A 57,671-nucleotide genomic window follows, 5' to 3' on the forward strand; every position below is an offset into this window, starting at 1 on the left:
CAAGGCGCTGTCGGGCGCCTTCCCGCGCATCGGGGACCCGGCCTCCCGGTTCGCGCCGCGGGGGCTGCCGGGCGATCCGCCCGATCCGTCGGCGCTGCCGGCGGGCTGCACGTTCCACCCGCGCTGCCCGGTGGCCCTGGACTCCTGCGCCACGCAGGACCAGGAGCTGCGGGACGCCGGGCCGGGACGGCGGGCCGCCTGTGTGCTGGTGGGTCCGCGGGGGGCCGCCGCGCCGGTCCTGCCGGGCGCAGAGGAAGTAAGGAGCACCACATGACCACCACCACGGACCTGCTCAGCGCCCAGTCGCTGCACATCGCCTTCCCCGGCCGGCACGGCGCGGAGCCGGCGCGGGCCGTCGACGGCGTCGACCTGGACATCAGGCCGGGCGAGATCGTCGCCCTGGTCGGGGAGTCCGGGTGCGGCAAGACGACACTGGCCCGTTCGCTGCTGGGCCTGGTCCCGCCGGTCTCCGGGCAGATCACCTTCGGAGGCAAGCCGCTCGGCTACGGGAGCCGGGCCCTCAAGGCGTACCGCAAGCGCGTCCAGCTGGTGCTCCAGGACCCGAGCGGTTCGCTGAACCCCCGGCACACGGTGTACGACGCGGTGGCCGAGGGTCTGCGGATCCACCGGTACGGCGGTGACGAGCGGGAGGCGGTCACCAACGCCCTCTCCCGGGCGGGGCTGCGGCCTCCGGAGCGGTTCTTCCTGCGCTACCCGCACGAGCTGTCGGGCGGTCAGCGCCAGCGCGTCGTGATCGCGGGCGCGCTGGTCCTGGAGCCGGAACTCATCGTGGCCGACGAGCCGGTGGCCTCGCTGGACGCCTCGGTGCGCGGCGAGATCCTGGCGCTGCTGCTGCGGCTGCGGGACGAGCTGGGCCTGTCCGCGCTGGTGGTCACGCACGATCTCGGGCTGGCGTGGAACATCGCGGACCGGGTGGCGGTGATGTACCTCGGCCGGATCGTGGAGACCGGCGACGTCGAGCAGATCCTGACGGCGCCCCGGCATCCGTACACCCAGGCGCTGCTGTCGGTGCTGCCGGAGGCGCCGGGCGAGCCGGCGGTGCTGACGGGTGAGCCGCCGGACCCGTCGAAGATCCCGTCCGGCTGCCGCTTCCACGCACGCTGCCAGGTGCTGGCCTCGGGCGAGGCGGAGCGGGCGGGGGTCGCGGACGCGTGCCGTACGAAGGAGCTCCCGGTACTGGCGGGGGGCGGCGAGACGCAGGTGGCGTGCCACTGGGCGAACGCGGCGGCGAAGGCCCCGGCCTAGCTTGTTCTTTATCTAACGGCCTCGAACGGCGTCTCGAACTGAGTCGCTCACCTGGGGATTCGCCGGACGTAGGGGCGGCCTTCGTCTGATCATGTGCTCCGACCAAGGTGCACTGACCAAGACGAAGGCCGTGAGGGTGAGTCTGCTGCCTGATGCTGTGCGGAGGGAAGCGTTTGCGGAGGCGTCACGCTTCCGGGGTGAGTTCTACGAGTGTCTGACCGCTCGGCGCGATGAACTGTTCGAGCTGTCGGACGCGGTGCTGTGTGCGGACGGTGCGGTGAAGTCCCCGGTCGGCCTGACGTTGTTGCCCGAGCATCGTCGTGGACACGGAGCGATGTACGGCGGCCTGAACCACGGCCGGATCGACGTCGATCGGCTGCGGACAGTGCCGGCGGGGCTGCCACTGCCTCGATTCGATGGCGGGCGCTTGGTGCTGGCGGTCGACGTGTCGCCCTGGCTTCGGTCGGACGCGCCGTGCTCGGCCGATCGGCTGTTCTGCCACGTCTACGGCCGTACGAAAACCGCGTCGCAGTTCATTCCGGGCTGGCCCTACTCCTTCGTCGCCGTGCTGGAGCCGGGCGCCACGTCCTGGACTGCGATCCTGGACGCGGTCCGACTCGGACCGGTCGACGACGCGACTGCGGTCACCGCCGCCCAACCGCGAGGAGTCGTTGAAAAGCTCGTCACCACGGAGCAGTGGCAGGCAGGCGACCCGGACATCGTGATCGTCAGTGATGCCGGCTACGACGTCACCCGCCTGGCCTGGGTTCTGCGGGACCTGCCCGTCGAGCTGGTCGGCCGCGTCCGCTCCGACCGGGTCATGCGGCTACCGAAACCACCCAGGCTGCGCGGCGTCAACGGCCGGCCGCCCAAGCACGGCCCGGAATTCCGCCTCACCAAGCCGGAGACCTGGCCGGAGCCCGCGATCACCACCGCCACCGCCACCACGAACTACGGGAAAGCCGAGACCCAGGCATGGGACCGGGTCCACCCCCGGCTCACCCACCGCGCGGCCTGGCTCGACCACGAAGGCGAACTCCCCCTGATCGAAGGCACGTTGGTCCGGCTGAAGGTCGAGCACTTATCAAAGGGCCGGGACGCGCCACCGGTGTGGTTGTGGTCCTCGAAGACCGGCGCCGCCCCGGACGACGTCGACCGTTTCTGGCAGGCCTACCTGCGCAGATTCGACCTTGAGCACACGTTCAGGTTCGCGAAGCAGACCCTTGGCTGGACGACCCCGAAATTCCGCACTCCCGAGGCCGCGGACCGCTGGACCTGGATCCTGATCGTCGCCCACACCCAGCTCCGGCTCGCCCGCCCTCTCGCCGAGGATCTCCGCCGGCCGTGGGAGAAACCCGCCACCCCCGGCCGGCTCACCCCGGCCCGGGTCCGCCGGGGGTTCAGGAACATCCGCGCTCACCTCGCCTGCCCGGCCCGTGTTCCCAAACCCCGCGGCGTCGGCCCCGGACGGCCACCCGGCGCCAAGAACAGACACCGGGCACCCCGCTACGACGTCGGCAAGACCGTCAAACGCCCCGAAACCCTCAAAGCCATCGGCAGACCTGACAGGTCCTGGTAGATAAAGAACAAGCTAGGGCCTTGCGGTGGTGGGCCGGTCCGGGGTTCCGGAACGGCCCATCACCGCTACTCCGGCCGCTCGTGGTGGATGGTGCCCGTCAGTTCGCCGAGTGGCCGCCCCGTGCCGCCCCAGCGGTGCTGGATGATCTCCGCGGCGATCGAGACCGCCGTCTCCTCCGGCGTACGGGCGCCGAGGTCCAGGCCCACGGGTGAGGCGAGCCGGGCCAGGTCCGGTTCGGCCACCTCCTCCTCGCGCAGCCGGGCGATCCGGTCCAGATGGGTGCGCCGGCTCCCCATCACGCCGATGTAGGCGGCGGGCGTCCGCAACGCCGCGACCAGCAGCGGGACATCGAACTTCGGATCGTGCGTCAGGACGCAGACGACCGTGCGCCCGTCGATCTCGGTGTCCGAGAGGTAGGTGTGCGGCCAGGCGCAGACGACCTCGTCGGCGGTGGGAAACCGCTCACGGGTCGCGAACGCCGGACGGGCGTCGCACACGGTGACCCGGTACCCCAGGAACGAGCCGATGCGCGCGGTCGCGGCCGCGTGGTCGATGGCCCCGAAGACGAGCATCCGGGGCGGCGGCGCGTACGTCTGGACGAAGACGGAGACGTCCTGCATCCGGCGCTCCCCGCGTTCCCCGTACCGCTGGAGGCCGGTGGCCCCCTGAGCGAGCAGGCCCCTGGCGTCGTCGGTGACGGCCGCGTCGAGCCCCTCCTCGCCGAGCGATCCCTGTGCGCCGCCGGTCCGGACCACCAGCCGGGCCCCGGCCGCGGCGGAGCCGGGCAGGACGGTGGCCACGGCGACGGGTTCACCGGCCGCGATCGAGTCCGTGACTCCCCGCAGCCATGCGCGGTCGGCCGCGGAGGCGAACGCCGCGACCAGGATGTCGATCGTGCCGCCGCAGGTCAGCCCGACGCCGAAAGCCTCGTCGTCGCTGATTCCGTACGACTGGAGCTGCGGGATGCCGGAGCCGAGCACCTCGCCGGCCAGCTCGTACACCGCACCCTCGACACAGCCGCCGGAGACGCTTCCCGCCACCGCTCCGTCGGCGGTCACGGCCATCACGGCGCCCGGCGACCTCGGGGCGCTGCCCCGGACGGAGACGACCGTGGCCAGGGCGAACGGCGTGCCGGCCTCGTGCCAGGCACGCAGCTCGGGAAGCAGTTCACGCACGGCACCCACCTCCTTCGGCCCGGTCCACCCTAAGCCCGAGCGCGGTAAGCCGGGCGCGGCGACCGCGCCGGATTCAGCCCCGGTCGTACGCGGAGATCAGCTCGGTGCACCGCTTCACATCGGCGGCCATCGCCACGAGCAGCTCGTCGACCGACTCGAACTTCAGCATCCCCCGCACGTAGGCGAGGAAGTCCACGGCGACGTGCAGCCCGTACAGATCGAGGCCGACGCGGTCGATCGCGTACGCCTCCACGGTCCGCTCCGTGGCGTCGAACTGCGGGTTCGTGCCGACGGAGATCGCGGCGGGCATCGCCTCGCCGTTCACGTTCAGCCAGCCCGCGTACACCCCGTCGGCGGGGATCGCGGTGTGCGGGAGGGTCTCCACGTTCGCGGTGGGAAAGCCGAGCTCGCGGCCGCGCTGCGCACCTCGGACGACGATGCCCTCGACGCGGTGCGGGCGGCCCAGGATCTCGCGGGCGCCGGCCATGTCCCCCTCGGCGACCAGTCGGCGGGTGAGGGTGGACGAGAACGGTTCGCCGCCGCCCGCCTCGCCGCGCACCCGCAGGTCGATGACCTCGACCCGGTAGTCGTACGTACCGCCGAACTCGGTGAGCAGCTGCACGTTCCCCGCGGCCCGGTGGCCGAAGCGGAAGTTGGGGCCCTCGATGACCAGCCGCGCGTGGAGCTTGTCGACGAGCACCTTCACGATGAAGTCGGCCGGGGCGAGCTTCGAGAACTCGGTGGTGAACGGCAGGATCAGCAGCGCGTCCACGCCGAGCTCCGCCATCAGTTCGGCGCGCCGGTGGTGCGGGGCGAGCAGCGGCGGGTGGCTGCCGGGCCGGACGACCTCGCTTGGGTGCGGGTCGAACGTCACGACGACCGACGGAACGCCCAGCTCGCGGGCCCGCTCGACGGCACGGCCGATGATGAGCTGGTGTCCGCGGTGCACCCCGTCGTAGGAGCCGATGGTGACGACGCTGCGTCCCCAGTCCTGGGGGATGTCCTCCAAGCCACGCCAGCGCTGCACTCTGACCGCTCCTCGCCCGAACCTGTGTACGTGGGTTTGTCTCTTACGCAGGTCTAAGACTGCCATGCTCACGCTCTGCGGCCTGCATCGGCATGGGCATCGGGGTCCCGAGGGACTCCACGGTCCGCCGTGCGCCGGGACCGATGACCGCCGCCCACTCCTGCGGGGCGTCCGCCAGCCACCCGATGACCAGGCCGGCGAATCCGGGCACGTCACGGACCAGTTCGACCAGCCGCCGGTCGAACCGCGCGGCGCCCTCCGGGGTCCGCACGAGCAGCATCCCGGTGCGGTGGACCAGGGCTCTGGTGCGGGCCCGGCCGCGCCCGGCACTGCCCGCCGCGGCGGCCCGCAGCAGCGCGTCGAGCACGACCGGGTCCCGGCGCGCACCGCCCTGCTCGAACTCCAGCAGCACTTCCAGCAGCTCGTCCCGCAGCGGCTGCGAGGCCGGGCTGCCGGGCGTGGCCAGCACGACGGCGAGCGATCCGCGCACCGGCGCGGCCGCCGGCCGGTCCCGGAGCAGCCCGGTCAGCAGGGGAAGCAGCAGGGCGCGGGCCGCGGGCCCGTGCTCCAGCCTGCGGTCGAGGTACGCGGCGGTGTGCACCGTGTCCTCGGGGTGGCTGTCGACGTACGCCCGGACGAGCCCGGCGGCGTGCAGGGCGAGCGCGGGGGCGTCGATCCCGGCGAGGGCGCGGAGCACCTCGCCCGCGCCGTCCCCGGACCGCAGGAGGCGCTCGCGGTACGCGGCCAGCACCTGCTCGGGGTGGGTGGGCAGGGCGACGGCGAGCGCGGCCGGGGAGAGCCGGGGCCCGCCGGCGACGAAGGTCCGGAGCGCCTGCGGCAGATAGCGGTCCCTGGTCTGCGGATCGGCCACCAGCCGGGTCAGCGCCGGCCCGTGCAGATCGGTGTCACCGGGGCGGGCCAGCAGGGCGAGGGCGGAGCGGCGCAGCAGGTCCCGGTCGGCCTCGCGGGTGAGGTTCGGTGCGAGGACCGCTCCGTAGCAGGCGGCCGCGATCCGCCGGGTGCGGCGGTCGTCGTCGCGGGACCAGCGCTCGACGGCCCGGCACAGCGCGGAGGGTTCGTCCTCGGCCAGCGCCGCGAGCAGTTCGTCGGCGCGGGGGTGATCGGTCGAGACGAGCGCGTCGGCCAGGTCGTCCACGGCGAGGTCGCGGCGGGCGTGGAGGAGGGCCTGGGCGGCCGCCGCGACGGTGGGGCGCACCGCCTGCGCTTCCCGGCCGGCCGCGAGGCCGTGTCCCGCGCGGACGTGGCCCAGGGGCTGTTCGTCCGTGAACCAGGCGCACAGGAGCGGCTGGATCGTACGCGGATGGGCGGCGAGCCGCCGTGCCACCGCGTCCAGGAAGCGCTCGCCGCCGGTTTCGCCCTCGCCGCGCGGCGGCCCGTCGGCGGGGACGAGCCGTCGGAACAGGTCCATCCGGTCCGCCTCGGGCAGTCGCAGCCGCCGCCAGAACCATGGCCCGAACTCCGCGTACACCCCCTGCGCACCGGCCCCGTCCGCCTCGGCCGAGCTGCGGACGACGCGCCCGGTGAGCAGCCGGAGCACCCCGAGGTGCGGCCGGGCGTCGGGCACCCGCAGCAGCGTCTCCGCGAGCAGGTGCGCGGCCCACCAGCGGGCGTCGGGAGGCGGGCAGCCTCCGGCGGCGGGCGGTTCTGCGGGATCGTCGCTCCCGGGTGCGGTCCGGTCCTCCCGCACTTCGGCGGCGGCCGTGGCGTTCCGTGAGGGGCCCGGTGCGCCGGTCCTCGCCGCTGCCCCGTCCCGTCCGGTCGGCAGCCGGTCCAGCGCCTCGATCAGGTCGGCCAGCCGGTGGGCCAGCGCGGCGGGGCCCTGGCGGCGGCCGAGCAGCAGCAGCGCCTGGATCACCGGGCCGATCCGGTGGCGCGGTACCGGGAGGGTGCGCGGCTCGGCCGCCTCGGCTCCCCCGGCGGCAGCGCCGGTGGCCGCGGGGGCGGTGCCGGGGCTGTCGGCCGCGTCCGGGCGGCGGGGGCGCGGGACCCGTCCGGCGGCCTCGGGGCGCGGAACCCGTCCGGCGCTCTCCCCCGCCGCGCCCGTCGCAACGCCGGGAGCGTGCCAGCGGTGCACCAGTGACCGCAGCGCCGCGTCCAGGTCCAGGTGCGCGCCCTGGACCCAGTCACCCAGCTCCTCGTGCGCGAAGCGGTAGCCCGCTCCCGCCGGGACCAGCAGTCCCTCGGTGAGCACGGCGGAGGCCCAGCCCGTGCGCCACGGGAAGACGTGCTCGAACGCGGCCCGGTCCAGCTCCCCCTGCCCAGGCCCGAGGCAGCGCCGGGCCGCCTCGTGGACCTGCCCCGCCACGTGGGCCGCCAGCCGCCGTACCGCGGTGCCGCTCGGGGCCGGCCGCCACTGGGCGGCGATCCGGACCGCGATGCGCAGGCACATCAGGTCCAGGTGGGCGCCGAAGACCTCCTCCGTGCCGGGCCGACCGGGGGTGTCCGGCGGCAGTGCCTCGCGTACCTCCGCGAGCAGCCGCAGGGTGAGCGGGTGCCGGTCGTGGCCTGCGGCGAGCGCGTCGGTCGGGAGCCCGTACCGCTGTCGGGCCAGCTCGGCCTGGCCCACGGTGAGGTCGTCGATGCGCAGGGCGGACGGCAGCCGCCAGGCGGGCCTGGCGGGGCGGTGCAGCGCGTCCGGCGGGCAGAGCGCGCCGGCGGTCTCCCAGTGCTCGGGGCGGCAGGCGACGACGAGCCGTGCCCCGTTCTCCCGCAGCCAGTCGACCGTGCCCGTGGTCCACCGGGCCAGCCGGTGTGCCAGGACGGGCGGCATCTCCTCGGGGCCGTCCAGCAGGACGAGCAGCGGGCTGCCCGCGTCCGCCGCCAGCCGGGCCACCCGCTCCGGGGTGGCGGCCGCCATGTCACCGGGGGCTCCGGCGGCGGTGACGATGCGTCCGGCCCGCCCGAGCGTGCGGACGATCGCGTCGGCCACGGAGGTGTCGTCGGCCAGCAGATCCGCCCCGCGCAGCCACAGGGTGAGGGCCGGCACCCGGCCGCGAGCCCGCCGGGCGGCGAGCGCGGCCAGTTCGGTGGTGCGGCCGGTGCCCGGCTCCCCGACGAGGCCGAGGACGACCGCGCCCCGCTCGCCGGGCTTCACCGGTCCCGCGGCGGCGAACGCGCTGAACTCCGCGGTGGCCTCGGGGCGTTCCACCGGATCGGGCCGGTCGCCCGGCGCGTCCGCGGAGCCGACGGACATGGCGGTCAGCTGGAGCGCTCCGGCCAGATTCAGATCGCGGCCGTAGCCGGGGACGCTCATCGCGTTGCGCCGCAGCAGCTCGCCCAGCAGCCCGCCTTCGCCCGCCCCGGCCAGGGGCACCGCACATCCGGCGGCCGCGTGTCCGGCTCGCAGCGCGGTGCCGAGCACCGCGATGACCGCGCCGGTCTCCGGGTCCAGGACCGGACCGCCCACGGCGGCGCCGCCGAGCCGGAGCGCGTCGCTGCCGTCCGTGCCGAGGGCCAGTTCGATGGCCCGGCCGATCCGGTGGGCGGGCCCGCCCGCCGTGTACGTCACGGGGACCGGTCCCAGGACGCGGGCCTCGCGCCAGCCGTGCGCCGCGATCGTCACATAGCTGCCGGCCTCGATCCGCTCCCGCTCCACGATCGGCAGCGGCCGCGCGCCCAGCGCCTCCGGTCCGGCGGTGGGCAGGAGCGCGAGATCCAGCTCGGGCAGCGCGGTGATGTCCTCCGCCTCGACGCGGCAGCTGCGTCCGTCCGCGCCGTGCAGGACGAGGTAGCCGACCCCGTCGACCGCCTCGTGGCTGGTCACGACCGTCCCCCGGTCGTCCGCGACGAAACCGGTCCCCCTCGTCCTGCCGGCCGGATCGCACAGTCGTACCAGCGTCGCCCGGTCCCCGCATCCCATGATCCGACGGTAGGTCCGCCGTGATCGACAAGAGGCCATCAGAGTAAAAGCGCCCCCGTTCGCACCCCTGATTCACTCCGAGCGCCTGCCCATTGGGGTGAATCACGGGCGTTCGGAAGACAGGAGGCGGCGGGGGCCTGGAACAGCAGTTGAGGCCTGGCGCGGGTGGACCGGTCAGTTCATCAGCTGAAGACGGCGAGGCTCTTGGCCTTGCCCTTCTGCTCCTCGACGAGGACCAGGAACCGCCCGTCGGGCCCGAAGACCGCGACCGGCCCCGGCGGACAGGCGGGCATGTCCAGCCGCGCCCCGTTGCGCAGCAGCTTGGCCCGCTTCTCGTCGACGTCCCAGCGCGGGAACGCGGAGGCGGCGGCCTCGGCCACCGGCATCACGACCAGCTCCTCCTGGTGCTGGTCCAGCGTCCTGGCCGCGTCGAGACCGTACGGCCCGACGCGGGTACGCCGCAGCGCGGTGAGATGACCGCCCACGCCGAGTCCGGCGCCGAGGTCACGGGCGATGGCGCGGATGTACGTACCGGAGGAGCAGACCACGGAGACGACCAGGTCGACCACGGGCGTGCCGTCCTCGGCGACGGCCTCGCGGACGTCGTAGACGTTGAACGACGAGATGGTCACCGGCCGGGCCGGGATCTCGAACTCCTCGCCGCCGCGCACCCGGGCGTAGGACCGCTTGCCGTCGATCTTGATGGCGCTGACCTTGGACGGCACCTGCATGATCGCGCCGGTCAGTGCGGCGACCCCGGCGTCGATGCCCTCGCGGGTCACTCCGGAGGCGTCGGTGGACGAGGTGATCTCGCCCTCCGCGTCGTCCGTGACGGTGTCCTGGCCGAGCCGGATCGTACCGAGGTACTCCTTCTCGGTCAGCGCGAGATGGCCGAGCAGCTTGGTCGCCCTCTCGACGCCGAGCACGAGCACACCGGTCGCCATCGGGTCCAGCGTGCCGGCGTGGCCGACGCGGCGGGTCCTGGCGATGCCGCGCATCTTGGCCACGACGTCATGCGAAGTGAAGCCGGACGGCTTGTCGACAATGACAAGGCCGTCCGGCGTCTTGTTCTGCGCTGTCATTCGGAGGCGGTGTCCTCGTCGGTGTCGTCCTCCGGCTTGCGGTACGGGTCCGCGTCGCCGGCGTACGTGGCACCCGAGGACGCCTCGCGCACCTTGGCGTCCGAGGCCCGGGCCCGGTCGAGGAGGTCCTCGATCGCCTTGGCGTTCTCGGGGAGCGCGTCCGCCATGAAGGCGAGCGTGGGGGTGAACTTCGTCCCCGCCGCCGCACCGACCGCCGAACGCAGGATGCCCTTGGCGCTCTCCAGGCCGGCCGCCGCGCTCGCCCGGTCCTCGTCGTCGCCGTAGACCGTGTAGAAGACCGTGGCCTCCCGCAGGTCGCCGGTGACGCGGGTGTCCGTGATGGTCACGTGCGTACCCAGGCGCGGGTCCTTGATTCCGCGCTGCAGTTTCTCGGCGACCACCTCCTGGATGAGGTCCGCCAGCTTCTTAGCCCGCGCGTTGTCGGCCACTGGTCCGTCTCCTTCGCCTTGCTCAATCGTCTTCGTCGCTGTGCAGCCGCCGCCGTACGGACAGCAGCTCCACTTCCGGCCGGCCGGCGATCAGCCGCTCGCACCGGTCCAGCACGTCCGTGAGGTGTCCGGTGTCCCCGGAGACCACGGCGAGGCCGATCTCGGCCCTGCGATGGAGGTCCTGGCCGCCCGTCTCCGCCACGCTCACCGCGTACTTGCGCTGGAGCTCGGCAACGATCGGACGGACCACGGAGCGCTTCTCCTTCAGCGACCGTACGTCGCCGAGAAGCAGATCGAAGGACAGTGTCCCCACATACATGTATGTCCGGATGTCCCGCCGGTTCGGGTTCGCGCCCCGCCGGTGTTTGGCAGGGACACAAGAACCGTACACGGAACGGCCGGGGCCGATCGACGGAAATACGACCCGTCGACCGGCCCCGACTGTTGAGGTACGGGTCAGCCTCGCGGCTTCTCGCGCATCTCGTACGTCGCGATGACGTCGTCGATCTTGATGTCGTTGAAGTTTCCGAGGTTGATACCGCCCTCGAAGCCTTCGCGGATCTCGGTGACGTCGTCCTTGAAGCGGCGCAGCCCGGAGATGTTGAGGCTCTCCGCGATGACCTTGCCGTCGCGGAGCAGTCGTGCCTTGGTGTTGCGCTTGACCTCGCCGGACCGGACCAGCACACCGGCGATGTTGCCCAGCTTGGACGAGCGGAAGATCTCGCGGATCTCCGCCGTACCGAGCTCGACCTCTTCGTACTCCGGCTTGAGCATGCCCTTGAGGGCCGCTTCGATCTCTTCGATCGCCTGGTAGATGACCGAGTAGTAACGGACGTCCACACCCTCGCGGTCGGCCATCTGCTCGGCACGCCCTGCGGCGCGCACGTTGAAGCCGATCACGATGGCGTCGGAGCCGGTCGCCAGGTTGATGTCCGACTCGGTGACCGCACCCACACCGCGGTGCAGGATCCGGATGTCGACCTCTTCACCGACGTCGAGCTGGAGCAGCGAGGACTCAAGAGCCTCCACCGAACCGGACGCGTCGCCCTTGATGATGAGGTTGAGCTCCTGGACCAGACCGGCCTTGAGCGCCTCGTCCAGGTTCTCCAGGGAGAACCGGACACCCTTGCGGGCGAAGTTGGCGTTGCGCTCACGAGCGGCACGCTTCTCGGCGATCTGACGGGCCGTACGGTCCTCGTCGACCACCAGGAGGTTGTCGCCGGCACCCGGGACGTTGGTGAGACCCAGGACCAGGACGGGGGTCGAGGGACCCGCTTCCTGGACGTTCTGACCATTGTCGTCGAGCATCGCCCGGACACGGCCGTACGCGTCGCCGACCACCACGGTGTCGCCGATGCGCAACGTTCCGCGCTGGACCAGGACGGTCGACACGGCACCTCGGCCTCGGTCGAGATGGGACTCGATCGCAATACCCTGCGCGTCCTGCTCCGGGTTGGCCCGCAGGTCGAGCGAGGCGTCGGCGGTGAGGACGACGGCTTCCAGGAGAGCCTCGATGTTGAGGCCCTGCTTGGCGGAGATGTCGACGAACATCGTGTCGCCGCCGTACTCCTCTGCCACCAGACCGAACTCGGTGAGCTGACCGCGCACCTTGACCGGGTCGGCGCCCTCGACGTCGATCTTGTTGACCGCGACCACGATCGGCACGTCGGCCGCCTTGGCGTGGTTCAGCGCCTCGATCGTCTGGGGCATCACACCGTCGTTCGCCGCCACCACGAGGATCGCGATGTCGGTGGACTTCGCACCACGAGCACGCATGGCGGTGAACGCCTCGTGACCCGGGGTGTCGATGAAGGTGATCCTGCGGTCCTCGCCATTGACCTCGGCGCCGACCTGGTAGGCACCGATGTGCTGCGTGATACCGCCGGCCTCGCCCGCGACGACGTTCGTCTTGCGGATCGCGTCCAGCAGTCGGGTCTTACCGTGGTCGACGTGACCCATGACGGTCACGACCGGCGGACGGGAGACCAGGGCCTCTTCGCCGCCCTCGTCCTCGCCGAACTCGATGTCGAAGGACTCGAGCAGCTCGCGGTCCTCCTCCTCGGGGCTGACGATCTCCAGGACGAAGTTCATCTCGTCCGCGAGGAGCTTCAGCGTCTCGTCCGGGACGGACTGCGTGGCAGTGACCATCTCGCCGAGGTTCATCATCACGCCGACGAGCGACGCCGGGTTCGCGTTGATCTTCTCCGCGAAGTCCGTGAGCGAGGCACCGCGAGACAGCCGGACAGCCTGCCCGTTGCCGCGGGGCAGCATGACGCCGCCCACCGACGGGGCCTGCATCGACTCGTACTCCTGGCGCCTCTGCCGCTTCGACTTGCGGCCACGACGCGCGGGACCGCCGGGGCGGCCGAAGGCACCCTGTGTGCCACCACGGGCACCGGGGCCACCGGGACGGCCACCGAAGCCGGGACGACCGCCGAAGCCGCCGCCACCACCGGGACGGCCCGCGCCGCCACCGCCACCGGGACGACCGGCGAAACCGCCGCCACCGCCACCGGGACCGGCCGGACGGCCTGCGAAGCCGCCGCCACCGGGACGGCCCGCGCCGCCACCGCCGCCGGGACGGCCGCCGCCGCCACCGGGACCACGGCCACCGCCGGGGCCACCACCGGGACGCGGACCCGCAGCGGGACGCTGCGGCATCATGCCCGGGTTGGGACGGTTACCGCCTGCGCCGGGGGCGCCGCCGGGACGAGGAGCCTGCGGGCGCGGCATGCCGCCCGGAGACGGACGTGCGCCGCCCTGACCCTGGGGACGCGGGGCGCCGGGGCGCTCCGAGCCGCCACCGGGACGCGGGGCGCCGCCGGGACGGGGCGACTGCGGACGGGCCATGCCCGTCGAGCCACCGGAGGTGAACGGGTTGTTGCCCGGACGGGGACCCGCCGGACGTGCGCCGGGACGCGGGGCGCCCTGGCCTGCGGGACGCGCCGGACGGTCGCCACCACGGCCACCGTCACGCTGACCACCCTCGCGGCCACCGTCACGCTGACCAGCGGCCGGAGCCGGACGGGCAGGGCGGGGACCCGGGGTGGCACCCGCGGGGCGCGGGGCCTGCTGCTGCGGTGCGGCCGGCTGCGCCGGGGCCGGGGCCGAGAACTCGGCCGCGGGCACCGGGGTGACCGGGGCGGGCTTCGCGGGCGCCGGCTTGGGGCCCGGACGCGGGCCGGCCGACGGCGCGGGGGCCGCGGCGGGGGTGCTGCTCGGGGCCTCGGCGGCGGCCGGCTTGGCAGCCGGTACGCCGGGCTTCGGGGCAGCGGGACGTGCCGCAGCGGCCGGGGAGGGCGCTGCGGGCTTCGAGGGGGCGGCCTTGCGGGGCGCGCCAGGCTTTGCAGCGGACTTGCCGGCGTTGCCACCGGGACCCTGCAGTGCGTCAGTCAACTTGCGTACAACCGGCGCCTCGATCGTCGAGGACGCCGAACGTACGAATTCACCGAGTTCCTGGAGCTTGGCCATGACGACCTTGCTCTCAACTCCGAACTCCTTGGCGAGTTCGTATACCCGGACCTTAGCCACTTCGCTCCTTTTAGGTCCGGGTTACCGCCGGACCGTCGCTACTTCATGGGCGTACTCATCGCGTACTCATCGAGTGCTCATCGCAATCTCGACCTACTTCCAACTCGCGAGGTACCTGACCGCACGGGGACCCGTGCCGTTCAATTTCCTGTTCCTACGGTGTCGCCCGTTCGACGAACCGCTGTACCGCTGCGGGGTCGAACGGCCCCTTGGCCTTGAAGGCCCGGGGGAATGCCCGGCGGCGGACCGCCAGGTCCAGACAGACAGATGCGGGGTGTACATATGCACCCCGGCCGGGCAGCGTACCGCGAGGGTCGGGGACGCAGGCGCCTCCGTCCGCCACGATGCGCAGCAGCTCGCTCTTGGCCGCTCGCTCGCGGCAACCCACACAGGTTCGCTCAGGGCAAGCGCGGGCGTGCGTCCGGCCAGACACGTTGAAGTCTACCTCCCCGTACCGACCTCACCTGTTTGGGGCAACGATCGAACGGATGTTGTCGTGATCTCAGCGGGATGTCGACGAGATCTATTCCTTGGCGGCCTGCTCCGGGCGGGCCTCGGCGCACTCCGAACCGCGCCCCGGCCCGTCGCCGGATCAGTTGCGCTCGGCGCGCTCCCTGGCCCGCTCGGCCCGCTCCCGGTCGGCCACATCGCGCTCGGCGTCGGTCTCGGTGTCCGGGCGGATGTCGATGCGCCAGCCGGTGAGGCGGGCGGCGAGACGGGCGTTCTGGCCCTCCTTGCCGATCGCCAGCGACAGCTGGTAGTCGGGCACCGTGACCCGGGCGGAGCGCGCGCCGAGGTCCACGACCTCGACCTCGCTGACCCGGGCGGGCGACAGCGCGTTGGCGACCATCTCGGCCGGGTCGTCCGACCAGTCCACGATGTCGATCTTCTCGCCGAGCAGCTCGGCCATGACATTGCGCACACGGCCGCCCATCGGGCCGATGCAGGCGCCCTTGGCGTTGAGGCCGGAGCGGGTGGAGCGGACCGCGATCTTGGTGCGATGGCCGGCCTCGCGGGCGATCGCGCAGATCTCGACGGAACCGTCCGCGATCTCCGGGACCTCCAGCGCGAAGAGCTTCTTCACCAGGTTGGGGTGGGTCCGTGACAGCGTCACCGACGGACCGCGCACGCCCTTGGCCACCCGTACGACGTAGGTGCGCAGCCGCAGTCCGTGGGTGTACTCCTCGCCGGGCACCTGCTCCTGCACCGGCAGGATGGCCTCCAGCTTGCCGATGTCGACCAGGACGTTCTTCGGGTCCTTGCCCTGCTGGACGACGCCGGTGACGACATCGCCCTCGTGGCCCGCGTACTCACCGAACGTGCGGTCGTCCTCGGCGTCGCGCAGCCGCTGCAGGATGACCTGCTTGGCGGTGGTCGCGGCGATCCGGCCGAAGCCCGACGGGGTGTCGTCGAACTCCTTGGGCTCCTGGCCCTCCTCCAGATCGGCCGGGTCCTCCTTGGCCCACACCGTCACATGGCCGCGCTCGTCCAGCTCCACGCGCGCCCTGCGGTGGCTGCCGTCCGTGCGGTGGTACGCGATGAGGAGGGCCGACTCGATCGCCTCGACGAGCACGTCGAACGGGATCTCCTTGTCCTGCGCCAAGCCCTTCAGAAGCTTCACATCGATGTCCACGGCTACGCCTCCTCTTCCTTCTTGTCCTTGCGGTTGAATTCCAGCTCCACACGCGCCTTGGCGATCTCGTCGAACGAGATCCGGCGGGACGTGGACTTGCGGCCCTTGACGCCCGGCACCTCAAGATCGAGGCCCTCTTCGTCGACCGCGACAACGCGGGCCACCAGCTCGCCGCCCTCGTTCAGGGTCAGCCTGGCCAGGCGGCCGGTGTTGCGTACGTAGTGGCGGTACTCCGTCAGCGGGCGGTCGGCACCGGGAGAGCTGACCTCCAGGACGTACTCTCCCTCGCCCATCGCGTCGGTCTCGTCGAGCTTCTCGGAGATCGCGCGGCTCAGATCCGCGCAGGTGTCGAGCTCCACGCCCTCTTCGGAGTCCACGATGATCCGCAGCACCCGGCGGCGGCCGGCCCGGGACACTTCGATCTCTTCCAGATCCAGCTGCTCGGCGCTGACGAGCGGTTCTACCAGCCCGCGCAGCCTCTCGCTCTGGGTGGTGCTCATCCGGGTGACTCCTCGGCCGCGTGTGCTGTTGTGGGGATCGTCGTGTGTCTGGTCAAAGGGTATCCGGTCCCGGGGGGTGTTGCCGTCCGTCGGCCCCCCGAGCGCGGGTACGCTCGCCTGCGGTGATCACTTCCGGACACATCCGGTCAAGACAGGTCCAGCCCGAAGGAGAACACGTGCGGCGCACGGGGACGACGCGCAGGGGCGCGCTCACCGCGACGGGAGCGATCGCCATGGGGGCGGTGCTGGCCGCCTGCGGAGACGGTGCGGAGGACGGGGGCGGCGGCCGGAAGGGTTCCGCGCACGCCGACGCCCGGACCGCCTCCGCCACCGCGGTGAAGGCGGAGACGTCGCTGCGGAAGAAGGCCGCCGGCGTATCCACCTCCTTGCTGGGGCAGTACGAGAACGTGCTCGCCGCCCATCCGGCGACCTCGGCCGGGCTCACCCCGCTGCGCGACGCCGTACGTGCCCACGTCACGGCCCTCGCGCCGGGCGGCAAGGCCTCGCTCGAATTCGTCCGGACCCGGCCCGCCGACAGCCCCCCGGAGGCCGTCAAGGCACTGGCGGCCGCCGAGCGCCGGGCCGCGGCCTCGTACACGGAGGCCCTCATGGAGGCGCCCCCCGAGCTGGCCCGGCTGCTCGCCTCCCTCGCGGCGGCCGCCTCCGCGCACTCCTACCTGCTGACCGGACTGGCCAAGGAGAAGGCGTGAGCGACAAGGACGAGCGCGAGGCGGCCCTCAAGGCCGCACAGGCGGCGCTGGCCGCGGAACACGCCGCGGTGTACGGCTACGGGGTGGCGGGCGGCCGGGTCACCGCGGGCCGCCGCGCCGAGGCCACCGCTGCGCACCACGCCCACCGGGCCCGCCGCGACGCGCTGGTGCGCACGGTGCGGGGCCTGGGCGGTGAACCGGTGGCGGCGGACCCCGCGTACGCTCTGCCGTTCGCGGTGCCGGGCCCCGCGGAGGCGGTGCGGCTCGCCGCCGTGCTGGAGGACCGGGTGGCGGACGTCTACTCCGACCTCGTACGGGCCGCCGAGGGGCCGCTGCGGCGGGATGCCGCGGACGCGTTGCGGGAGGCCGCGGTGCGCGCGGTGCGCTGGCGGGGCAGCGGCATACCCTTTCCCGGGCTCGTCGAGCGGGCCGCCGACGGTTCCCGCAAGGACGGTGCCGGTGAGAAGGACGCGGCGACGGGTGCCGACGCGAAGACCGGGTCGGACGCGAAGGGCCGGACCGGCACGACGCGCTGAAGCAGGCTCTGAAAGGGAACACAGCACGTATGGGTTTTGAACCGCCGCAGCGTCTGGTGCGAGCGCTCGGCGAGTCGTACGGGGATACGGCCGCCGGGGAATGGCTCGCGGAGCTTCCCGCACTGACCGGCCGGGCGCTGGACCAGGCAGGCCGGGAGCTGTCCGTGGACCGGGTCACCGCCCCGGGCGGGCGCAGCAGCCTGGTCCTGCTGGTGCGGGGTGCCGACGGCGCCCCGGCGGCGCTGAAGATCTCTCCGTCGGGGGCCGCGCCCGAGCTCGAAAGGGCGGCGCTGGCGCACTGGAACGGCTGGGGCGCGGTCCAGCTGATCGCACCGGGTGAGGAGCTGCTCCCCAGGGACCCGGGCGCGGGCGCCCTGCTGCTGGAGCGGCTGCACCCCGAGGTGTCGCTGCGTTCGCTGCCGGAGGCGAAGGCCCTGCTGGAGGCGGCGGGCACGGTACGGCGGCTGTGGGTCGAGCCGCCCGCCGGCCACGCCTTCGAGACGGTCGCGGAGCGGACCGCGCGGCGGACCGCTCCGATGCTGGCGGCCGCGGAGGCGGAGCCGGACCTTGAGCCGCTGGTCTCCGCCGCCCTGGCGGCACGCCAGGAACTGGTCGCCGACTCCCCCGAAACCCTGCTGCTCCACGGCAACTTCCGGCAGAGCAAGGTGCTCTCGGGCGAGCGCGCGCCCTGGCTGACGGTCGGCCCGGAGCCGCTGGTCGGTGAGCGGGCCTACGATCTGGCGCGGCTGGTGCGAGACCGGGTGGAGGATCTGATCGCCTCGCCGGGTGGCCCGATGACGGCCCGGCGCAGGATCAAGCGGCTCGCGGAGTCCCTGGACGTGGACCGCGAGCGGCTGCACGGCTGGACGCTGTTCCGCGCGGTGGAGTCCGGCACCCGGGCGCTGACCGCCGGCCGCCGCCAGGAGGGCGAAGTGACAATGGAGTTCGCGGGCTGGCTGTAGGGCATGTCGCCGGGACACCTGTTGACCTGAAGCGGGATCGAAGTCCTAGCGTGCCGTCAGGTTCATCATCTGACGACGGGAAACACGCTCATGATCCTCGTGACCTGAGCCACCGGAAACATCGGCAGCGCCCTGCTCAGGGAACTCCACGCGCACGGTGCCGGGCCCCTGCGGGGACTCACCCGCGATGCCGCGCGGGCCGTCTTCCCCGAAGGCGTCGAGGCCGCGGAGGGCGACTTCGCGGACGCCGCGTCGTTGAAGCCCGCGCTGGACGGGGTGCGCTCGATGTTCCTGGTGTCGCGTCTGGGCCCGGACGCCGACATCCTCGACGCGGCCCGGCAGGCGGGTGTGCGGCACGTCGTGCTGGTGTCTTCCATTACCGCTCGGGCCCACCCCCGGCTCGGCCCGGCCGGTGAGAACCTCGCGGTGGAGCGGCTGCTCAGGGCGAGCGGCATGGACTGGACGATCCTGCGGCCGACGCAGTTCGCCTCGAACGCGCTGATGTGGGCGTCCTCCGTCCGGGGCCGGGAGACCGTTCGCGCGCCGTACGCGGACACCGCGCTGCCGACCATCCATCCCGCGGACATCGCGTCGGTGGCACGGGTGGCGCTGACCGAGTCCGGCCACCGGGGGGCCACGTATGCCCTGACCGGTCCGGAGCCGGTGAGCGCCCGGCAGCAGGCCGAGGCCATCGGGGCAGCGCTGGGCCGGGAGGTTCCCTTCGCCGCCATCAGCCGCCAGGAGGCCCACGCGCGGATGGCCGCGGTCTTCGGGGCCGAGGCAGCGGACGCGGTGCTGGACGTGACCGGCGGCGATGTGAACGACGAGCTGCTGAGGGTGCGCGACACGGTCGCGCGGGTCACCGGGGTGCCGGCCCGCCCGTTCCGGCAGTGGGCCGCGGAGAACGCCGCCGCCTTCCGCTGATCCGCCCCGGTCCCGGCCCGGCAGCACTTCGTCCCGCCGGACGGACCGACGGGACGAAGTGGTGTGCGTCTACGGAACGCGGGGCGGTCAGCCCTGCTCGGTGAGGCGGGCGATCGCCTCGTCCACGGTCAGCTCCTCGCGCTCGCCGGTGCGGCGGTCCTTGAGCTCCAGGACGCCTTCGGCCGAGCGGCGGCCGGCGACCAGGATCTTCGGTACGCCGATCAGTTCGGAGTCGGTGAACTTGACGCCGGGCGAGACGCCCGCGCGGTCGTCGACCAGGACGCGCAGACCGGCCGCGTTCAGCTTCTCGGAGACGTCGAGGGCCAGCTCGGTCTGGAGCGCCTTGCCCGCGGCGACCACGTGCACATCGGCCGGGGCGATCTCGCGGGGCCAGCACAGGCCCTTGTCGTCGGCGGTCTGCTCGGCGAGGGCGGCCACCGCACGGGAGACGCCGATGCCGTACGAGCCCATCGTGACGCGGACGGGCTTGCCCTGCTGGCCGAGGACGTCGAGGGAGAAGATGTCGGCGTACTTGCGGCCGAGCTGGAAGATGTGGCCGATCTCGATGGCGCGGTCCACCTGGAGGCCGGTGCCGCACTTGGGGCAGGGGTCGCCCGCCTCGACGACGACGACGTCGAGGTAGTCGTCGACCTCGAAGTCGCGGCCCGCGACGACGTTCTTCGCGTGCTTGCCCTCCTTGTTGGCACCCGTGATCCAGGCGGTGCCGGCGGCGACGCGGGGGTCCGCGATGTAGCGGACCTTCTCCAGTCCCTGCGGTCCGACGTAGCCGCGGACCAGGTCGGGGCGGCCGACGAAGTCCTCCGCGGTGACCAGCTCGACGACGGCGGGGGCCAGGTGTTCACCGAGCTTGCCGAGGTCGACCTCGCGGTCACCCGGCACGCCCACGGCCACGATCTCGCCGTCCACCTTCACCAGAAGGTTCTTGAGGGTGGCGGAGGCCGGGACGCCGAGGTGGGCGGCGAGGGTCTCGATGGTCGGGGTGTCGGGGGTGTCCAGCTCCTCGACGGGGCCGGACGCCGAGCCGTCGACCGGGGTTGCGTTGAACGTCACGGCCTCGGTGTTGGCGGCGTAGTCGCAGTTCGGACAGTCGACGAAGGTGTCCTCACCGGCGGGCGCGGGCGCGAGGAACTCCTCGGACGCCGAGCCGCCCATGGCGCCGGAGACGGCGGAGACGATGCGGTGGTCGAGGCCGAGCCGCTCGAAGATCCGGATGTAGGCGCCGCGGTGCAGCTGGTACGCCTCGGCCAGACCCTCGTCGGTGGTGTCGAAGGAGTACGAGTCCTTCATCTGGAACTCGCGGCCGCGCAGCACTCCGGCGCGGGGGCGGGCCTCGTCGCGGTACTTGGTCTGGATCTGGTAGAGGATCACCGGCAGGTCCTTGTAGGACGAGCACATGTCCTTGACGACCTGGGTGAAGATCTCCTCGTGGGTGGGGCCGAGGAGGTAGTCGGCGCCCTTGCGGTCCTGGAGGCGGAAGAGCAGGTCGCCGTACTCGTCGTAGCGGCCGCTCGCCTCGTACGCCTCCTTGGGGAGCAGTGCGGGGAGCAGCACTTCCTGGCCGCCGATGGCGTCCATCTCCTCGCGGACGACGCGGCTGACGTTTTCGAGGACCTTCTTGCCGAGCGGCAGCCAGGACCAGATGCCGGCGGCGGTGCGACGTACGTAGCCGGCCCGGACGAGCAGCTTGTGGTTGAGCGTCTCGGCGTCCGCCGGGTCGTCGCGCAGTGTCTTGATCATCAATCGGGACATGCGCTGGACCTGGGCCATGATGAACTCCTGCTCGGAAGGGTGATGGCCCCGAGGTTAGCCGGGTGGCCCGCGCGGGCGGAAATCGATTCCTCAGCGGCGGCGCAGTGGAAGCGGTGCTCCCATGACCGCGTACGGCTTGGGAGCGCTGGGGAAGAGCACCTGCCGGGCCAGGTCCTGGTAGCCGAGCGAGCGGTACAGACCGCGGGCCGGGCTCTCCGTGTCGATCGCGGAGAGGATGGAGCGGGGCTGGTCCACGGCGTCGGTGACGGTGGTGATCAGGGCGCGGCCGATCCCCCGGTTCTGGAACTCCGGGTGGACGTGGAGCTCGGTGATCACGAAGGAGTCGTCGAGCCAGTGTGCGGAGCCGGTGGCGCGCAGATAGGGCTCGACGACGGTGGACCACCAGTGGCCGCGTTCGTTCGGCATTCCGTAGACGAAGCCGGCGAGCCGGTCGTCCGGGGTCAGGGCGCCCAGCGCGCGGGCGTGCGGATGGTCGAGGTGTCTGAGGACGATGTGGCGGCGTACCTCGATCTCGTCGGGGCCGAGGCCGAAGGCGACGGCCTGGACGGCGAGCGCCTCGTCCACGCGTGCGGCGAGATCGATCGGTGCGATCCGGACGCTGGGTGTGTGGGGGCCGCCCCCGGAAGCTGCTGCCATGGACAGACCTTACTGTCCGTCGCGGCGGGCGGGATACGGGCCGGGGAGGGACGGTGGCTGTCCCGGCCGCCGGGTCAGAACAGGACGCTCATGAACGCGCCGACCTCGCGGAAGCCGATCCGGCTGTAGGACTTGCGCGCGGGGGTGTTGTAGTCGTTGACGTACAGGCTGACGATGGGCGCGACCTCGGTCAGGGCGTGGCGCAGGACGGCGGCCATACCGGTCTCCGAGTAGCCGCGGCCGCGGAATTCGGGGGCGACCCAGACCCCCTGGATCTGGCAGGCCTGGGGGGTGGTGGCACCGATCTCGGCCTTGAAGACGACTTTTCCGTCCTCGATCCGGGCGAAGGAGCGGCCGGCGGCGATGAGCTCCGCGACGCGGGCCTGGTAGAGGAGTCCGCCGTCGCCGGCGAGCGGGGAGATGCCGACCTCCTCGGTGAACATGGCGACGCAGGCGGGCATCAGGATGTCCATCTCGTCCTTGCGGACGCGGCGGACCAGCCGGTCGGGGGTCACCTCGGCGGAGGGGCTGTCCGCGACCATGAGCGGCTGGTTGGCCCGGACCTCGCGGGCGGGGCCCCAGCCCGGTTCGAGCAGCCGCCACAGCTGTGCGGTGGGCTCGGCGGGGCCGACGATCGAGGAGCAGCGGCGCCCCGCCCTGCGGGCCCGGTCCGCGAAGGCCCTGACGGCTTCGGGTCCGGCGCAGATGGGGACGAGGTTGGCCCCGGAGTAGCAGAGGGAGCGCAGCCGCCCGTTGGCGTACCAGCCCCACATCTCGCCGCCGAGGCGCCATGGGTCGAGGCCCGCGATCTGGACCCGGGAGGTCACGAAGGCGTTGGCTACGGGTTCGCTCTCCAGCACCGCGAGGGCGGCGCCGAGGTCGCTGGGTTCGAGGACCCGAGTGGTGGTCTGCGTCAACACGAGGGGGCCTCACCATGCGGTCTGCTGATTTCCGCACTGTACCGAAAGAGCCCGTAGGGCGCCGCTCGTGGCCCTGAACGGCTTCTGCGGAAGGCGGTGAGCCTGCTCACGGGCAACGCCCCGCGGACGTTCTCCGGCGGGGCGCTGCCACGGGTTTCATGAGGTCGGCGGGGCTCAGCTGATGGAGACCTGGGGCTCGCCGGAGGCGATGCCGTCCTTCTCCATCTGTTCGGCGATCTTGAGGGCTTCCTCGATGAGGGTCTCGACGATCTTCGACTCGGGCACCGTCTTGATGATCTCGCCCTTGACGAAGATCTGGCCCTTGCCGTTGCCCGAGGCGACGCCGAGGTCGGCCTCGCGGGCCTCACCGGGGCCGTTGACGACGCAGCCCATCACGGCGACCCGCAGCGGCACCTCCATGCCCTCCAGACCGGCGGTGACCTGGTCCGCGAGCTTGTACACGTCGACCTGGGCGCGGCCGCAGGACGGGCAGGACACGATCTCCAGCCGGCGCTGCTTGAGGTTCAGCGACTCCAGGATCTGGAGCCCGACCTTGACCTCCTCCGCGGGCGGCGCGGACAGCGAGACGCGGATCGTGTCACCGATGCCCTCGCTCAGCAGCGCGCCGAAGGCCACGGCGGACTTGATGGTGCCCTGGAACGCCGGTCCGGCCTCCGTGACGCCGAGGTGGAGCGGGTAGTCGCTCTGCGCGGCGAGCTGGCGGTAGGCGTTGACCATCACGACCGGGTCGTTGTGCTTGACCGAGATCTTGATGTCGCGGAAGCCGTGCTCCTCGAAGAGGGACGCCTCCCACAGGGCCGACTCGACCAGTGCCTCGGGGGTCGCCTTGCCGTACTTCTTCAGCAGCCGCGCGTCCAGCGAACCGGCGTTCACGCCGATCCGGATCGGGGTCCCGGCGTCCTTGGCGGCCCGCGCGATCTCCTTCACCTTGTCGTCGAACTGCTTGATGTTGCCGGGGTTCACCCGCACCGCCGCGCAGCCCGCGTCGATCGCCGCGAACACGTACTTCGGCTGGAAGTGGATGTCCGCGATCACCGGGATCTGCGACTTCGAGGCGATCGTCTTGAGCGCGTCCGCGTCGTCCTGGGTCGGGCACGCCACCCGCACGATCTGACAGCCGGAGGCCGTCAGCTCCGCGATCTGCTGCAGCGTCGCGCCGATGTCGGACGTGCGTGTCGTCGTCATCGACTGCACCGAAACCGGCGCGTCCCCGCCGACCGCCACCGACCCGACCTGGATCTTGCGGCTGACCCGCCGTACGGCGAGCTGGGTCGGAACGGTAGGCATTCCGAGAGAAATCGCAGTCATGCGCTGAGCATCCCCAAGGTTTGGATCAACGTCCCGAGATCGGCGGGCTCCGACCTTCGAGGTTACGGCACCGAGGACAACATGAGGCACACGGCGTCCGGCGTCCGCACGAAATGTGGGCCACCGGACGCATCACGCGCCTCCGCCGTCACTCGGGATACATCGGTGTGTCCGTCGCGCCGGGTCAGGTGATCTTGACCGGATTGACGACGTCGGCCACCAGCACGAGGAGCGTGAAGCAGATGAACACCCCGGCGACCACATAGGCGACGGGCATCAGCTTGGCGACGTCGAAGGGGCCCGGGTCGGGCCGCTTGAAGACGCGCGCCGAGTTCCGGCGGAGGGCCTCCCACAGGGCTCCCGCGATGTGACCGCCGTCCAGCGGCAGCAACGGCAGCATGTTGAAGAGGAAGAGCGAGAGGTTGAAGCCGGCCAGCAGGAACAGCATCATCGCGATCTGGTTCTGCGCGGGCACGTCCAGCGTCATCACCTCGCCGCCGATCCTGGCCGCGCCGACGACGCCCACCGGGGAGTCGTCCGCGCGCTCGCCGCCGTCGAAGGCCGCGTTCCAGAGGGCGGGGATCTTGGACGGCAGGGCGACGATCGAGTCGACGCCGTTCTCGAACATGTCGCCCATGCGGACGACCGAGTCACCGAAAGAGAGCGGGATGATCTCCGTCTGCGCGGCGAATCCGAGGTAGCCGGCGGAGACGAACTTGCCGGGGATCACCTCGCCGTCGGAGTCCTTCTTCGCCACCGCGTTCTTCTTGAGCACGGCGTGCAGGGTCTGCTCCCGGCCGTCCCGCTGGACCGTGATGGTGGCGGGGCCGATCGTGTCGCGGATCTTGTCGGAGAGCACGGACCACTCGTCGACCGGCTGGCCGTTGAACGCGACGATCTTGTCGCCCTCCCGGAGCCCGGCCGCCTGGGCGGGCGAGACCGGGTCGGACGACTTGCAGGTCTCGCGCTTCTCGCTCTGCGAGATCACGCACTTCTGGACGCCGGCGACCTCGGTCGTCTGGGTCTGGAAACCGAAGGTCATGGCCACGCCGAGGAAGATCGCGACGGCCAGGACCAGGTTCATGAACGGTCCGGCGAACATGACGATGACGCGCTTCCACGGCTTGCGCGTGTAGAAGAGGCGCTTCTCGTCGCCCGGCTCCAGCTCCTCGAAGGCGGCCGATCTGGCGTCCTCGATCATGCCGCGCCACGGTGACGTGGAGCGCGCCTCGATCCGGCCGTCGGGTCCCGGCGGGAACATCCCGATCATGCGGATGTAGCCGCCGGCCGGGATGGCCTTGAACCCGTACTCGGTGTCGCCCTTCTTGCGCGACCAGATCGTCGGGCCGAAGCCGACCATGTACTGGGGTACCCGGATGCCGAAGAGCTTGGCGGTCGAGAGGTGTCCCAGCTCGTGCCAGGCGATGGAGAAGAGCAGTCCGACGACGAAGACGGCGATACCCAGAACGGTCAACAGGACCGACGTCATACTCATGCGCGCGCCTCCGCTGCGGCCTCGGCCGAGAGTTCCCTGGCCCGGGTCCGCGCCCAGGCCTCCGCTTCAAGGACGTCCGCGACGGTCAGTGAAGTTCCCGTCGGGGGTGTTCCGTGTTCGGCCACCACCGCGGTGACGGTGTCCATGATGCCGTTGAACGCGAGGCGCCCGGACAGGAACGCGTCCACGCACTCCTCGTTGGCCGCGTTGAACACCGCCGGGGCGGTGCCGCCCAGGGTGCCCACGTGCCGGGCGAGGCCGACGGACGGGAACGCCTCGGTGTCCAGCGGGAAGAACTCCCAGGACGAGGCCTTCGTCCAGTCGAAGGCGGGGGCGGCGTCGGGGACGCGCTGCGGCCAGCCGAGGCCGATGGCGATCGGTCCGCTCATGTCGGGCGGGGTGGCCTGGGCGAGGGTCGAGCCGTCGGTGAACTCGACCATGGAGTGGACATAGGACTGGGGGTGGACCACGACCTCGATCCGGTCGAAGGGGATGTCGTAGAGGAGGTGCGCCTCGATGACCTCAAGACCCTTGTTGACCAGGGTCGCGGAGTTGACCGTGATGACCGGGCCCATCGCCCAGGTGGGGTGCGCGAGCGCCTGCTCCCTGGTGACGTCCGCCAGCTCGCTCCTGGTGCGGCCTCGGAACGGGCCGCCGGACGCGGTGACCACGAGCTTGCGCACATCGCTGCGCTTGCCGGCCGCCAGCGCCTGGAAGAGGGCGGCGTGCTCGGAGTCGACCGGGATGATCTGGCCCGGCGCGGCCAGCTCCTTGACCAGCGGGCCGCCGACGATCAGCGACTCCTTGTTGGCGAGGGCCAGGGTGCGGCCCGCCCTGAGCGCGGCCAGCGTGGGCGCCAGGCCGATCGAGCCGGTGATCCCGTTGAGCACGGTGTGGCAGTCACTGGCGGCGAGCTCGGTGGCCGCGTCCGGACCGGCGAGGATCTCCGGGAGCCGCTCCTCGGTTCCGTACTCCTGCCGCAGCGCCTCGCGCAGGGCGGGGACGGCTTCGGGGGCGGCGACCGCGACCGTGCGCACCCGCAGGCGGCGGGCCTGTGCGGCGAGGAGGGCGACCCGGCCGCCCGCCGCCGATAGCGCGGTGACCCGGAAACGGTCGGGATTGCGCAGCACCAAATCGATGGCCTGGGTGCCGATGGACCCGGTGGAGCCGAGGATGACGAGATCCCGGCGGCCTTCCACGGCGTCGAAGACGAGGTGCGGGTCTGCGAGGGGGGCAGGGCTGTCGCTCATGCCCCCCATTGTTGCCGCATCCACCGGGTGCGTGGACACAGCTTCCGTCATACCGTGGCCGCCCGCGCCCATTCGCCGGCTCCCGTCGTCCGTCGCGCTCCGGTCGTGCCGGGTGCCGGCGGCTCTCAGAAATGCGTGGTCACGCCGAACTCCGCGCGAAGCCGGGCCATGTCGTGGAGGTCGGCCGGGCCGGGTTCGTACCCCTGGTGGAACTCGATCTGCTGCCGCACCGAGATGCAGCGCACCCGCGTCCCGCCGATGGTGCCGGTGACGAAGCACTCCGCCGGGTAGCGGAAGGGCTCCTGCGGGTCGAGCGAGGACTGGAGCGCCGAGCCGTCGGGGGCGAACCGCAGGGGGTGCAGGTCGATTTCGGGCCCGGAGGGGTGGCTGAGGACGAACCGGGCGGGGCGCCAGTCGAGCGTCTCCGCGTAGCCGACGGCCGTCAGGGCGGCGATCAGGGCGGGTTCCTGTTCCTCGCGGTGCAGCAGGTCGAGGTCCCGGTGGCCGCGGGTCTCGGCGCCGTACAGGGCGTCGATCCCCCAGCCGCCGGCGATCACCACATCCGTACCGGCCTCACGCAGCACGGACAGGACGGACAGCACGTCGGCGGCGGACATCATGGCCGGGACCCTATCCACGTCCGCCCGTCGGTTCATCCCCTTTTCCGAGGTCCTTCGCGAACGCGGCGAACTCCTCGTGGAAGCGGGGGTACGTCTTGCGTACGCAGCCGGGGTCGTCGTAGGTGAGGCCCGGCGTGCGCAGTCCCGCGACGGCGAAGGACATGACGATGCGGTGATCGCCGTGGGTGGTGATCTCGGCGGCGCGCGGGGTGCCGGGCCGGATCTCGATCCAGTCGGGGCCGGTCGCGACGGTGATGCCCATCCGCCGCAGGTTCTCCGCGCACGCCTCCAGCCGGTCGCACTCCTTGACCCGGGTGTTGCCGACGTCCTCGATGCGTACCGGACCCGAGGCGTGCGGAGCGATCGCCGCCAGTGTCGGCATGGTGTCGGAGATGTCGCGCATGTTGACGGTGAGGCCGTGGAGCGTGCCGGTGGAGCGGACCGTGGTGGATTCGGCGGTGGTGCGCACCTCCGCGCCCATCCTCCGCAGTACGCCGGTGAAGGCCAGATCGCCCTGGAGGGCGTCCGTGCCGAGGCCGGGGACGGTGACCTCGGCGCCCGTGAGGGCCGCGGCGGCGAAGAAGTAGCTCGCGGTGGAGGCGTCCGGCTCGACCGCGTAGCGGGTGGCCCGGTAGCCGCCGGGCGGCACGGTGAAGACGTTTCCGTCGGGGCCGCTCCGGGTGACCTCGACGCCGAAGCCGCGCATCATCGCGAGGGTGATCTCGATGTAGGGCGCGGAGACCAGTTCCGTGACGGTGATCCGCAGTCCGGTCTCCGTCAGCGGTCCGAGCATCAGGAGCGCGGTGAGGTACTGGCTGGACTGCCCGGCGTCCAGGGTCAGTTCGCCGCCCTTGATGCCCGCGGCCCTGATCCGCAGCGGGTGGTGGCCCTCGGCCGCCTCGTGGTGGAGGTCGACGCCGAGGAAGCGCAGCGCCTCGGTGAGCGGGGCGAGGGGGCGGCGGCGCATCTGGGCGGAGGCGTCGAAGCGGTAGCTGCCGCTTGCGCCGGCCGCGGCGAGGGTGGGCAGGAAGCGGGCCGTCGTCGCTCCGTCGCGGCAGTAGATGTCGGCCTCCGCGGCGGCGGGTCCGCTGGGGCGGCCCTCGATCCGCCACCGGTCCGCTTCCTGGACCACCCGGTAGCCGAGGCCGGTGAGCCCCTGCGCGAAGCCTTCGGTGTCGTCCGAGCTCAGCGGACGTACGAGGGTGCTGGTGCCGTTCGCCGCGGCGGCCAGGAAGAGGGCGCGCGGTGACGGACTTGGAACCGGGGACGTGGATGACGGTCACGGGACCCCATCCTGCCCCGCCGCGCGTGGTGGCGGCCGGGCGCGTCCAGCGGGTGGACGCGCCCGGCCGCCCCGGGTGTCAGCGGCTCAGCGGATGGGCCGGTGCACGTTGTCGCGGGTGGAGGGGCCGGGGGTGGCGTCCGCGATCCAGGGGCCTTCGCCGCTCGGGTCGATGATGCCCTCCTCCAGCCAGGTGTACGTGCCCGACAGGACGCCCTCGACGACGCGCCGGTCCAGCTCGTCGGTGTTGGACCAGAGCCGGGTGAAGAGTTCCTCGACCCGGACGCGGGACTGGTGGCAGAAGGCGTCCGCGAGCTGGTAGGCCTCGCGGCCGTGGTCGTCGCCGGTGCGCAGGAGTTCGGCCCGGACGCAGGCGGCGCTCATCGCGAAGAGCTCCGCGCCGATGTCGACGATCCGGCCGAGGAAGCCCTGTTTGGTCTCCATCCGGCCCTGCCAGCGGGACATGGCGTAGAAGGTGGAGCGGGCCAGCTTGCGGGAGGAGCGTTCGACGTAGCGCAGGTGGCCGGAGAGGTCGGCGTGGCCGGGCGGGTTGAACTCCGGGTAGGTGCCGGGGAGCTGTCCGGGTCCGGCGACGAGCTTGGGCAGCCAGCGGGCGTAGAAGCCGGCGGCGTTGGCGCCCGCCTTCGCCTTGGCGGAGAGCGGCTTGTCGGGGTCGATGATGTCCCCGGCGACCTTCAGGTGGGCGTCGACCGCCTCGCGGGCGATCAGCAGGTGCATGATCTCCGTCGAGCCCTCGAAGATCCGGTTGATGCGCATGTCCCGGAGCATCTGCTCGGCGGGGACGGCCCGTTCGCCTCTGGCGGCGAGGGACTCCGCCGTCTCGAAGCCCCGGCCGCCGCGGATCTGGACGAGCTCGTCGGCCATCAGGCAGCCCATCTCGGAGCCCAGCAGCTTGGCGAGCGCGGCTTCGATCCGGATGTCGTTGCGGTCCTCGTCGGCCATCTGGGAGGCGAGGTCGACGACCGCTTCCAGGGCGAAGGTGGTCGCGGCGATGAAGGAGATCTTCGAGCCGACCGCCTCGTGCCGGGCGACCGGCCTGCCCCACTGCTCGCGGACCGCCGACCACTCGCGGGCGATCTTCAGGCACCACTTTCCGGAGCCGACGCACATCGCGGGCAGCGAGAGCCGTCCGGTGTTGAGGGTGGTGAGCGCGATCTTGAGCCCGGCGCCCTCCGGTCCGATGCGGTTCGCGGCGGGGACGCGCACCTGGTGGAAGCGGGTGACGCCGTTCTCCAGACCGCGCAGGCCCATGAAGGCGTTGCGGTTCTCCACGGTGATGCCCGGGGAGTCCGCCTCGACCACGAAGGCGGTGATGCCGCCCTTGTGGCCCTCGGACTTCGGCACCCGGGCCATGACGACGAGGAGGTCCGCGACGACCCCGTTGGTCGTCCACAGCTTGACCCCGTCGAGCACGTAGTCGGAGCCGTCCGGTACGGCGGAGGTGGCGAGGCGGGCCGGGTCGGAGCCGACGTCCGGTTCGGTCAGCAGGAACGCCGAGATGTCGGTACGGGCCAGCCGGGGCAGGAAGGTGTCCTTCTGCTCCTGGCTGCCGAAGGTCTTCAACGGCTGGGGCACGCCGATGGACTGGTGGGCGGAGAGCAGGGCGCCGATCGCCGGGCTGGCGGAGCCGGCCAGGGCGAGGGCCTTGTTGTAGTACACCTGGGTCAGGCCCAGACCGCCGTACTTCACGTCGATCTTCATGCCCAGCGCGCCGAGTTCCTTGAGGCCGTTGACCACCTCGTCGGGGATCCTGGCCTCGCGTTCGATCAGGGCGCCGTCGACCCTGCTGTCGCAGAACTCGCGCAGCCGGGAGAGGAATTCCTCGCCGCGCCGGACGTCCTCGCCGGCCGGCAGCGGATGCGGATGGATCAGGTCCAGGCGGAAGCGGCCCAGGAAGAGTTCCTTGGCGAAACCGGGTTTGTGCCAGTCCCGTTCACGCGCGTCCTCGGCCACCTGGCGCGCCTCGCGCTCCGAGACCTTGGGGGTGTGCTGTCGCGCGGAGGGCCTCTGTGCGGATGGTGCGGACATGAGGAGCTCACCTCGCCGCTTCGTCTTCGTCGGGGGTCTACTGCTCGCGTGTTGGCCTACTTGTCCGTATGTACCCGATTCCGGCCGGTGCCACCATTGTCGGGACGCCGATCGGGTCGCCCGCCACTCAAGTGTCCCGGCCCGCTGGCGGAAGACCGGAACGGCCGGAGCCCCCGCACAGTGGGCTCCGGCCGTTCGGTCGCGGCCTCCGCGGGCCGCGCGGTTACAGGGCGAGGCCGGTGAGGACCAGGACCCGCTCGTAGGTGTAGTCGTCCATGGCGTACCGGACACCCTCGCGGCCGGTGCCGGACTGCTTGGTGCCGCCGTACGGCATCTGGTCCGCGCGGTACGAGGGGACGTCACCGATGATCACGCCGCCGACCTCCAGCGCACGGTGGGCGCGGAAGGCGGTCTGCAGGTCGTGGGTGAAGACGCCTGCCTGGAGGCCGTACTTGGAGGAGTTGACGGAGGCGAACGCCTCGGCCTCGCCGTCCACCTTCTGTACCGAGAGCACCGGTCCGAAGACCTCCTCGCAGGAGAGGCTGACGCCGTCGGGGAGGTCGGTGAGGACGGTCGGCGCGTAGGTCGCCCCGTCGCGCTCGCCGCCCGTGAGCAGCTGGCCGCCGGCCTGTACCGCCTCGTCGACCCAGGACTCGACGCGCTTGGCCGCGTCCTCGTTGACCAGCGGGCCGACGTCGGTGGCGGCGTCGGACGGGTCGCCGGTGACCTGGGCCTCCACGGCCGCGACGATCTTCGGGAGCAGCCGGTCGTAGACGGCGGCGTCCGCGATGACGCGCTGTACGGAGATGCAGGACTGGCCGCCCTGGTAGTTGGAGAAGGTCGCGATGCGGGTCGCGGCCCAGTCCAGGTCCGTCTCCGAGGCGTAGTCGGCGAGGACGACCGCCGCGCCGTTGCCGCCGAGCTCCAGGGTGCAGTGCTTGCGCGGTACCGAGTCCATGATCGAGTAGCCGACCTGGGCGGAGCCGGTGAACGAGATCACGGGCAGTCGCTCGTCCTGGACGAGGGCGGGCATCCGGTCGTTGGGGACCGTCAGCACGGACCAGGAACCGGCCGGCAGACCGGTCTCGGCCAGCAGTTCGCCCAGGATCAGCGACGAGACCGGGGTGGCCGGGGCGGGCTTCAGGATGATCGGGGCGCCGACGGCGATGGCCGGGGCGACCTTGTGGGCGCTGAGGTTCAGCGGGAAGTTGAACGGCGCGATGCCCAGGACCGTGCCGCGCGGGAAGCGGCGGGTGAGTGCGAGCCGGCCGGTGCCGCCGGCGTCGGTGTCCAGGCGCTGGGCCTCGCCGCCGTTGAAGCGGCGGGCCTCCTCCGAGGCGAACCGGAACACCGAGACGGCTCGGCCGACCTCGCCGCGCGCCCACTTGACGGGCTTGCCGTTCTCGGCGGAGATCAGCTGGGCGATCTCCGCCGTGCGCTCGGTGAGGCGGCGGGCGACGTGGTCGAGTGCGGCGGCGCGGACATGGGCCGGGGTGGCGGCGAACTCGTCGCGCACGGCGTGGGCGGCGGCCACCGCCTCCTCGACCTGGGCCTCGGTGGGCACGGCGACGGTGCCGACGAGGCGGCCGTCCCAGGGGCTGGTGACGTCGAAGGTCTCTTCGCCGGTGGCCTCGCGGCCGGCCAGCCAGAAGGCGTGGGTGGAGGTCATGGAGGTTCCGGCCCTTCGATGTCGTGGGGTGTGCCGTCCCCCACCGTAGGGGCGTGCCGTCCGCCTGGCGTTTGTCCGGCGTGGAGCAGAGGCGCCCCGGGGTGCGCCGGTTTGTCGCAAGTGGACCGGTGTTTCCACGACAGGTCCTACGGCGTCGGCGGGCTGGTGACCTTGAGGGCCAGCCAGAGTTCCATCCGGCTGTCCGGATCGTCCAGCGAGCGGCCGAGGATCTCCTCCACCCGCCGCATCCGGTAGCGCAGGGTGTGCCGGTGCACCCCCAGGTCCGCCGCGGCGGCGTCCCACTGGCCGTGGTGGGAGAGCCAGGCCCGCAGCGAGGCGACCAGATCACCGCGGCCCTTGGTGTCGTGTTCGTACAGGGCGCGGAGCATGGCGTCCGCGAAGGCGCGCACCGCGTCGTCGGCGAGCAGCGGGAGCACGGAGCCGGTCGCCAGCTCCTCGTGCTCGACCAGCGCCCTGCCCCGCCGGCGGGCCACGGAGAGGGCCTGCTCCGCCTGCTTGTACGCGGCCGAGACGGCGATCGGGCCCGCGGGGGCGGAGAGGCCGACGACGACGTGGCTGTCGTCCGCCGGTTCGTGCGCCGGGCGTTCCTCCTGGGTCTCGGCGTAGGCGGTGCAGGCGGCGACCGCGGCGCCGCCGTCGGCGGCCAGGACGACGAGGCGTTCGCCCTCGGGCACCATCAGGACGGTCTCACCCGACCGGGAGGCCGCGGTCTCCATCGCCTCGGCCAGCTGCGCCGTGGTCGAGGATTCGGGCGCCTCCGCGATGAGCAGCCGGAACGGCGCGTCGAGCAGCCCGCCGTAGAGGTCTCCGGCGACGGCGCGCGCGTGGTCGGGCTGGCCGGCGAGGAGCATGCGCAGCACCGCGGCGCCGAGTCGCTGTTCGGCGCCCTGGAGCGAGCGGGAGCGGGCGGTGATGAGGGTGAGCAGGGCAACCGCCGAGTGCACGGCGTACCGTTCCGCGGTGCCGAGGGCGGCCCCGGTGCCGACGGCGAGCGCGCCCCGGGCCCGGCGTCCGGTGCCCAGGGACTGGACCTCGACCCGGTCGTCGCTGCCGCCGACGACCACGCTGGCGGGGGCCGGGCGGTCCCGCAGGCGTTCCACGTCGGGGGTGAGGCGGGCGGCGCGGCGGGCGGCCCAGTCGGGGGCGGCCGCCACGACGGCCCCGGAGGCGTCGTACAGCGCGGCCCAGCCGTCGACGTGGGCGGCGAGCCTGGTGAGGAGTTCGCCGGGGCCGTCCCCGGCGAGCGCCGCCCTGGTGAGTTCGCGCTGCGCGTCGAAGCCGGCGGTGACGGCCCGGTACTGGTCGGCGGCGATCTCGGAGGAGACGGCCTTGGCGATGGCGATGAACGGGGTGCGGCGGGGCACTTCGAGAAGCGGCAGCCCCGCTTCCTCCGCGGCCTCGATCAGCGCCCCCGGCACCTCGTCGTAGTTGACGCCGACGGCGAAGCCCACGCCGACGACCCCGGATCCGGCCAGCCGTCGCACGTAGCGCCGCATGCCCTCCGGGCTCTCGGCGTCGAGGTTGGTCGCGGTGACGAGCAGCAGCTCGCCGCCCTCCATGTAGCGGACGGGGTCGGCCAGCTCACTGGCGTGCGCCCAGCGCACGGGCGTGTCGAGCCGGTCCGCCCCCGCACGGACCGTGAGTTTGAGCGCCGAGTGCTGGACGAGCGAGGCGAGCGTGGGCGGCATGGGACGGGCGACCTTTGGGAGGGGGCGTCGATTGCGCCGTCGCGTATGAACGGCTCCCGTCGATTCTGCCAGGGCGGCAGGGTTCCCGTAACCGCTCCCGCCTCTCCCGTACCGCCGGTCTCAGGCGCCCAGTTTCATCAGGAGCGGGGGCGCGTGCCGGCCGTCGACCGTGGTGAGGGAGATCACCGCGTGGCCGGCCGCGACTTCGTAGGCGAGCCCAGAGGCGGACCAGCGTTCCCGTTCCACCTGGCGGACGGTCACGGCGTCGGTGGTCACGGCCTTGCCGGTGGCCAGCTTCCGCAGGGCGTGCAGGGCGCGGGTGAGCGGCTGGTCGGCGAAGACGCCGTGCTGGGCGACCTCCCGGACCTCCACCCACTCCTTGCCCCATGCCTCGGCGAAGCGTTTGCCGTCCCAGGTGGAGACGCCCGCGAAGGCCATGTTGCAGCCGACGGACCCGAGCAGGGCGGTGTGCAGCTCCTCCGGCACGTCGTCCAGGGTCCGCAGCGCGAGGACCGCCCCCGCGTTGACGGACCGCAGCCGCCGGATGCCCCGGACGGTCTCGGCGGTGACGGTGTGGGTGGCGTCGTCCATGACCAGACAGACGAACAGGGAGCGGTCGGAGCGGGCCGCGGTGATCGCGTTGAACTGGGCGAGGATGAGGCGGGCCAGTACGTGGGACGCCTCGGCGTGGGCGCGTTCCGGGAGATCGACGCGGACCCGCAGCGGGTGCTGTTCCAGGGAGCGCAGCGAGAACGGCCGAGCGTCCCGACCGGTGGAGAAGAAGGCCGCGAAGGCCGGCCGGTCGAGCACGGCGATCCGGTCGGCGAGGACCGCGGCCGGGTCCCCCGCGCCGCCCGCCTGCCGGGCGCGGGCGTCCAGCTCACGCAGCATCGTGTGCTCGCCGCCCGCCTCCAGGGCCTGGCGCAGGGCGGTCAGGGCGGTGACGGAACCCTCAAGGAGCTCGCGGAGTTCGGGGACGCCGGGGAACCGGCCGTGGGCGGTGCGGTAGGGGCCGAGGAGCTGGCCGAGAACGGTGCCCGCGCGCCTGCTGTCCAGGCCCGGGAGGTCACCGGCCAGCCCTTCCGCGAGGGTGGCCGCGGCCTCGTCGGGGTCGGTGGTGCCGCCGTACAGGTCGAAGTCGTGCATGGACGCGGGGTCACCGATCCGGACGACGACGTCGTAGGCGTCGTCCGGTCCCAGCTGTGCGCCCGCCCCGCCGACGGCGAGCACCGCGGCCTGGCCGGTGAGCGCCCTGATGGCGAGGGATTCGATGACCGGCCGGACCACTTTGGCGGTCTTGCCGGAGCCGGGTGGGCCCACGGCCAGCAGCGAGGTGCCCAGCGAGGCGGGCTCCAGGGCCAGGCCGGAGCCCCGGCGCGGATAGGGGTTGCGCGGGTCGTCCGCGCAGTCCCCGATCCGGACCTGGCCGGTGAGCGGGTCGTGCGGAGCGGTGCGCAGCGGCAGATCGCGGTCGCCCGAGGGGTGCAGGTAGGCGGCCGGGCCCTTGCGCAGCACGGTCTCCGTGAAGGCTTCGAGGCGGTCCGCACGGGTCCGGGCGACGGCCCAGGCGTGCCGCAGCCGCACGCAGTCCACATCGTTCATCCGGCCGGTGCGCACGGCGGCCGTCAGCGCCTCCGCGGCCTCCGTCCGGCCCGCGGCCCGCAGCTCGGGCCACTCCACCGGAGCGGGCCCGGTCCGCTCGGGGGCCGTCCGGGGGCGGTCGGGCGCGGGGTCGCCGGTCCTCAGGAGGGGGCGCAGCCTCTTCGGCAGGAGGGGGCCCAGTTCCTTCGGCCACGCGCCGATCCGGGCGAAGGGCCAGATGATCAGGGCGGCCGCCGCGGCGTAGAGGATCCAGGAGATCAGCACGGCCAGGTATTTGTTGCCGCCGCCCTGCTGGACGCCCTGGGGAATGATGGAGTACAGCAGGCCCACCAGGGGCACGCGCTGGCTGAAGTAGAGCCAGAGGGCCAGCGCCGCCGCCATCACCGTGGCCACCGCTCTGGCCCGGCCCAGCCGTTCTCCCGCGTAGTAGTGGAAGAGCCCCGCCCAGTTGCCGATCCGGGCGGCCCAGAAGCCCAGGAGAACGACCAGGGCCTGGTAGTAGAGCGTCGTGGAGATTTCGACGAGGGGGGGCGCGCCGTCCCTGAGGGTGCCGAACGTCCACCACTCGGGTCCGGTGATGATCTCTATCGGCTTGAACACATAGGGGACGTTTCGCTGATCGAGCAGCAGCCACAGCAGCAGCCACAGCACCAGAGTGGCCGCCGGCCCCACCAGGGAGGGCCGGGACAGCCGCTCGGCGGGCCGGGGCACATAGGCGTAGCGCCACACGCCGGGATCGCTTTCGGGGCGCGGCGCGTTCAGCCAGTCCGCGGTGGGCGCCCCCGTTCCGGCGGGGCGGTGGTGGCCGGGCGGCATCGCGGCGGACGGCTCCGCCGAGGGTGGCGGCACCGTGGGGGGAAACGCCGGCGGGGCCGTCGGCGGTGGGCCGGGCGGCCGGGCGGGAGGCGGTCCCGCCGGGTGCGGCACGGAGCCTCCGGGGTGGCCGGCGCGGCCGTCGGGCGGCTGCGCACCCCACGTGCCCCGGGTGCCGTGCGTGCCTTCGTTGTCCATGAACCGTTGCCCCCTGACCAGCCAGGTCCGACCCCTGCACGGTCAATCTAGTGCGCGGACACGGGGAGTTCAGCAACGCGCCCGGATAGTGACGGGGCGGGGGCCGCCGCGCGCCCCGTACCGCCTTCTGTCCTTCGCGGACAAGGACACGCCCGCCACCACTCCCGATCGGAGCATGCCCGCGCCCCGTCCCCGCACCTAGCCTGCAGAAACAGAAGCGTCCTACACACAACGCCCGAAGCACCCCAGGAGCCCCGCATGACCGCAATTCCGCAGGAGCGCCGCGTCGTCACCGCCATTCCCGGCCCGAAGTCGGTGGAGCTGCAGGCCCGCCGGCTCGCGTCGGTCGCCGCGGGGGTGGGCTCCACCCTGCCGGTGTTCACCGCCCGTGCCGGTGGCGGGATCATCGAGGACGTGGACGGCAACCGGCTGATCGACTTCGGCTCCGGTATCGCCGTGACGTCGGTCGGCGCCTCGGCGGAGGCCGTGGTGCGGCGGGCGTCCGCGCAGCTCGCGGACTTCACCCACACCTGTTTCATGGTCACCCCGTACGAGGGGTACGTGCAGGTCTGCGAGCGGCTCGCCGAGCTGACGCCGGGCGACCACGCGAAGAAGTCGGCACTGTTCAACTCGGGCGCGGAGGCCGTCGAGAACGCGGTGAAGATCGCCCGCGCCTACACCAGGCGCACCGCCGTCGTCGTCTTCGACCACGGCTACCACGGCCGGACCAACCTCACCATGGGCATGACGGCGAAGAACATGCCTTACAAGCAGGGCTTCGGCCCGTTCGCGCCCGAGGTCTACCGCGTCCCGGTGGCGTACGGCTACCGCTGGCCGACCGGTGCCGAGAACGCCGGCGCAGAGGCGTCCGCGCAGGCCATCGACGAGATCACCAAGCAGATCGGCGCGGACAACGTCGCCGCGATCGTCATCGAGCCGGTGCTCGGCGAGGGCGGCTTCATCGAGCCGGCCAAGGGCTTCCTCCCGGCGATCGCCCAGTTCGCCAAGGACAACGGCATCGTGTTCGTCGCCGACGAGATCCAGTCCGGCTTCTGCCGCACCGGCCAGTGGTTCGCCTGCGAGGACGAGGGCATCGTCCCCGACCTGATCACCACCGCCAAGGGCATCGCGGGCGGCCTGCCGCTCTCCGCCGTGACCGGCCGCGCCGAGATCATGGACGCGGCGCACGCGGGCGGCCTCGGCGGCACGTACGGCGGGAACCCGGTCGCCTGCGCCGGTGCGCTCGGCGCGATCGAGACGATGCGCGAGCTGGATCTGAACGGGAAGGCCAAGCGCATCGAGGAGGTCATGAAGGGCCGGCTCGCCGAGATGCGGGCGAAGCTGCCCAACGGAGACCTCATCGGTGACATCCGCGGCCGCGGCGCGATGATCGCGATCGAGCTGGTGAGGTCCGGCACGAAGGACCCGAACCCTGAGGCGGCCGGCGCGCTCGCCAAGGCCTGCCACGCCGAGGGCGTGCTGGTGCTCACCTGTGGCACGTACGGCAACGTCCTGCGCTTCCTGCCGCCGCTGGTGATCGGTGAGGACCTGCTGGCCGAGGGCCTCGACGTCATCGAGCGGGCGTTCGCCGGGGTCTGAGCCGTGCGGGCCCCCGGAGCGGCGCGGTGTTTCCTCCGGGGATGCCCGGCGCCCGGGTGAGGGCCTGTGAAGAAGGTGTGCGGGGGCGATGGCGGGATAACGTTCCCGCTGTCGGACCCCCCACCGCCTGACGTACGGTTTGCGCAGATGAGAGAAACACCCCGCCCGCAGGGGACTGCCGGCGACACAGGGTCGGAGCTTCCCCGGCACCGTCCTGGTTGTGCCTTCGCGCACACCACTGGAGCCTCGGGCTCCGGAACTCCTCACCGATCGGATGGCCGCCCGCCCCACACCCCCCGGGGCGCGCGGCACACCGGTCCGGCCGTCCGTCCCGGAACACCCCCCCCTGTTCCGGGACGGACGGCTCTTCTCTTCTCCGTGGTGTCCGGCCTGCTGGCCCTGTTCGCGCTCACCACCTGGCAGATCGCGTCCGACGGCCCGCTGCGTGCGTTCGACGAACGCGCCGGACGGGCCCTCGTCGGACACGGCCCGCGGTGGCTCACCGAGTTCCTCGCGGATCTCGGCAACACGCAGGTCGCGCTCCCGGTGCTGGGCTGCGCGCTCGTCCGGTCGCTGCTGCGCGGTGAGCGCCGCGCCCCGGTCACCGCCGCGCTCACGATGGCCGCGGTGCCGCTGTTCGTCGTCCCGCTCAAGGACTGGATCGCCCGCCCCGGACCGCTGACCGACGCCACCGGCTACTACCCCTCCGGCCACGCGGCGACCGCGGCGGTGGCGTACGGGGCGGCCGCGCTGCTGCTCGCCCCGTACCCGCGTCGCTCGTGGATGATGCCCGTCGCCGCCGTCCTGCTGACGGCGGCGACGGGCATCGGTCTGGTGCTGCGCGGCTATCACTGGCCGCTGGACGTGCTGGGCAGCTGGTTCCTGTGCGGGCTGCTGCTGATCCCGCTGTCGCTCAGCCGCCGAAGTAGGCGTCGAAGTTCTTCGAGAACTCCCAGTTGTTGAAGCGGTCCCAGTTGACCGACCAGGTCATCAGTCCGCGCAGTCCGGACCAGGTGCCGTGGGTGGCGTACGAGCCGCAGTCGGTCTTCTTCGTGAGGCAGTTCAGCGCCTTGGTGACCTCGGCGGGCGAGGTGTGGCCGTTGCCCGCCTGGGTGGAGGCCGGCAGTCCGATCGAGACCTGGTCGGGACGGAGCCCCGGGAAGATCTTGGTCTGGTCGCCCGCCACCGGGAAGCCGGCCAGCAGCATGTCGGTCATCGCGATGTGGAAGTCGGCGCCGCCCATCGAGTGGTACTGGTTGTCCAGGCCCATGATGGAGCCCGAGTTGTAGTCCTGGACGTGCAGCAGGGTGAGGTCGTCGCGCAGAGCGTGGATCACCGGGAGGTAGGCGCCGGCGCGCGGGTCCTGGCCGCCCCAGGGGCCCGAGCCGTAGTACTGGTAGCCGAGCTGTACGAAGAAGGTCTCGGGGGCCATGGTGAGGACGAACTTCTCGCCGTACTTGGCCTTGAGCGACTTCACCGCGGAGATCAGGTTGACGATGACCGGCGTGGTGGGGCTGCGGAAGTCGGTGTCGCCGGTGTTCAGCGAGAGCGAGTGGCCCTCGAAGTCGATGTCGAGTCCGTCCAGACCGTACTCGTCGATGATCTTGCTGACCGAGGAGACGAAGGTGTCACGGGCGGCGGTGGTGGCGAGCTGCACCTGTCCGTTCTGGCCGCCGATGGAGATCAGCACCTTCTTGCCCTTGGCCTGCTTGGCCTTGATGGCCGCCTTGAACTCGTCCGCCGACTCGACGTTCGGGCACTCGGCCACCGGGCAGAGCGAGAAGCGGATGTCGCCGGAGGTGACGGAGGTGGGTTCGCCGAAGGCCAGGTCGATGACGTCCCAGGAGTCGGGCACGTCCGCCATCCGGGTGTAGCCGGAGCCGTTGGCGAAGCTGGAGTGCAGATAGCCGACGAGGGCGTGGGCCGGCAGGTCAGAGCCGCTCTCTCCCCCGCTGCCGCCCGCCGGGGTGGTGGCGGTGACGGCGGCCGACTTGGCGGACTCCCCCGCCGCGTTGGTGGCGGTGACCTGGAAGCTGTACGCGGTCGAGGCGGCGAGACCCGTCACGGTCGCGGAGGTACCGGTGGTGGAGAGGACCAACGCGTCGCCCCGGTAGACGTTGTAGCCGGTGGCGCCGGAGGCGGCCGTCCACGACAGCGGGACGGAGGACGCGGTGGCGGTGCCGGCCTTGAGGCCCGCCGGTACGGCCGGGAGGGCGACCGGGTCGCCGCCGGGGCCGACGAGGCTGAGGTCGTCGGCGTAGTACGCGGGGGTGCCGTACCAGCCGTGCGTGTACACCTTGACCGAGGTCGTCGAGGCACCGGTGGTGAACGTGGTGGTGAGCTTCTGCCAGGCCCCGGCGGACTGCGTCCAGGTGGACACGTCCGTCGTGCCGGTGCCCTCGGCCCCCAGGTAGACGTAGCTGCCCTGCACCCAGGTGCTCAGCGTGTACGTGGAGCCGGGCTTGACCGTGACGGCCTGGGAGCACTTGGCGTAGTCGCTGCCGGCCGGGGTCGCCTTCAGCGCCGAGGTGCCGCCGTGCACCGGGGTGCTGACGACGGCTCCGCTGCCGCCCGTACAGCTCCAGCCGTCCAGACCGGCCTCGAAGGTTCCGTTGCGGGCCAGATCGGCGTCGGCAGCGGCGGCGCTCGGCGCGGCGGCGGCCAGGCCGCCCGCTGCCAGCAGGGCGGCCGTGAAGGCGGCCAGCAGTCCGGTAATGCGGGCAGGGGGTCCCGTACGTTCCACAACGGCCTCCGTGCAGGGGGGAATCGGGTGGCCACAACATGGTCCAGACCAATCCGGTTGTCAAGACCTCTGGCAGCCGAACCCCTCGCTCCCGCGCACACTCGCCCCCGGCCCGTCCCCTTCGCTTACCGCGGTACGCGAAGGGAACGGGGGTCACCGGCCGCTTCCGGTCAGTTGAAGCGCGCGGAGAACTTCGTGACGGCCAGGCCCGCGCCGTTCTCCCACGGTTCGAACCCCGCCTGGACGCTGGTGAGGTACCAGTCGGGCGTGGCCAGGCCCTCCGATATGGCCCCGTTGACGAAGTCCTTCACATCGAAGCTCAGATCCGTCAGAGCCGAGGGGGCGACGTACGAGATGACGTCGTTGCCGCCGTTGTTGCCCTTCCAGACGTCCCAGGTCTGACCGGCGACGGTGGCGACGCCCGTCTTGGAGCCGATCGGCTGGATGGGACCGACCTTGTTCAGCCAGATCATGATCTCGGTCCGGTTGACCCCGTCCGTCCTGGGCGTCGGGTCGAGCCAGATATCGTACGCGGCGTCGAAGGTGGCGCCGCCGGTGTACCTGTACGCGATCTCGCTGGGAGCGCTCCCGATCGCGTTGACCTGCCTGGGCAGCACGGTGCCCGGTGAGCAGTTCGTGTAGTGGCAGCCCGCGTAGATCGAGGGGTACGACTTGGGCGCGCCGCCCGTCGACACGGAGCCGTCGGCCGTGGTCAGTTCGAAGCCGTCACCGACCTGGTTCACGCACTGCGGGGCGGTGGTGCCCCACGCGTTGTTCTGTACGACGTAGCCGCCGGGCGTGACGGCGGTTCCGAACTGATCGCAGGTCTGGGTGTCGGCGGCGGCCGTGCCGGTCGCGGCGGTCACGGCGACGATCGAGCCGACGGCCAGGGCGAGCGCGGCGGCCAGGGGACGGATGCGGTGCACACGGTGGGGCGTGGCAGTCACGGGAGTTCCTTCCGTTGGGCAGGCGTGGGGTGGACCGTGGGGGTTGGCCGAGGTTTGGGAGCGCTCCCAAACCTCGCTTCAACGGAACCCTACGAACCCCCTCGCCTCCGCAACAACGTGTCACCCGTCAATGGCGTGAACTCACCCTTGGACGCGCGTAATCGAGGCCGCGTGCACGTGCCGCCAGGAGCCGGATGCCTCCCCCTCCCCCGGGGCGAGCAGGCACGCCACGCGGACGATCAGCAGTCCGGGGCGCCTCGGCTTTCGGCCAGGAGCCTTCCGGAGAACGGCTGTCCTTCCTACTCCTGGCCCTCCCCCGCCGCGGCCCCTCCCGCGGCCTCGTGCATCGCGAGTTCCAGCAGCGTGGCGTCGGTGAGCGTGCCCGATCCGTCCGGCGGAATCAGCCACCGCATCCCGCCGGCGACCCGCCCCGGGTAGGGCACCACGATCCAGGTCCCCTGGCCCGCGCCCCGCACCCCCGTTCCGATCCACCGGTCCGCGGTGCCCGGCGGCACGAAGAACCCCATCCGGGCGTCACCGAAGCCGGCCAGCACCGGACCCGGCCGGCCGATGAGCCGGGTGAGCACGTCGAGCGTCGGATAGCCCAGCTCCCCCGGCAGGATCAGCACGTCCCAGCGCCGGCCGGCGGGAAGGAGCGCGATTCCCCGGGGATTGCGCTCCCACTCCCACCGGCAGGCGTCCGGGTCCGGTGCCACCGACACAAGCCACTCGACCGCTGCCCTGACCCCCGAGCCAGCCATGCCCCGCCTCCGTTCCGTATCGCACCCGCGGCGAGTCGCGGGTGCGTTCACGGAGGAGAGAGAGCGGTGGCGGCGATCCATTACGCGGGTTCGGCTACCAACCGGTAGTGAGCTGGGTCACGTCCGGCTCAGCTGTCGAAGCCGAGCCCCAGCCGGTCCATCGTCCGCAGCCACAGATTGCGGTGGCCGCCGTTGTCGTCGGCCCGTGCCAGGGAGCGCTTCGTCAGCTCGATCCCGGCCCACGCGAAGGGCTCAGGCGGGAACGGCATCGGCTTGCTGCGGACCATCTCCAGCGCGGTCCGCTCCGTCTCCTCGCCTGCCAGCAGGTCGAGCATCACCTCGGCGCCGAACCGGGTGGCCCCGACGCCGAGTCCGGTGTATCCGGCGGCATAGGCGACCCGGCCCTGATGGGCGGTGCCGAAGAACGCGGAGAACCGGGAACAGGTGTCGATCGCACCGCCCCAGGCATGGGTGAAACGCACTCCCGCCAATTGCGGAAAGCATTCGAAGAACTGTCCGGCGAGCTTCAGGAACGTTTCCGGACGCTGGTCGAGCGCGGCGCTGAGCCGGCCCCCGTACGGATAGATCGCGTCGTATCCGCCCCACAGAATGCGGTTGTCCGCGGAAAGCCGGAAGTAATGGAACTGGTTGGCGCTGTCCCCCAGTCCCTGCCGGTTCTTCCAGCCGATGGCGGCGAGCTGCTGCGCGGTCAGCGGCTCCGTCATCAGCGCGTAGTCGTAGACCGGGACGGTGTACGGGCGCATCCGCTTCACGAGCGAGGGGAAGATGTTGGTGCCGAGGGCGACGCGGCGGGCGAGCACCCTTCCGCCCGGGGTCCGGACCGCCATTCCGGTTCCGGTTCTGGCCAGCTCCAGACCCCGGGTGTGCTCGTAGATCCGGACACCCAGGTCGAGGCAGGCCTGCTTCAGGCCCCAGGCGAGCTTGGCGGGGTGCAGCATCGCCACCCCGCGGCGGTCCCATAGGCCACCCAGGAATGTCGGTGAGTCGACATGGGCGCGCAGCGCGTCACCGTCGAGGAACTCGACGCCGCCGAAGCCGCGCCGCTCCAGCTCCTGGTGCCATTCCCGCAGCTCTTCCAGCTGGTGGGGCTGGGTGGCGACATCGATCTCGCCGGTGCGCTCGAATTCGCAGTCGATGCCGTAGCGGGCGACCGCCTCCTCGATGGCGTCGAGGTTGCGGGCGCCCAGCTCCTCCAGCTTCTCGATCTCGTCCGGCCAGCGCTCCAGCCCGTTGGGCAGGCCGTGGGTGAGGGAGGCGGCGCAGAATCCGCCGTTGCGGCCCGAGGCGGCCCAGCCCGTCTCGCGCCCCTCGATGAGGACGACATCGCGTTCCGGTTCGCGCTCCTTGGCGAGCAGCGCGGTCCACAGTCCGCTGTAGCCGGCGCCGATGACGAGGAGGTCGCAGTGCTCGTCGCCGGAGAGCGCGGGGAGCGCTTCGGGCCTGCCGGGGTCGTCCAGCCAGAACGACAGCGGCTTGGCGTCCGCGATTGACCGGGCGGCGGCACTCATGGCGACTGGGGCCATGTTTTCCAACTCCTTAGGGACTTTCAGGGTCGTGCGCTGTTCTTACGCCGGTTCGCTATCAGCTGGCCGGCGAGAACCACCAGTACCGCAATGATGAACATCGCCGTACCGATGACGTTGATCTGCACGGGCGTGCCGCGCTGCGCCGATCCCCAGACGAACATGGGGAAGGTCACGGTCGAGCCCGCGTTGAAATTGGTGATGATGAAATCGTCGAAGGAGAGCGCGAACGCGAGCAGCGCTCCCGCGGCGATTCCGGGGGCGGCGATCGGCAGCGTCACCCGCACGAAGGTCTGCACGGGCCCGGCGTACAGATCGCGGGCCGCCTCCTCCAGCCTGGGGTCCATCGACATGACCCGCGCCTTGACCGCCGTCACCACGAAGCTGAGGCAGAACATGATGTGCGCGATGAGGATCGTCCAGAAGCCCAGCTGCGCGCCCATGTTGAGGAAGAGCGTGAGCAGGGACGCGGCCATGACGACCTCGGGCATCGCCATCGGCAGGAAGATCAGCGAGTTGATCGCGCCGCGCGCCCGGAAGCGGTAGCGGACCAGGGCGAACGCGATCATCGTGCCCAGCACGGTCGCGCCGACCGTGGCCCAGACGGCGATCTGGAGGGAGAGCGAGAGCGAGCCGCACATGTCGGCCACCCCGCAGGGGTCCTTCCAGGCGTCCAGCGAGAAGCGCTGCCAGGAGTAGTTGAACCGCCCGTTGGGCTTGTTGAAGGAGAACACCATCACGACGATGTTCGGCAGGATCATGTAGGCGAGGGTCAGCAGACCCGCGATGACGATCAGATGGCGTCGCAGCCAGCGCAGTACGGGCATCAGACCAGGTCCTCCGTCCCGGAGCGGCGGATGTAGACAGTGACCGCGATCAGGACGACCGCCATCAGGATGAAGGAGAGCGCGGCCGCCGTCGGATAGTCGAGGACGCGCAGGAACTGGGTCTGGATGACGCTGCCGACCATCTTCGTGTCGGTGGAGCCCAGCAGTTCCGCGTTGACGTAGTCACCGCTGGCCGGGATGAAGGTCAGCAGGGTGCCGGAAACGACGCCCGGCGTCGAGAGCGGGAACGTCACCTTCCGGAAGGTGGTGGCGGGGGTGGCGTACAGGTCCCCGGCCGCTTCGTGGAGCCGGCCGTCGATCCGCTCCAGCGAGGTGTAGAGCGGCAGGATCATGAACGGCAGGAAGTTGTACGTGAGACCGCAGACCACCGCCATCGGGGTGGCCAGCACCCGGTTGGACTCGGTCCAGCCGAGCCAGCTGGTGACGTCGAGGACGTGCAGGGTGTTCAGTACGTCGACGACCGCGCCGCCGTCCGCGAGGATCGTCTTCCAGGCGAGCGTGCGGATCAGGAAGCTGGTGAAGAACGGTGCGATGACCAGCACCAGCACCAGATTGCGCCAGCGCCCGGCCTTGAACGCGATGAGGTAGGCCAGCGGGTAGCCGAGCAGCAGGCACAGGATCGTGGCGGTGCCCGCGTACAGCAGCGACCGGACGAACTGCGGATAGTAGTCGCTCAGCGCGTCCCAGTACGTCTGGAAGTGCCAGGTGACCTCGAACCCCTTCTCCAGGGAACCGGTCTGGACGGAGGTCGACCCCTGGTAGATCAGCGGCAGCGCGAAGAAGACGACGAGCCAGAGGATGCCGGGGAGCAGCAGCCAGTAGGGGACGAGACGCCTGCGGGTGGAGGGCTTGCGCACCTTCGGCTCCTCGGCGGGAGCGGGTGGCGCCTCCTGGGTGACGCTCACGCCGCGTCCTCCACCGTCTCCACACCCGCGGCGATGTCCTGGTCGGCGTCGAGGCCGAAGGTGTGCGCCGGGTTCCAGTGCAGGACGACCTCGGCCCCGGGGGTGAGCCTGGAATCGCGCTCGATGTTCTGCTCGTACACCTGGAGCGACTTCCCGGCCGGGCTCTCCACCACGTACTGCGTGGAGACGCCGATGAAGCTGGAGTCGACGATCCGGCCGGTGACCCGGTTACGGCCCTCCGTTATCGCGTCGGCGTCGTCGCGGTGCGTGAGGGAGATCTTCTCGGGGCGGATGCCGAGGAGCAGCTTGCCGCCCTTCGCGGTCGGCGCGGGACATCGGCCGGTGGGCAGCCGCAGCTTCCCGCCACTGGCCGCTACGACGATGTCGGTGCCGGTGGAGACGACTTCGCCCTCGATGAGGTTCGAGGTGCCGAGGAAGTTGGCGACGAACGTCGTCCGGGGGTTCTCGTAGAGATCGGCGGGGTCGCCCAGCTGCTCGACCCGGCCCGCGTTCATCACCGCGACGGTGTCGGCCATGGTCATGGCCTCCTCCTGGTCGTGGGTGACGTGCACGAAGGTGATCCCGACCTCGGTCTGGATGCGCTTGAGTTCGAGCTGCATCTGGCGGCGCAGCTTGAGGTCGAGGGCGCCGAGCGGCTCGTCGAGGAGCAGCACCTGAGGGTGGTTGATCAGGGCGCGGGCGACGGCGACGCGCTGTTGCTGGCCGCCGGAGAGCTGGTGCGGTTTGCGCCGGGCGAAGTCGCCGAGCTGGACGAGCTCCAGCATGTCGTCGACCTGCTTCTTGACCGACTTGATGCCGCGACGGCGCAGTCCGAAGGCGACGTTCTCCGCGATGTCGAGGTGCGGGAAGAGCGCGTAGCTCTGGAAGACGGTGTTGACGGGCCGCTTGTACGGGGGGAGGGCGGTGATGTCGCGGCCGCCGAGCGAGACGGTGCCGGTGGTGGCCTCCTCCAGGCCCGCGATCATCCGCAGGGTGGTGGTCTTGCCGCAGCCGGACGCGCCGAGCAGCGCGAAGAAGGAGCCTTGCGGGACGGTCAGATCGAGCGGTTGGACGGCGGCGAAGGAGCCGTACCTCTTGCTGATCCCGGTGAGGCGGACATCGCCGCCTGTCTGCTGCTGTGTCATGGAGGGCGGTCCCAGTGGTGTCAGAGGGGGATCGGGGGTTCTTCGGGACGGGGCGGGGGCGGGGGCGGGGTCAGGCGCCGATGAGCTTGGCGAACTTCTCCTCGTACGCCGTCTCTTCCTCGGCGGTCAGGGACCGGAAGGCGTGCGAGGCGGCCGCCATCTTCTTGTCCGGGAGAATCAGCGGGTTGTCGGCCATCGACCGGTCGATCTTGGCGAGTTCCTCGCGGACGCCGTCGACCGGGCAGACGAAGTTGATGTACGCGGCGAGCTCGGCGGCGACCGGTGGCCGGTAGTAGTGGTCCATGAGCTTCTCGGCGTTGGTCTTGTGCCGTGCCTTCACCGGGACCAGCATGTTGTCGCTGGACATGACGTAGCCCGCGGCGGGTATCGCGTACTTGATGTCCGGGTTGCCGGCCTGGAGCTGGATGATGTCGCCGGCCCAGGCGACGCAGGCCGCGATGTCGCCCTTGTCGAGGTCCGCGGTGTAGTCGTTGCCGGTGAAGCGGCGGATCTGGTTCCGGTCGACGCCCTTCTGGATCCGGCCGATCGCGGCGTCGTAGTCGGCGTCGGTGAAGGTGGCGGGGTCCTTGCCCATGTCGAGCAGGGTCATGCCGATGGAGTCGCGCATCTCCGAGAGGAAGCTGACCCGGCCCTTGAGTTTCGGGTCGTCGAGCAGCTGGCTGACGGAGTCGATCCTGCGGCCGCCGGTCGCCTTGGCGTTGTAGGCGATGACCGTGGGGATGCCGGCCCAGGGGTAGGAGTAGGCGCGGCCCGGGTCCCAGTCCGGGGAGCGGAACTGGGCCGAGAGGTTGGCGTAGGCGTGCGGCAGGTTCGAGGGGTCGAGCTTCTGCGCCCAGCCGAGCCGGACGATGCGGGCGGCCAGCCAGTCCGTGACGCAGATGATGTCGCGGCCGGTGTCCTGGCCGGCCGCGAGCTGCGGCCTGATCTTGCCGAAGAACTCGACGTTGTCGTTGATGTCCTCGGTGTACTTGACCTTGATCCCGGTCCGCTCGGTGAACTGCTCCAGAGTGGGCCGGTGCTTGCCGTCGTCGGTGACGTCCATGTACTCGGTCCAGTTGGAGAAGTTGACCTGCTTCTCCTTGGCCGAGTGGTCGTCGGAGGCGGCCGCGGGGTCCTCCTCCCGCTTGGCGGGAGGGATTCCGCACGCGCTGAGCACCCCAAGGCCGCCGAGTGTGAGCGCGCCGGTACCGGAGGCGCGCAGCAGTGATCGGCGGGTGAGGGCTCCCCTGCCGCTGGTCAGAGTGCGACGCATCGCGGCCAGCTGGGCCGCGGAGAGACGCTCGGGCTCGTACTGCTCCATGCGCGTTGCCCTTTCGGGTGGGTGTGCGGCCGGACCGGCCGGGTTATCGGTCCCCGAAGATCGTGCGGTGCCAGTCCTTGCGGGCGACCGCGGTGTTGTCGTACATGACGTGCTTGACCTGCGTGTACTCCTCGAAGGAGTACGACGACATGTCCTTGCCGAAGCCGCTGGCCTTGTATCCGCCGTGCGGCATCTCGCTGATGATCGGGATGTGGTCGTTGATCCAGACGCAGCCCGCCTTGATCTCGCGGGTGGCGCGATTGGCCCGGTACAGGCCGCGGGTCCAGGCGGAGGCGGCGAGCCCGTACGGGGTGTCGTTGGCGAGCGCGATGCCCTCGTCGTCGGTGTCGAAGGGCAGCACGACCAGGACCGGGCCGAAGATCTCGGCCTGGACGATCTCGCTGTCCTGGGCGGCTCCGGTGATCACGGTCGGCCGGTAGTAGGCGCCGTCGGCCAGTTCGCCGCCGGGGACCTCGCCGCCGGTGACGACGGTGGCGTAGGCGCGGGCGCGCTCGACGAAGGCGGCGACGCGGTCGCGCTGGGCGTGGCTGATCAGCGGGCCCAGATCGGTGTCCGGGGCGAACGGGTCGCCCACCCGGACGGTCTCCATCAGCTCCGCGACGCCCCGCACGAAGGCGTCGTACAGCGGGCGCTGGACGTAGGCGCGGGTGGCGGCCGTGCAGTCCTGGCCGGTGTTGATGAGGGATCCGGCGACCGCTCCGTGGACCGCGGCTTCGAGGTCGGCGTCGTCGAAGACGACGAAGGGGGCCTTGCCGCCGAGTTCGAGGTGGAGGCGCTTGACGGTGGAGGTGGCGATCTCCGCGACCCGCTTGCCGACGGCGGTGGAGCCGGTGAAGGAGGTCATCACGACGTCGGGGTGGCCGACGAGGTGTTCACCGGCTTCCTTGCCCGCACCGTTGACGATGTTGATCACACCGTCCGGGATGCCCGCCCCGGTGGCCGCCTGCGCGAACATCAGCGAGGTCAGCGGGGTGATCTCGGCGGGCTTCAGCACGATGGTGTTGCCGGCGGCGACGGCCGGGAGGATCTTCCAGGCGGCCATCTGGAGCGGGTAGTTCCAGGGGGCGATGGAGCCGATGACGCCGATCGCCTCGCGCCGTACGTACGAGGTGTGGTCACCGGAGTACTCGGCGGCGGACTTGCCTTCCAGGTGGCGGGCGGCGCCCGCGAAGAAGGACGCGTTGTCGACGGTGCCGGGCACGTCGAACTCGGTGGAGAGCTTGACCGGCTTGCCGCACTGGAGGGACTCCGCGTACGCGAATTCGTCCGCCTGCTCGGCGAGGACCGCGGCGAACCGGTGCATCGCCTCGGAGCGCTCGGCCGGGCTGGCTCCGGACCAGCCGGGGAAGGCAGCTCGTGCGGCGGCGACGGCCGCGTCGACGTCGGCGGTGCCGGCCAGTTCGTAGGTGTGGACGGTCTTGCCCGTGGCCGGGTTCACCACGTCGTGGCTGCGTCCCGATGTGCCGGGTCGCAGTCTTCCGCCGATGTACTGCGCGCCGTCCGCGAAGCGGTCCTGTACCTGGAAGCTGTTGCCCATCACGCTCTCCTCCGCCGCTGTTCCCGGAGTGCGGGGCGGCGTAGCTCCTGCTCGATTTGAGTGCCGATCCTGGCAGAGGGGACGGAGCCCAACAAGTGATTCCGTTGTTGCCTTTTGGTTACGCAACGGAATCTGTCGACCATGTGTCGTGTCAGTGCGGAATTCCCCGTACGCAGTGTCAGTGGCGGATGCCAGACTCACGTGTCATGGAACACATGGACGACCTCGTGGCGCGGACGGGGCGGGGCGAGAAAGTGAAGTACCTGACGTTCTGGGGGCACCGGCCGCGGGCGGACGGGGAGGTCGGGGCGAGCTGCCTCAGTCAGTGGTGGCCGTCGCCGTTCACGGTCGACGGGGTGGAGTACGCCTCGGCCGAGCACTGGATGATGGCCGGCAAGGCGCGGCTGTTCGGTGACGCGGAGGCGGAGACCCGTGCGGTGGCGGCGAAGAGCCCGGCCGAGGCGAAGAAGACGGGCCGGCTCGTCCGCGGTTTCGACGACGCGGTCTGGGAGCGCGAGCGGTACGGGCTGGTGGTGACGGGCAGCCTGCACAAGTTCGGCCAGAACCCGGCGCTGGGGAAGTTCCTGCTGGGCACGGGCGAGCGGGTGCTCGTCGAGGCGAGTCCGATGGACCGGATCTGGGGCATCGGGCTGGCGGCGGACGATCCGCGGGCGGAGGACCCGGCGGCCTGGCGGGGGCTGAATCTGCTCGGCTTCGCGCTGATGGACGCGCGGACGGAGCTGCGGCGGAAGGACACCGGCCGCATATGAACCGGCCCGTGGGGTGAAGCGGGGCTCCGGGCGGGCGACGGTCCGCCCGCCCGGAGCCGAAAGCCGCTGCTAGCGGATCACTCCGGCGACCGGGGAACCGGCGAACGAATCGGCGACCGGGGCGTCGACGACCAGGGAAGCGGAGTACGGCTCGTAGTCGGATCCGCTGTCCTCATCGAAGCCGTCGTCCGCGATGGCCCAGATGACCAGCCCCAGGAACACGGCACTGACGACGATCCCGATCGAGCCGAGGATGATGCCGGCGAGTGCGACTCCGCCGTTGTCGGCCTCGCCCCGGCGGACCCGGCCCCGGCCTATCAGTCCGAAGATCAGCGCGAGGACGCCGAGTATGATCCCCAGCCCGTACATGCAGAAGACCGCAACCGCGATGATGCCGAGCACCATGGAGGCGATACCGAGCCCGTTCGCGGGCTGCGGCCCCCAGGCGTTCTGGCCGTAACCGGGATAGCCCGGGTAGCCGCCGCCGTACTGCGGGGCGGCCGGGTAGCCGTACTGGCCTGCGGGCGGCTGGGCCGGTCCCACCGGGTAGCCGTACTGGCCGGCGGCCGGCGGGCCCTGCTGACCGGGACCGTTCGGGCCGACGGGCGGCGGCGGCACGGCTCCCGAACCGTACGGGGCGGACGGCTGCCCCGCGCCGGTCGGCGGACCGAAGCCCGCCGTCGGCCCGAAACCGGCCGTGGGCGCGGGTCCTGCCGGGGCGTCCTGCGGCCCGTCGACGCCCGGCATCGCGGTGACGGTCTGCTGGTCGTGCACCGCCGGCGGGCCGGTGTCCGGGGGGCTTTTCTTGTCCAGCGGCACCTTGTTGTCCGGCGGAGCCCACGGATCGCGTGCCACGGCCCCGTCCTCGGGCTGCTCTGTGTTGTCTGACATGGGCCTCCCCCATCGTGATGCCCGTCATGCTACGGCCAGCCCCCGTCCTACGATGACTTCCGTCCGCCGCCCGATTCCCACACATGTCCGGGCCCCGCGCCACCCCCTGCTCCCGGAGGATCCGATGTCCGATCTGCACCCCTTCATCGCGGGGCTGCCCAAGGCCGAGCTGCATGTCCACCACGTCGGTTCCGCCTCGCCCCGCATCGTCGCGGAACTGGCCGCGAAACACCCCGACTCCAAGGTCCCCACAGCCCCGGAGGCGCTGGCCGACTACTTCTCCTTCACCGACTTCGGGCACTTCATCGAGGTCTACCTCTCGGTCGTGGACCTGATCCGCACCCCGGAGGACGTCCGGCTGCTGACCTTCGAGGTCGCCCGCGACATGGCACGGCAGAACATCCGCTACGCGGAACTGACCGTCACCCCGTACTCCTCGACCCGGCGCGGCATTCCGGAGGAGGGCTTCATGGAGGCCATAGAGGACGCCCGCAAGGCGGCCGAGGCCGAACTCGGGGTGGTGCTGCGCTGGTGCTTCGACATCCCCGGCGAGGCCGGACTCGCCTCCGCGGAGGAGACCGCCCGGCTCGCCGTCGACCTGCGGCCGGAGGGGCTGGTCTCGTTCGGCCTCGGCGGGCCCGAGATCGGGGTGGACCGACCGCAGTTCAAGCCGTACTTCGACCGTGCCATCGCGGCGGGCCTGCACTCCGTGCCGCACGCCGGCGAGACCACCGGACCGCAGACGGTCTGGGACGCGCTGACCGCGCTGCGCGCCGAGCGCATCGGCCACGGCACCAGCTCCGTCCGTGACCCGAAGCTGCTGGAGCACCTGGCCGAGCACCGGATCGCGCTGGAGGTCTGCCCCACGTCGAACATCGCGACCCGCGCGGTGGCGGACATCGAGGAGCACCCGGTCAAGGAGATGGTGAAGGCGGGTGTGCTGGTCACGATCAACAGCGACGACCCGCCCATGTTCGGCACCGACCTCAACAGCGAGTACGGGGTGGCGGCCCGCCTCCTCGATCTCGACGAGCGGGGTCTCGCCTCGCTCGCGAAGAACGCCGTAGAGGCGTCCTTCCTCGACCCGGCCGGCAAGCGCAGGCTGTCCGAGGAGATCGACACGTACACGACGGACTGGCTGGCGGGGACCGGCCGGTGACCCGGGCGGCGACAATGGCCCCATGGCCATCCCCGTCACCGCCGTCGCGCATCGCGGCGATCCGTACCGCGTCCGCGAGAACACCCTCCGCTCGATCCGCTCCGCCCTCGAACGGGGGGCGGACGCGGTCGAGATCGATGTCCGGGTCACCCGGGACGGTGTGCCGGTCCTGCTGCACGACGCCACGCTGGAGCGGCTGTGGGGTCATGACGTGCGGCTGGACCGGCTCACCCGGCAGGAGCTCACCGAGCTGACGGCGGGCGGTGTGCCGACCCTGCGCGAGGCGCTGCTCGCCGTCGGGGCGCACCGCGTCATGGTCGATCTGCCCGGCTCCACCGAGGCCTCGGTACGGAAGATCGTCGGGACGGTACGGGAGTGCGGGGCCGGCGAGCGGGCCTACTACTGCGCGGGTCCCGAGGCGATGCTGCGGGTACGGGCCGCCGATCCGTCCGCCGAGATCGCGATGACCTGGACGACCCTCGCGCCTCCCCGGGCCGCGCTGCTGGCGGCGGTACGGCCGCGCTGGCTGAACTACCGGTTCGGCCTGGTGAGTCGGGAGCTGACCGACCGCAACCACCGGGACGGGCTGCTGGTCTCGGCCTGGACGGCGGACACCGGTCGCACCATGCGCAGGCTGCTGCTCCGCGGCGTGGACTCCATCACCACCAACCGGGTCGATGTACTGCACAAGCTGATCGCCAACTCCCCGGACCGCGCCTCCTCTTGATCGGTCCGGCATCATGGACGCCACCTCATCGTCCCGATGCCAGGCCCGGCGCCAGAGGAGCAGACGTGCCCGTCCCCCACCGCAACTCCCTTCCTGCCCAGGTCCGTTCCGATGTCGCCCACAGCGCCCGGGTCTGGAACTACTGGCTCGGCGGCAAGGACCACTTCCCGGTGGACCAGGCCGTCGGCGACCGGGTCACCGGCATGTACCCCAGCATCAAGGAGGTGGCGCGGGCCGACCGGGCGTTCCTGGGGCGGGCGGTGCGGTATCTGGCCGGTGACGCGGGCATCGGCCAGTTCCTGGACATCGGAACGGGGCTGCCGACCGCGGACAACACCCACGAGGTCGCCCAGCACACCGCGCCGGACGCCCGCGTCGTGTACGTCGACAACGACCCGATCGTCCTGGCGCACGCCCGCTCGCTGCTCACCAGCTCTCCGGAGGGCGCGAGCGAGTACCTCGACGCGGACGCCCGCGATCCGGAGCAGATCCTGCGGGCGGCCCGGCGGACGCTCGACCTGGAGCGGCCGGTCGCGGTCATGCTCCTCGGCATCCTCAACTTCGTCCTCGACACGGACGAGGCGCTGCGCATCGTCCGGCGGCTGATGGACGCGGTGCCGCCCGGCAGCTACCTCGTCCTCACCCACCCCACGCTGGAGCTGGGCGGCGAGGGCAACGAGGCGGCGATGCGGTTCTGGAACGAGAACGCCACGCCTCCGATCACCGCCCGCAGCCGCTTCGAGTTCGCCGCGTTCCTGACCGGTCTCGATCTCGTCGAGCCGGGCATCGTCTCCTGCTCGCGCTGGCGCCCAGCGCCCGGCACCCGGGCGGCCGAGGTCGCCCAGTTCGGTGCCGTGGCCAGAAAGCGCTGAGTGCGCCCGGTGCGCATACGGGACATCGCGGCCGGGGCCCGCACGGCCGGGCCCCGTACCGTCGACCTGCTCATCGCCCTGCTGGTGCAGGCTGCCGTCACCATGCCGTTCGTCGTGCCGCGCGCACCGGAGCTGCCGGCGGCGACGTGGACGGCGTACGGGCTGACGACCCTGCTGGTGCTGCCGCTGGTCGCCCGCCGCCGGGCGCCCGTGACGGTGCTCATCGCCGTGCTCGCGGCCGGCGCCCTGTACAAGTTCGCCGTCGACGGGCCGGGCCAGCCGCTCCCGTACACCGGGCTGGTGGCCTTCTACACCGTCGCCGAGCTTTCCTCGCCGCCGAAACGGATCGCCATCGCGCTGGTCACGGCGGTTACGGTGCTGGCCTCGACCGGGCTGGACAGCACCGACATGCGGGAGCTGCTCTTCTCCCTGTTCGTGTTCGCCGCGGCCTACGCCTTCGGCCGGCTCGCCGTGACCCGGAAGGCGTATCTGCGGGCGGTGGAGGACCGGGCCCGCCAGCTGGAGCTGACGCACCGGATCGAGGCGGAGCAGGCCGCGGCCCGCGAACGGGCCCGGATCGCCCGGGAGATGCACGACATCCTGTCCCACGCGGTGAGCCTGATGATCGTGCAGGCGGAGGCGGGACCGGTGGCGGTGCGTACGGCACCGGACCGGGCGGAGGCCGCGTTCGACGCGATCTCGGAGACGGGCCGCGACGCCATGGTGCAACTGCGCCGCATGCCCGGTGTGCTGCGCGAGGACGAGGGCCCCGGCGGCGCGCCGCGCCGGCCGCAGCCGGCGCTGGCCGGGCTGCCGGGGCTCGTCGAGCGGGTGCGCGGCAGCGGCCTCGCGGTGTCGTACGAGGTGACGGGCGATCCGCGGGCGCCGGGGCCGGCCGTCGAGACGACCGTCTACCGGATGGTGCAGGAGGCCCTGACCAACGTGGTCAGGCACGCGGACGCCGAGACGGTCCGGATCCGGACCACGGCCCCGGGGAGCTGCCCCTGACGGTCACCGACGACGGGCGCGGCCCCGGGGCCGGCACCGGTCTGGGGCTGGTCGGCATCCGGGAACGCGCCGCCGCGCACGGAGGCACGGCGCGCACCGGTCCGGGGCCGGGCGGGCGGGGGTTCGAGGTGAGGGTGACGATTCCGAGGACGACACCGGACAGAAGGGCAGGGGTGGGGCGTTGACGATCCGTGTGGTGGTGGCGGACGACCAGGAGCTGGTACGCAGCGGCTTCGCGATGATCCTGGACGCGCAGCCGGACATCGAGGTGGTGACGGAGGCGGGCGACGGTGCGCAGGCGGTGGCGGCGGTACGGGGGCTGGCGCCGGAGGTGGCGCTGCTCGACATCCGGATGCCGGGCACGGACGGCATCGAGGCGTGCCGCGCGATCAGTGCGCGGACCGGCTGCCGGACGGTCATGCTGACGACCTTCGACTCAGACGAGTACGTCTTCGAGGCGCTGCGCGCGCGGGGGCGAGCGGCTTTCTGCTGAAGGATGTGCGCCGCGACGACCTGGTGCACGCGGTGCGGGTGGTGGCGGCCGGGGAGTCGCTGCTCGCACCTTCGGTGGCGCGCCGGCTGATCGCCGAGTACACCTCGCGCCCGGCCGCCCCGGCGGCCGTGCCGTCGGCGCGCCTGGACGTGCTGACCGGCCGGGAGCGCGAGACGTTGCTGCTGCCGGCCCGCGGTCTGTCGAACGCGGAGATCGCGGCCTCGCTGGTGGTGAGCGAGCACACGGTGAAGACCCATGTCGGCAATGTGCTGTCCAAGCTGGGGCTGCGTGACCGGATCCAGGCCGTGATCTGTGCGTACGAGTGCGGTGTCGTCACTCCCTCCCCGGAGGGAGGGACGGTCCCGGCTCCCCCGCACGGGTGAGGAATCCCGGTGCCGAGGACCGCCCGGCCGGGTGATCCGTCCCAGTGCCCGGGTCAACAGAATGGATTCCGCAGGCAGTTACGGATTCCGCACCTGGAGGCACCGGCCATGAACACCCGCACCACACGCATCGTCCTCGCCACGGCGCTGGTCCTCGGCATCGCCGGGGCGACCGTCGCACCCGCCTCCGCCGGGGCCCGCGTCCCGGCGGGCGCGCACCCCGCCGCGGGCCCGCCCGCCGGCCGGGCACCGGACGCCGAGGCGCTGCGGGCGGCGATCAGCGGGCTCCCGGCGGACGACGCGACGGCCGCGCTGGTCCGGGTCGGCGGCACCGACGGCGCTTGGCGGGGCAGCGCCGGCGTCCACGATCTGGCCTCGGGCCGCCCGGCCGACCCGGACGGGCGCTTCCGGGCCGGCTCGGTGACCAAGGTCTTCACGGCGGCCGTGGTGCTGCAACTGGCCGGTGAGGGGAGACTCGGCCTGGACCGGCCGGCCCGGCACTACCTGCCGGACCTGATCCCGGCGGCGTACGGGCGGGTCACCGTGCGGCAGTTGCTGAACCACACGAGCGGCATCCCGTCCCCGGACCCGGGCAACGGCGACACCCTGGAGGAGTGGTACGCGCACCGCTTCGACCCGCACGATCCGGTGGACGACGTGCGGGACGCGACCGCGCTCGAACCGGACTTCGCACCCGGCACGCGGCAGCACTACGCCAACATCGGCTACACCGTGGCGGGACTGCTGATCGAGAGGGTCACCGGGGACACGTACGCCTCACAGGTCTCCCGCCGCGTCCTGAAGCCCCTGCGGCTGGGGGACACCTACTTCCCCGGCACCGATCCGGCGGTCAGAGGACCGCACAACCACGGCTACCAGGTCTTCGGTGACTCGGGCGAGCTGCGTGACGTGACCGTGTGGGGGGGGCGGCCGACGCGTGGGCGGCGGGGGACCTGATCTCGACCACCGCCGATCTGGAGCGCTTCACCCGGGCGCTGTTCGGCGGCCGGGTGGTGCGGGGACCGCTGCTCCGGGAGATGTTCACGCTGCCGGACGCGTCGGTGCGCGAGTACGGCACGGGCAAGCCCGCCGCGTACAGCGCGGGTCTGTCGGTGATCAGGCTGGGCGGCCGCGAGGTGTGGGGCAAGACGGGCGGCCGCTGGGGCTACAACACGGCCATCGCCGCCACCCCCGGCCTGTCCAGGACGCTCGTCTACAGCGTCAACGCGACGGACGCGAAGGGTGCGGACATGAACGCCACGGCGATGAACGTCATGGTGGCGGCGTTCGGGGCGCCGGACCCGGAGTGAGCGGGGCGCACCCGACGCCAACGGGCCGCTACCGGCCCTGGCCGCTCCCCCGTTCCCCGGCCGAGGAGCC

45 protein-coding genes and 4 pseudogenes (2 of these 49 cut by a window edge) are annotated in these 57,671 nt (G+C 71.9%); 16 read left to right on the top strand and 33 right to left on the bottom strand.

The genetic code is table 11. The features are described 5' to 3' along the window. The 3 genes from RLT59_RS08850 to RLT59_RS08860 all read left to right on the top strand — a co-directional run. On the top strand, positions 1 to 274 hold the final stretch of the coding sequence (locus RLT59_RS08850; RefSeq protein WP_311302900.1) for an ABC transporter ATP-binding protein. The gene continues 755 nt to the left of window position 1, outside the view; only the last 274 of its 1,029 coding nucleotides appear in the window; its start codon lies off the left edge, out of view; its stop codon occupies positions 272 to 274. Beyond that, on the top strand, positions 271 to 1,266 hold the full coding sequence (locus tag RLT59_RS08855; protein ID WP_311302901.1) for an ABC transporter ATP-binding protein: 996 nt from the start codon (positions 271 to 273) through the stop codon (positions 1,264 to 1,266). Before RLT59_RS08850 ends, RLT59_RS08855 begins: the two co-directional genes overlap by 4 nt. Positions 1,267 to 1,357: 91 nt before the next feature. Then, entirely contained in the window at positions 1,358 to 2,845 is a 1,488-nt protein-coding gene (locus tag RLT59_RS08860) for an NF041680 family putative transposase (RefSeq protein WP_399125073.1), read from the top strand. Positions 2,846 to 2,910: 65 nt separating this feature from the next. On the opposite strand, the gene RLT59_RS08865 is transcribed toward RLT59_RS08860, so the two are convergent. The 10 genes from RLT59_RS08865 to rimP form a co-directional block, all read right to left on the bottom strand. Further along, entirely contained in the window at positions 2,911 to 4,020 is a 1,110-nt protein-coding gene (locus RLT59_RS08865; protein ID WP_311302903.1) for an XdhC family protein, read from the bottom strand. Positions 4,021 to 4,093: 73 nt separating this feature from the next. Further along, complete coding sequence (locus RLT59_RS08870) at positions 4,094 to 5,047, bottom strand: bifunctional riboflavin kinase/FAD synthetase (protein ID WP_311302904.1); 954 nt, start codon at positions 5,045 to 5,047, stop codon at positions 4,094 to 4,096. 43 nt (positions 5,048 to 5,090) lie between these two features. Continuing rightward, positions 5,091 to 8,927 (bottom strand): trypsin-like peptidase domain-containing protein, encoded by a 3,837-nt coding sequence (locus RLT59_RS08875; RefSeq protein ID WP_311302905.1) that lies wholly within the window; start codon positions 8,925 to 8,927, stop codon positions 5,091 to 5,093. Between the two features lie 182 nt (positions 8,928 to 9,109). Further along, positions 9,110 to 10,009 carry a tRNA pseudouridine(55) synthase TruB gene (truB, locus tag RLT59_RS08880; protein ID WP_311302906.1) on the bottom strand — a complete coding sequence of 300 codons (900 nt, stop codon included), beginning with the start codon at positions 10,007 to 10,009 and terminating at the stop codon, positions 9,110 to 9,112. Further along, a complete protein-coding gene (gene rbfA / locus RLT59_RS08885; RefSeq protein WP_311302907.1) occupies positions 10,006 to 10,458 on the bottom strand; it encodes a 30S ribosome-binding factor RbfA in 453 nt (150 codons plus the stop codon). Before rbfA ends, truB begins: the two co-directional genes overlap by 4 nt. A 22-nt stretch (positions 10,459 to 10,480) precedes the next feature. Continuing rightward, positions 10,481 to 10,777, bottom strand: a complete 297-nt coding sequence (locus tag RLT59_RS08890; RefSeq protein WP_073739168.1) for a DUF503 domain-containing protein — start codon at positions 10,775 to 10,777, stop codon at positions 10,481 to 10,483. 137 nt (positions 10,778 to 10,914) lie between these two features. Further along, on the bottom strand, positions 10,915 to 13,989 hold the full coding sequence (gene infB, locus RLT59_RS08895) for a translation initiation factor IF-2 (protein WP_311302908.1): 3,075 nt from the start codon (positions 13,987 to 13,989) through the stop codon (positions 10,915 to 10,917). 154 nt (positions 13,990 to 14,143) lie between these two features. Next, complete coding sequence (locus RLT59_RS08900; protein ID WP_073739166.1) at positions 14,144 to 14,422, bottom strand: YlxR family protein; 279 nt, start codon at positions 14,420 to 14,422, stop codon at positions 14,144 to 14,146. Positions 14,423 to 14,581: 159 nt separating this feature from the next. Next, a complete protein-coding gene (nusA, locus tag RLT59_RS08905; protein ID WP_073739165.1) occupies positions 14,582 to 15,622 on the bottom strand; it encodes a transcription termination factor NusA in 1,041 nt (346 codons plus the stop codon). Between the two features lie 2 nt (positions 15,623 to 15,624). After that, positions 15,625 to 16,122, bottom strand: a complete 498-nt coding sequence (gene rimP, locus RLT59_RS08910; RefSeq protein WP_311302909.1) for a ribosome maturation factor RimP — start codon at positions 16,120 to 16,122, stop codon at positions 15,625 to 15,627. 176 nt (positions 16,123 to 16,298) lie between these two features. Here rimP and RLT59_RS08915 point away from each other — a divergent pair, with 176 nt between their 5' ends. The 4 genes from RLT59_RS08915 to RLT59_RS08930 all read left to right on the top strand — a co-directional run bounded on the left by RLT59_RS08915 (position 16,299) and on the right by RLT59_RS08930 (position 19,254). Next, positions 16,299 to 16,832: a hypothetical protein gene (locus RLT59_RS08915; protein WP_311302910.1), complete on the top strand. Its 534-nt coding sequence runs from the start codon at positions 16,299 to 16,301 to the stop codon at positions 16,830 to 16,832. Next, the gene (locus RLT59_RS08920; RefSeq protein WP_311302911.1) at positions 16,829 to 17,368 is read left to right on the top strand and encodes a ferritin-like domain-containing protein; all 540 of its coding nucleotides are present in this window, start codon (positions 16,829 to 16,831) and stop codon (positions 17,366 to 17,368) included. The genes RLT59_RS08915 and RLT59_RS08920 overlap by 4 nt, the downstream gene beginning before the upstream one ends. A 29-nt stretch (positions 17,369 to 17,397) precedes the next feature. Then, a complete protein-coding gene (locus RLT59_RS08925) occupies positions 17,398 to 18,330 on the top strand; it encodes an aminoglycoside phosphotransferase family protein (protein WP_311302912.1) in 933 nt (310 codons plus the stop codon). A gap of 120 nt (positions 18,331 to 18,450) precedes the next feature. Then, a complete protein-coding gene (locus tag RLT59_RS08930; protein WP_311307658.1) occupies positions 18,451 to 19,254 on the top strand; it encodes an NAD(P)H-binding protein in 804 nt (267 codons plus the stop codon). Between the two features lie 87 nt (positions 19,255 to 19,341). On the opposite strand, the gene RLT59_RS08935 is transcribed toward RLT59_RS08930, so the two are convergent. The 12 genes and pseudogenes from RLT59_RS08935 to RLT59_RS08990 form a co-directional block, all read right to left on the bottom strand. After that, positions 19,342 to 21,042: a proline--tRNA ligase gene (locus tag RLT59_RS08935; protein ID WP_311302913.1), complete on the bottom strand. Its 1,701-nt coding sequence runs from the start codon at positions 21,040 to 21,042 to the stop codon at positions 19,342 to 19,344. A gap of 72 nt (positions 21,043 to 21,114) precedes the next feature. Next, a complete protein-coding gene (locus RLT59_RS08940) occupies positions 21,115 to 21,681 on the bottom strand; it encodes a GNAT family N-acetyltransferase (protein WP_073739160.1) in 567 nt (188 codons plus the stop codon). Positions 21,682 to 21,755: 74 nt separating this feature from the next. Then, positions 21,756 to 22,601, bottom strand: a complete 846-nt coding sequence (locus RLT59_RS08945) for a GNAT family N-acetyltransferase (RefSeq protein ID WP_311302914.1) — start codon at positions 22,599 to 22,601, stop codon at positions 21,756 to 21,758. Positions 22,602 to 22,775: 174 nt separating this feature from the next. Continuing rightward, positions 22,776 to 23,930: a flavodoxin-dependent (E)-4-hydroxy-3-methylbut-2-enyl-diphosphate synthase gene (gene ispG, locus RLT59_RS08950; RefSeq protein ID WP_311302915.1), complete on the bottom strand. Its 1,155-nt coding sequence runs from the start codon at positions 23,928 to 23,930 to the stop codon at positions 22,776 to 22,778. A 184-nt stretch (positions 23,931 to 24,114) separates the two neighbouring features. Next, positions 24,115 to 25,425: a M50 family metallopeptidase gene (locus RLT59_RS08955; RefSeq protein WP_311302916.1), complete on the bottom strand. Its 1,311-nt coding sequence runs from the start codon at positions 25,423 to 25,425 to the stop codon at positions 24,115 to 24,117. Then, on the bottom strand, positions 25,422 to 26,684 hold the full coding sequence (gene dxr / locus RLT59_RS08960; RefSeq protein ID WP_311302917.1) for a 1-deoxy-D-xylulose-5-phosphate reductoisomerase: 1,263 nt from the start codon (positions 26,682 to 26,684) through the stop codon (positions 25,422 to 25,424). Before dxr ends, RLT59_RS08955 begins: the two co-directional genes overlap by 4 nt. A 116-nt stretch (positions 26,685 to 26,800) precedes the next feature. Further along, positions 26,801 to 27,292, bottom strand: coding sequence for a nucleotidyltransferase domain-containing protein (locus RLT59_RS08965; protein WP_311307659.1), 492 nt, complete (start codon positions 27,290 to 27,292; stop codon positions 26,801 to 26,803). A gap of 13 nt (positions 27,293 to 27,305) precedes the next feature. After that, a pseudogene (gene aroA / locus RLT59_RS08970) lies at positions 27,306 to 28,578 on the bottom strand (3-phosphoshikimate 1-carboxyvinyltransferase). Between the two features lie 86 nt (positions 28,579 to 28,664). Continuing rightward, positions 28,665 to 30,626 carry an acyl-CoA dehydrogenase family protein gene (locus tag RLT59_RS08975; RefSeq protein WP_311302918.1) on the bottom strand — a complete coding sequence of 654 codons (1,962 nt, stop codon included), beginning with the start codon at positions 30,624 to 30,626 and terminating at the stop codon, positions 28,665 to 28,667. 223 nt (positions 30,627 to 30,849) lie between these two features. Beyond that, positions 30,850 to 32,295 carry an aldehyde dehydrogenase family protein gene (locus tag RLT59_RS08980; protein ID WP_311302919.1) on the bottom strand — a complete coding sequence of 482 codons (1,446 nt, stop codon included), beginning with the start codon at positions 32,293 to 32,295 and terminating at the stop codon, positions 30,850 to 30,852. Between the two features lie 146 nt (positions 32,296 to 32,441). Then, entirely contained in the window at positions 32,442 to 34,004 is a 1,563-nt protein-coding gene (locus RLT59_RS08985; RefSeq protein ID WP_311302920.1) for a PucR family transcriptional regulator, read from the bottom strand. Between the two features lie 120 nt (positions 34,005 to 34,124). After that, positions 34,125 to 36,617, bottom strand: coding sequence for a type IV secretory system conjugative DNA transfer family protein (locus tag RLT59_RS08990; RefSeq protein ID WP_311302921.1), 2,493 nt, complete (start codon positions 36,615 to 36,617; stop codon positions 34,125 to 34,127). Between the two features lie 258 nt (positions 36,618 to 36,875). Between RLT59_RS08990 and gabT the strand changes: the two genes are divergently transcribed. Further along, complete coding sequence (gene gabT / locus RLT59_RS08995) at positions 36,876 to 38,216, top strand: 4-aminobutyrate--2-oxoglutarate transaminase (RefSeq protein WP_311302922.1); 1,341 nt, start codon at positions 36,876 to 36,878, stop codon at positions 38,214 to 38,216. 147 nt (positions 38,217 to 38,363) lie between these two features. Beyond that, a complete protein-coding gene (locus RLT59_RS09000; protein WP_311302923.1) occupies positions 38,364 to 39,179 on the top strand; it encodes a phosphatase PAP2 family protein in 816 nt (271 codons plus the stop codon). Here RLT59_RS09000 and RLT59_RS09005 read toward each other — a convergent pair. The 9 genes from RLT59_RS09005 to RLT59_RS09045 form a co-directional block, all read right to left on the bottom strand. Then, the gene (locus tag RLT59_RS09005) at positions 39,130 to 40,959 is read right to left on the bottom strand and encodes a chitinase (RefSeq protein WP_311302924.1); all 1,830 of its coding nucleotides are present in this window, start codon (positions 40,957 to 40,959) and stop codon (positions 39,130 to 39,132) included. The genes RLT59_RS09000 and RLT59_RS09005 overlap by 50 nt on opposite strands. Positions 40,960 to 41,129: 170 nt before the next feature. Next, positions 41,130 to 41,906: a GH12 family glycosyl hydrolase domain-containing protein gene (locus tag RLT59_RS09010; RefSeq protein ID WP_311302925.1), complete on the bottom strand. Its 777-nt coding sequence runs from the start codon at positions 41,904 to 41,906 to the stop codon at positions 41,130 to 41,132. Between the two features lie 299 nt (positions 41,907 to 42,205). Then, positions 42,206 to 42,667 (bottom strand): hypothetical protein, encoded by a 462-nt coding sequence (locus RLT59_RS09015; RefSeq protein WP_311302926.1) that lies wholly within the window; start codon positions 42,665 to 42,667, stop codon positions 42,206 to 42,208. A 128-nt stretch (positions 42,668 to 42,795) separates the two neighbouring features. Then, positions 42,796 to 44,211: an NAD(P)/FAD-dependent oxidoreductase gene (locus tag RLT59_RS09020; RefSeq protein WP_311302927.1), complete on the bottom strand. Its 1,416-nt coding sequence runs from the start codon at positions 44,209 to 44,211 to the stop codon at positions 42,796 to 42,798. A gap of 23 nt (positions 44,212 to 44,234) precedes the next feature. Next, the gene (locus RLT59_RS09025; RefSeq protein WP_311302928.1) at positions 44,235 to 45,038 is read right to left on the bottom strand and encodes an ABC transporter permease; all 804 of its coding nucleotides are present in this window, start codon (positions 45,036 to 45,038) and stop codon (positions 44,235 to 44,237) included. After that, entirely contained in the window at positions 45,038 to 45,964 is a 927-nt protein-coding gene (locus RLT59_RS09030; protein WP_311302929.1) for an ABC transporter permease, read from the bottom strand. Before RLT59_RS09030 ends, RLT59_RS09025 begins: the two co-directional genes overlap by 1 nt. After that, positions 45,961 to 47,109, bottom strand: coding sequence for an ABC transporter ATP-binding protein (locus tag RLT59_RS09035; protein ID WP_311302930.1), 1,149 nt, complete (start codon positions 47,107 to 47,109; stop codon positions 45,961 to 45,963). The genes RLT59_RS09030 and RLT59_RS09035 overlap by 4 nt, the downstream gene beginning before the upstream one ends. Before the next feature lie 70 nt (positions 47,110 to 47,179). Next, complete coding sequence (locus RLT59_RS09040; protein WP_311302931.1) at positions 47,180 to 48,430, bottom strand: polyamine ABC transporter substrate-binding protein; 1,251 nt, start codon at positions 48,428 to 48,430, stop codon at positions 47,180 to 47,182. 43 nt (positions 48,431 to 48,473) lie between these two features. Then, positions 48,474 to 49,988, bottom strand: a complete 1,515-nt coding sequence (locus RLT59_RS09045; protein ID WP_311302932.1) for a gamma-aminobutyraldehyde dehydrogenase — start codon at positions 49,986 to 49,988, stop codon at positions 48,474 to 48,476. A 215-nt stretch (positions 49,989 to 50,203) separates the two neighbouring features. Between RLT59_RS09045 and RLT59_RS09050 the strand changes: the two genes are divergently transcribed. Then, on the top strand, positions 50,204 to 50,758 hold the full coding sequence (locus RLT59_RS09050; protein ID WP_399126858.1) for a riboflavin biosynthesis intermediates N-glycosidase: 555 nt from the start codon (positions 50,204 to 50,206) through the stop codon (positions 50,756 to 50,758). A gap of 69 nt (positions 50,759 to 50,827) precedes the next feature. Here RLT59_RS09050 and RLT59_RS09055 read toward each other — a convergent pair whose 3' ends face one another. Next, the gene (locus RLT59_RS09055) at positions 50,828 to 51,649 is read right to left on the bottom strand and encodes a DUF4190 domain-containing protein (RefSeq protein ID WP_311302934.1); all 822 of its coding nucleotides are present in this window, start codon (positions 51,647 to 51,649) and stop codon (positions 50,828 to 50,830) included. 124 nt (positions 51,650 to 51,773) lie between these two features. Between RLT59_RS09055 and RLT59_RS09060 the strand changes: the two genes are divergently transcribed. From RLT59_RS09060 to RLT59_RS09085, 6 genes and pseudogenes are all read left to right on the top strand, one after another. After that, complete coding sequence (locus tag RLT59_RS09060; protein WP_311302935.1) at positions 51,774 to 52,808, top strand: adenosine deaminase; 1,035 nt, start codon at positions 51,774 to 51,776, stop codon at positions 52,806 to 52,808. Positions 52,809 to 52,830: 22 nt separating this feature from the next. Further along, entirely contained in the window at positions 52,831 to 53,535 is a 705-nt protein-coding gene (locus RLT59_RS09065) for a glycerophosphodiester phosphodiesterase (protein ID WP_311302936.1), read from the top strand. 65 nt (positions 53,536 to 53,600) lie between these two features. After that, complete coding sequence (locus RLT59_RS09070; protein ID WP_311302937.1) at positions 53,601 to 54,407, top strand: SAM-dependent methyltransferase; 807 nt, start codon at positions 53,601 to 53,603, stop codon at positions 54,405 to 54,407. 102 nt (positions 54,408 to 54,509) lie between these two features. Next, positions 54,510 to 55,600, top strand: a pseudogene (locus RLT59_RS09075) (sensor histidine kinase). Continuing rightward, positions 55,597 to 56,291 (top strand): annotated as a pseudogene (locus RLT59_RS09080) (response regulator). Before RLT59_RS09075 ends, RLT59_RS09080 begins: the two co-directional pseudogenes overlap by 4 nt. Before the next feature lie 108 nt (positions 56,292 to 56,399). Further along, a pseudogene (locus RLT59_RS09085) lies at positions 56,400 to 57,601 on the top strand (serine hydrolase domain-containing protein). A 28-nt stretch (positions 57,602 to 57,629) separates the two neighbouring features. Here the strand turns inward: RLT59_RS09085 and RLT59_RS09090 are convergent. Next, positions 57,630 to 57,671, bottom strand: the 3' end of a protein-coding gene (locus RLT59_RS09090) for a glycosyl hydrolase family 28-related protein (RefSeq protein ID WP_399125088.1). 1,878 nt of this gene lie beyond the right edge of the window; only the last 42 of its 1,920 coding nucleotides appear in the window; the start codon falls outside the window, past its right edge — the gene reads right to left on this strand; it ends in the stop codon at positions 57,630 to 57,632.

The sequence above is a fragment of the Streptomyces sp. ITFR-6 genome (assembly GCF_031844725.1).
Lineage (GTDB): Bacteria > Actinomycetota > Actinomycetes > Streptomycetales > Streptomycetaceae > Streptomyces.

Bases quoted from the DNA above. Each gene is read 5' to 3' on its own strand.
- RLT59_RS08855 (WP_311302901.1), top strand. From the start codon at position 271: ATGACCACCACCACGGACCTGCTCAGCGCCCAGTCGCTGCACATCGCC.
- RLT59_RS08860 (WP_399125073.1), top strand. From the start codon at position 1,358: ATGTGCTCCGACCAAGGTGCACTGACCAAGACGAAGGCCGTGAGGGTG.
- RLT59_RS08875 (WP_311302905.1), bottom strand. From the start codon at position 8,927: ATGGGATGCGGGGACCGGGCGACGCTGGTACGACTGTGCGATCCGGCC.
- truB (WP_311302906.1), bottom strand. From the start codon at position 10,009: ATGACAGCGCAGAACAAGACGCCGGACGGCCTTGTCATTGTCGACAAG.
- RLT59_RS08890 (WP_073739168.1), bottom strand. From the start codon at position 10,777: ATGTATGTGGGGACACTGTCCTTCGATCTGCTTCTCGGCGACGTACGG.
- rimP (WP_311302909.1), bottom strand. From the start codon at position 16,122: ATGAGCACCACCCAGAGCGAGAGGCTGCGCGGGCTGGTAGAACCGCTC.
- RLT59_RS08925 (WP_311302912.1), top strand. From the start codon at position 17,398: ATGGGTTTTGAACCGCCGCAGCGTCTGGTGCGAGCGCTCGGCGAGTCG.
- RLT59_RS08935 (WP_311302913.1), bottom strand. From the start codon at position 21,042: ATGGCCCAGGTCCAGCGCATGTCCCGATTGATGATCAAGACACTGCGC.
- RLT59_RS08940 (WP_073739160.1), bottom strand. From the start codon at position 21,681: ATGGCAGCAGCTTCCGGGGGCGGCCCCCACACACCCAGCGTCCGGATC.
- ispG (WP_311302915.1), bottom strand. From the start codon at position 23,930: ATGACTGCGATTTCTCTCGGAATGCCTACCGTTCCGACCCAGCTCGCC.
- RLT59_RS08955 (WP_311302916.1), bottom strand. From the start codon at position 25,425: ATGAGTATGACGTCGGTCCTGTTGACCGTTCTGGGTATCGCCGTCTTC.
- dxr (WP_311302917.1), bottom strand. From the start codon at position 26,684: ATGGGGGGCATGAGCGACAGCCCTGCCCCCCTCGCAGACCCGCACCTC.
- RLT59_RS08965 (WP_311307659.1), bottom strand. From the start codon at position 27,292: ATGTCCGCCGCCGACGTGCTGTCCGTCCTGTCCGTGCTGCGTGAGGCC.
- RLT59_RS08975 (WP_311302918.1), bottom strand. From the start codon at position 30,626: ATGTCCGCACCATCCGCACAGAGGCCCTCCGCGCGACAGCACACCCCC.
- RLT59_RS08980 (WP_311302919.1), bottom strand. From the start codon at position 32,295: ATGACCTCCACCCACGCCTTCTGGCTGGCCGGCCGCGAGGCCACCGGC.
- RLT59_RS08985 (WP_311302920.1), bottom strand. From the start codon at position 34,004: ATGCCGCCCACGCTCGCCTCGCTCGTCCAGCACTCGGCGCTCAAACTC.
- RLT59_RS08990 (WP_311302921.1), bottom strand. From the start codon at position 36,617: ATGGACAACGAAGGCACGCACGGCACCCGGGGCACGTGGGGTGCGCAG.
- gabT (WP_311302922.1), top strand. From the start codon at position 36,876: ATGACCGCAATTCCGCAGGAGCGCCGCGTCGTCACCGCCATTCCCGGC.
- RLT59_RS09000 (WP_311302923.1), top strand. From the start codon at position 38,364: ATGAGAGAAACACCCCGCCCGCAGGGGACTGCCGGCGACACAGGGTCG.
- RLT59_RS09015 (WP_311302926.1), bottom strand. From the start codon at position 42,667: ATGGCTGGCTCGGGGGTCAGGGCAGCGGTCGAGTGGCTTGTGTCGGTG.
- RLT59_RS09020 (WP_311302927.1), bottom strand. From the start codon at position 44,211: ATGGCCCCAGTCGCCATGAGTGCCGCCGCCCGGTCAATCGCGGACGCC.
- RLT59_RS09025 (WP_311302928.1), bottom strand. From the start codon at position 45,038: ATGCCCGTACTGCGCTGGCTGCGACGCCATCTGATCGTCATCGCGGGT.
- RLT59_RS09035 (WP_311302930.1), bottom strand. From the start codon at position 47,109: ATGACACAGCAGCAGACAGGCGGCGATGTCCGCCTCACCGGGATCAGC.
- RLT59_RS09040 (WP_311302931.1), bottom strand. From the start codon at position 48,430: ATGGAGCAGTACGAGCCCGAGCGTCTCTCCGCGGCCCAGCTGGCCGCG.
- RLT59_RS09045 (WP_311302932.1), bottom strand. From the start codon at position 49,988: ATGGGCAACAGCTTCCAGGTACAGGACCGCTTCGCGGACGGCGCGCAG.
- RLT59_RS09050 (WP_399126858.1), top strand. From the start codon at position 50,204: ATGGACGACCTCGTGGCGCGGACGGGGCGGGGCGAGAAAGTGAAGTAC.
- RLT59_RS09055 (WP_311302934.1), bottom strand. From the start codon at position 51,649: ATGTCAGACAACACAGAGCAGCCCGAGGACGGGGCCGTGGCACGCGAT.
- RLT59_RS09060 (WP_311302935.1), top strand. From the start codon at position 51,774: ATGTCCGATCTGCACCCCTTCATCGCGGGGCTGCCCAAGGCCGAGCTG.
- RLT59_RS09065 (WP_311302936.1), top strand. From the start codon at position 52,831: ATGGCCATCCCCGTCACCGCCGTCGCGCATCGCGGCGATCCGTACCGC.